This is a genomic window from Pseudomonas inefficax, from assembly GCF_900277125.1.
GTDB lineage: Bacteria > Pseudomonadota > Gammaproteobacteria > Pseudomonadales > Pseudomonadaceae > Aquipseudomonas > Aquipseudomonas inefficax.
This window is the reverse complement of the sequence record NZ_OPYN01000164.1, coordinates 172067-227828: the sequence shown is the minus strand read 5'-3', so window position 1 is coordinate 227828 and position 55762 is coordinate 172067. Positions and strand designations below refer to the sequence as shown.

Genomic DNA, 55762 nt, shown 5'->3' with positions numbered 1-55762 from the left:
CCGCCGCCCCTTGCGGGTGGCAATGGCCAGCTTGGCGTCGAAGAACATGTGGCCCGGGCCCAGCGGCGCCATCAGGCCTTTTTCCACCCAAGTGACTGCGTAGTGGTCTGGCAGGAAGCCGATGTAGCTACCGGTAAGGATCAGGAAGGCGATGCCCTCGCGGTCAGTGGCGGAGGCAGCGAAGTTAAGCCGCTGGTGCAGGCTGATCGCCTTGGCGGTCATGCGGTAGGTCGGCACGACGGCATCGGCCTGCGCCAGCTGCGCGTCGGTGACCGTGGCAGCGCTGGCGAACAGCGGGTGCTCATGGCTGCAGTACAGCTTGGAGCGTTCTTCGTACAGCAAGCTGTAGTCCAGCCCGGAAAGCGGCGCGATCAAGGGTACGGCGCCCACATGCAGGCGGCCGTCCAGCAGGCCGCGCTCGATGTCGCCCGGGGTGCTCATGCTCAGGTTGATGCGCACGCCGCTGCCCTCGGCGCGCACTGCCTTGAGGGCGTGGGTGATGCGCATTCTGGGCTGGGTCACCAAGTTGTTGACGATCGCCACATTGAGGTCGCCGCGCAGATGCTGGTGCATCTGGTTCACCTCGCTGCGAAAGCCCTCGATGGCGGCCAGCACGGTTTCGCCGGCACGCAGCACCTCGCGGCCTTCGTCGGTGAGGGCGAAGCCGGCGCGCCCGCGCTGGCACAGGCGCATGCCCAGGCGCTTTTCCAGGTCGCCCATGTGCAGGCTGATGGCCGAGCGGGTAATCCCCAGCACGCTCTCGGCGGCAGAAAAGCTGCCGCATTCGACGACGGTCTTGAAGACCCGCAATAGCCGCAGATCGAAATCACTGACTTGATGCACGGGCGTTTTCTTGGTCATGGGTGAGTTTTCCGATAACCGAACGTAAGTAAATGTGGATTTAACTTGTGTGATGCGAGGCACAGTCTAGGATGCAAGCATGCATACAAAATAGCATGCAGCTGTGTTGCCGTACCTTCCTGCCAACAACAACGACTATCAGTGAGGTCCACCATGCATCTTCCAGTTCCGTCTTCGCTCAAGGCACTCGTCATCGCCGCCGGGCTGTGTGGGGCCTTGCTCGCCCAGCCCGCCGCCCAGGCTGCAGAAACCTCGATATGGCAGGACGTGCAAAAGGCCGGTGTTTTGCGCTGCGGGGCGGCGGTGGCCGCGCCCTATGTGATGCGCGATGCCAAGACCGGCGACTACAGTGGTTACTTTGTCGACTTGTGCCGCGACTTCGGTGAGAAGGTGCTGAAGGTCAAGGTGGCCTTCGTCGACACCAACTGGGACAACCTGGTGGCCGGCCTGCAGAGCAGCAAGTGGGACCTGGCCATGGCCCTGAACCAGACGCCGGAGCGCGCGCTGGCCGTCGGTTTCAGCGTGCCGGCGACCGATTACCAGGTGTCGCTGCTGGTGAACAAGGACAACCCCAAGCTGGCTGAGGTGAAGGACGACGTTGCCGCCCTCGACAAGCCGGAGGTGACCTTTGCCGTGATGTCCGGTACCGCACAGGACAAGGCCATTTCCTCGGTGATTCGCAGCGGCAAGATCATGCGCCTGCCGGGCATGGATGAAGCGCGCCTGGCGGTGATGTCCAAGCGCGCCGATGTGCTGGTCGATGCCAGCGACACCAACCACCTGTTCGCCTTGGCCAACCCTGGCTGGACCCGCGAGATACTGCCCAAGCCCGCGCTGGCCAAGCAGGGCGTGTCGTTCGGCGTGCGCCGTGACATCTCCCCGGCGGACCTGCAGGTGTTGAACATCTATCTGTCGCAACGCCGCGAAACCGGCGATATCCAGCGGCTGGTCGACAAGGCTTCGCTCGAAGCCAACGCAGAGGTAAGCAGCAATGAGTGATTTCGCACGCCCCCTGGCCGGGCAGGTCGTGCTGGTGACCGGTGCTTCCGGTGGCATTGGCGCCGCGATTGTCGAGCGGTTGGTTGCCGAAGGTGCCAAGGCCCTGATCCATTACAGCCGCGATGCCCAGGGGGCCTGGCAACTGCTGGAGCGCATTGGTGGCAACGGCTGGACCGTACAGGGCGACCTCAGTGAAGAAAGCGGGCCGGAAAAGCTCTGGCGAGCCGCACTGGAACTGGCGGGCGGGCGTATTCACGGGTTGGTCAACAACGCCGGTATTCGCAGCGAAATCCCGCTTGAAGCGCCTTCGGCGCAGTGGCGTGCAGCCTGGCGCCATGAGTTCCAGGTGAACTTCTTCGCTGCCGCCGATCTGTGTCGCGAGGCTGTAGCGCATTTCCGCGCCCATGGCGGCGGGCGCATCATCAACATGGCCAGCCGCGCCGCCCAGCGTGGCTACGCCGCCGATGCCTTGCCATACGGCAGCAGCAAGGCGGCGTTGGTCAACCTGACCAAATCGCTGGCGCGCAGTGTGGCCGGGGAGGGCGTGGTGGCGGTGGCCATTGCCCCGGGTTGGGTGCGTACCGACATGGCCGAGCAGTACATCGCCCAGCATGGCGAAGCCGCCGCGGTGGCAGATATCCCGGTCGGGCGTATGGCCAGCCCGGTCGAGGTCGCCGAACTGGTGGCGTTTACCTTGCGGCCGTCGCAGGCCTCGCTGAATGGGGCGACGCTGGATGTGAATGGCGGCAGTTACATTCGCTGATTCAGGGGCGCGTTGCGCCCCATCGCGACGCAAGGCCGCTCCTACAGCGGATCGCGATCCCTTGTAGGAACGACCTTGCATTTCAGGGGGGCTAGTGATCAGTACTCCCAGAAGATCCGCTGCAGCTCCTTGCTGTCCTGGGTCCTGGTCATCGCCACCATCGCCAGGATCCGCGCCTTCTGCGGGTTCAGGTCATGGGCCACGACCCAGTCGTTCTTGTCATCCGGCTGTTCGGCGTTGCGCAACACGAAACCACCCTGGTTCACATGCGACGAGCGAATGATCTGCACACCGTTCTTGCGCAGTTCCTGCAGCGCCGGCACCACCCGCGACGACACCGAACCGTTGCCGGTCCCGGCGTGGATCAGTGCCTTGGCGCCGTTCTGCGCCAGCGCCTTGTAGGCGGTGTCGGTGACGTTGCCATAGCCATAGGCAATGTCCACCTGCGGCAGGCTGCTGATCTGCTTGATGTCGAACTCGGAGTTGACCGTGTGGCGCTTGGCCGGCAGGCGGAACCAGTAGGACTTGCCTTCCACCACCATGCCCATCGGGCCCCAGGCGCTCTTGAAGGCTTCGGTCTTGATGTTGACCGACTTGCTCACATCGCGGCCGGACTGGATCTCGTCATTCATGGTCACCAGCACGCCCTTGCCGCGCGACTGCTTGTCGCTGGCCACGGCCACGGCGTTGTACAGGTTGAGCATGCCGTCGGCGGACATGGCGGTGCCCGGGCGCATCGAACCGACCACCACGATCGGCTTGTCGGTCTTTTCCACCAGGTTGAGGAAGTAGGCGGTTTCTTCCAGGGTGTCGGTGCCGTGGGTGATGACGATGCCGTCCACATCCTTGCTTTCGGCCAGTTCGGCAACGCGTTTGCCCAGCTTGAGCAGGTCGTCGTTGGAGATGCTTTCAGAGGCGATCTGCATGACCTGCTCGCCGCGCACGTTGGCCAGGTCGGCCAGTTCCGGCACGCCGGCGATCAGCTTGTCGACGCCCAACTTGGCGGCCTGGTAGGTGGCGCTGTTGGCGGCGCTGGCGCCAGCACCGGCAATGGTGCCGCCGGTGGCCAGAATGACCACGTTGGCCAGCTTCTGCTGGGTTTCGGCTTCTTTGGCCGAAACGGTGGTTGGCAGAGCCAGCAGCAGGGCAAGGGCGGTGGGGGCGAAGGTTTTCAGTGCGGCATTCATCGTTATTGTTCTCTCTCTTCCTAATGAGATGGTTGTTTTGTCGCACAGGGTGCAAGGCAGGTTTCGTACCAAGCCCGTGCGCGCTGACTGTAGGAGCGGCCTTGTGTCGCGATGGGCCGCAAAGCGGCCCCAGATTTTCAGCTTCGCAGCATGAATTGCCGGGGCCGCTTTGCGGCCCATCGCGACACAAGGCCGCTCCTACACGGCGGGTGTTCCATTCGAGATTCCGAACAAATCCAGGAAAAGACGTTCGGTTTTTCGGAAAAAATCCGGATAAACTGCCCCAAGCTCGACTTGACCTCCGACAGCCAAACGGATTTGACAAACCCCGGTCCTGTTTCCATAGTTAGGCAACGCAAACGTTTGCGATCCGACAAAAAACACAAGATTCGGAGTCATCGTCCATGAAACTGCCGTTCCCCGGTCGTCTGCTGGCCCTTGCGGTCATTTCCTCGCTTTCCCTGGCCCTGCCGTTTTCTGCCGCCCACGCCGAAGACAAGCCCAAGGTCGCCCTGGTCATGAAGTCGCTGGCCAACGAGTTCTTCCGCACCATGGAAGACGGCGCCAAGGACTACCAGAAAACCCACGCCGATGAATTCGAGCTGATCGCCAACGGCATCAAGAACGAGACCGACACCGGCGAGCAGATCCGCATCGTCGAGCAAATGGTCAACGCAGGCGCCAAGGCCCTGGTCATTGCCCCGGCCGACTCCAAGGCGCTGGTATCGGCAGTGAAGAAGGCCATGGACCAGGGCGTGGTGGTGATCAACATCGACAACCGCCTGGACCCGGCGCTGCTCAAGAGCAAAGGCATCAGCGTACCCTTCGTGGGCCCCGACAACCGCAAGGGCGCGCGCCTGGTCGGCGACTTCCTGGCCAACGAGAAGCTCAAGGCCGGCGACCAGGTCGGCATCATCGAAGGGGTGCCGACTACCACCAACGCCCAGCAGCGTACCGCCGGTTTCAAGGACGCCATGGAGGCCGCGCAGGTCAAGATCGTCTCGGTGCAGAGCGGCAATTGGGAAATCGACAAAGGCAACGCCGTCGCCGCCTCCATGCTCAACGAATACCCCGACCTGAAAGCCCTGCTGGCCGGTAACGACAGCATGGCCCTGGGCGCCGTGTCGGCCGTGCGTGCCGCCGGCAAGACCGGGCAGGTGCAAGTGGTGGGCTACGACAACATCAACGCCATCAAACCGATGCTCGCCGATGGCCGTGTGCTCGCCACCCTCGACCAGGCGGCCAGCCAGCAAGCGGTGTACGGCATCCAGGCGGCGCTGAAAATGGTCAAGGGCGAGAAGCCCGACGTGGATGCCGACAATGTCATCCAGACCCCGGTCCAACTCATCACCAAGCCCTGATCGCTGGCAGGAGATACGGCCATGCCTGCATCTGCCAATGAAGTGGTGCTCGCCGCCAGCGGCCTGGGCAAGACCTATGCCCAGCCCGTGCTCGGCGAGGTCAGCCTGAACCTGCGAGCCGGCGAAGTGCTGGCGCTGACGGGTGAGAACGGCGCGGGCAAGAGCACCCTGTCCAAGCTCATCAGTGGCCTCGAAACCCCCACCACCGGGCACATGCGCTACCGCGGCCAGGCCTACGCACCCGGCAGCCGCAGCGAGGCCGAGCGCCTTGGCGTGCGCATGGTCATGCAGGAGCTGAACCTGTTGCCCACGCTGACCGTGGCGGAAAACCTGTTCCTCGACAACCTGCCCGGCCGCTTTGGCTGGATCAGCCAGAAGCGCCTGCGCCAGCTGGCCGCCGCCGCCATGGCCCAGGTCGGCCTCGACGCCATCGACCCGGACACCCCGGTCGGCGAGCTGGGCATCGGCCACCAGCAGATGGTCGAGATCGCCCGCAACCTGATCGGCGACTGCCATGTGCTGATCTTCGACGAGCCCACCGCCATGCTCACCGCGCGCGAGGTAGAGCTGCTGTTCACCCAGATCGAACGCCTGCGCCAACGTGGCGTGGCCATCGTCTACATCTCCCATCGCCTGGAAGAACTGCAGCGCGTGGCCCAGCGCATCGTCGTGCTGCGCGACGGCAAGCTGGTGTGCGACGAACCGATCCAGCGCTACAGCAGTGCCGAACTGGTCAACCTGATGGTCGGCCGCGAGCTGGGCGAGCATATCGACCTGGGCCGCCGGCAGATCGGCGCGCCGCTGCTCAAGGTCGACAAGCTCAGCCGTGCCGACAAGGTGCGGGAAGTGTCGTTCGAAGTCAGGGCAGGGGAGATCTTCGGCATCTCCGGCCTGATCGGTGCCGGCCGTACCGAACTGTTGCGCCTGATCTACGGCGCCGACCGTGCCGACAGCGGCAGCATCGCCCTCGGCCAGCCACCGCAGGCGGTCACCATCGACTCGCCCAAGGCTGCCGTGCAGGCCGGTATTGCGCTGATCACCGAAGACCGCAAAGGCGAGGGCCTGCTGCTGACACAGTCGATCAGCGCCAATATTGCCCTGGGCAACCTCGGCGCGGTATCCCGGGCCGGGGTGCTCGATGGCGAGGCCGAAGTGGCATTGGCCGAGCGCCAGATCCAGGCCATGCGCATTCGCAGTGCCGGCCCGCAGCAAGTGGTAGGCGAGCTGTCTGGCGGCAACCAGCAGAAGGTGGTGATCGGCCGCTGGCTCGAGCGCGACTGCCAGGTGCTGCTGTTCGACGAGCCCACCCGTGGTATCGACGTCGGCGCCAAGTTCGACATTTACGGCCTGCTGGCCGAACTGGCGCGCCAGGGCAAGGCCCTGGTGGTGGTGTCCAGCGACCTGCGCGAGCTGATGCTGATCTGCGACCGCATCGCCGTGCTGTCTGCCGGCCGCCTGATCGACACCTTCGAGCGTGACCATTGGAGCCAGGACCAGCTGCTGGCCGCAGCTTTTGCCGGTTATCAGAAACGTGACGCACTGCTGCATGACGCAGCTCCCAGGACGGATGCATGAAAACCACCCCGCTCGACAGCCAAGGCGCCGTACCGGTGCGCCGCAGTGGCACCTATCTTGGCCTGGGTACCTATCTGGGCCTGGCCGGCGCCTTGCTGGCGATGATCGTGCTGTTCTCGTTCCTCAGCAGCCACTTCTGGTCGTACAACACCTTCAGTACCCTGGCCAACCAGATCCCCGACCTGATGGTGCTGGCGGTGGGCATGACCTTCGTGCTGATCATCGGCGGCATCGACCTGTCGGTGGGCTCGGTGCTGGCGCTGGCGGCCTCGACGGTCAGCGTGGCGATCCTCGGCTGGGGTTGGGGTGCGCTGCCTTCGGCCCTGCTGGGCATGGCCGTAGCCGCGCTGGCCGGCAGCATTACCGGCGGCGTCACCGTGGCCTGGCGCATTCCGTCGTTCATCGTCTCGCTCGGCGTGCTGGAAATGGCCCGCGGCCTGGCCTACCAGTTCACCGACTCGCGCACTGCCTATATCGGCGACGCCTATGCCTGGTTCTCCAACCCCATCGCATTCGGCATCTCGCCGGCGTTCATCATCGCCTTGCTGGTGATCGTGCTGGCCCAGTTGGTGCTGACCCGCACGGTGTTCGGCCGCTACCTGATCGGCATCGGCACCAATGAAGAGGCCGTGCGCCTGGCCGGCATCGACCCGCGCCCGTACAAGGTGCTGGTATTCGCCCTGATGGGCCTGCTTGCCGGCCTGGCCGCGCTGTTCCAGATCTCGCGCCTGGAAGCGGCAGACCCCAATGCCGGCTCCGGCCTGGAGCTGCAGGTGATCGCCGCCGTGGTGATTGGCGGCACCAGCCTGATGGGCGGGCGCGGCTCGGTCATCAGCACCTTCTTTGGCGTGCTGATCATTTCGGTGCTGGCCGCAGGGCTGGCGCAGATCGGTGCCAGCGAACCGACCAAGCGCATCATCACCGGGGCGGTGATCGTCATCGCCGTGGTGCTCGACACTTACCGTAGCCGGCGTGCAGGCCGGCGGAACTGAGAACATGGCAACCATCAAAGACGTCGCGGCACTGGCGGGCATTTCCTACACCACCGTGTCCCATGTGCTGAACAAGACCCGGCCGGTCAGCGAGCAGGTGCGGCTGAAAGTCGAAGCCGCCATCGCCGAGCTCGACTACGTACCCAGCGCCGTGGCCCGCTCGCTGAAGGCGCGCAGCACGGCCACCATCGGCTTGCTGGTGCCCAACAGCGTCAACCCGTACTTCGCCGAACTGGCGCGGGGCATTGAAGACGCCTGCGAGCGCAACGGCTACTGCGTGATCCTGTGCAACTCCGACGACAACCCGCAAAAGCAGCGCAGCTACCTGCGCGTACTGCTGGAAAAGCGCATCGACGGCCTGGTGGTGGCTTCGGTAGGCCAGGACAGCGACCTGCTGCAAAGTCTGGCTGGCGTGCGCACGCCAATGGTGATCGTTGACCGCGAACTGGATGGCGTGGATGCCGACCTGGTGCGTATCGACCACGAGCAGGGCGCCTTCCTGGCCACCCGGCATCTGCTGGAGCTTGGCCACCGTGACATCGCCTACATCGGTGGCCCCGCCGAAACCGGGGTCACCCAGCTGCGCCTGAGCGGCTTCCGCCGCGCCATGGCCGAGGCCGGTGTGGCGGTGCTGGGCGACCGCGTGCTGCACTGCGACTTCACCAGCCCGGGTGGCCATGCGGTGGCAAGCCGGTTGCTGGAGGGCAGGCGGCCCACGGCGATTTTCGCCGGCAACGACATGATCGGCTTCGGCGTGCTGCGTGCCGCGGCCGAACGCAATATCAACGTGCCCGGCGAGCTGTCGGTGATCGGCTTCGACGACATCGAACTCAGCCGCTATGTGTACCCGCCGTTGACCACGGTGGGGCAGTCGATCCGCGAGCTGGGCGAGAGCGCCGCGTCACTGTTGTTGGCGCGTATCGGCACACCTCGGCAGGGCGCGGCAGAGCAACGCATCGTCGCCCCGCGCATCGTGCTGCGCGAGTCCACCGGGCCGCGCCCGGACCTGTTCAACGATTACCGCTAACGCTAAGGAAATGTCATGAATGCCAAGGTCGTGGTAGTCGGTAGCCTCAACATGGACCTGGTGGCCCGCGCCCAGCGCCTGCCCCGGGCCGGCGAAACACTCCCCGGCGAAAGCTTTTTCACCGTGCCGGGCGGCAAGGGGGCCAACCAGGCGGTGGCCGTGGCGCGCCTGGGCGGCAGCGTGGCGATGATCGGCAATGTCGGCGACGATGATTATGGGCGGCAACTGCACCGCGCCTTGTATGTGGAAGGCATCGACTGCCAGGGCGTCATCACTTGTCAGGGCGTGTCCAGCGGCGTGGCGCTGATCACCGTGGATGCCGCCAGCCAGAACTGCATTGTCATCATCCCCGGTGGCAACGGCCTGCTGACCCCGCAGTCGGTGCAGCGGTTCGATGCGCTGCTGCAGGCGGCCGAGGTGATCATCTGCCAGCTGGAGGTACCCACCGACACCGTGGCCTGGACCCTGGCCAGGGGGCGTGAGCTGGGCAAGCAGGTGATCCTGAACCCGGCGCCGGCGACCGGCCCCTTGCCGGCGGACTGGTTCGCTCACATCGACTACCTGACGCCCAACGAAAGCGAGGCCGAAGCCCTGACCGGCGTGGCGGTGGCTGACCTGGACAGTGCCCGGCGTGCCGGCGAGCGCTTGCTGCAACTGGGCGCGGGCAAAGTGATCATCACCCTGGGCGCGCAAGGGGCCTTGCTGGTCACCCCCGAGGGCCACCAGCACTTCCCCGCGCCGCTGGTCCAGCCGCTGGACACCACGGCAGCCGGCGACACCTTCATCGGCGGCTTTGCCGCTGGCCTGGTGCGCGGCCTGGAGGAGGGCGAAGCCATCACCTTCGGCCAGCGCGCCGCGGCCCTGTCGGTTACCCGCGCCGGCGCCCAGCCGTCGATTCCCTACCTGGCGGAGCTTGCGCCATGAAGAAAACCCCACTGCTGAACGTCGCCCTGTCGCGGACCATTGCCGGCATGGGGCATGGCGACATCCTGGTAATCGGCGATGCCGGGCTGCCGGTGCCGCCGGGGGTAGAACTGATCGACCTGGCCGTCACGCCTGGCCTGCCGGATTTCGCCAGCGTCTTGCGGGTTGTGCTGAGCGAGTTGCAGGTAGAGCGCCACGTGCTGGCCGAAGAGATGCAGAAAGTGGTGCCGCCGGCGCTGGTCGAGATCGAGCGGCTGAAGGGCAAGCTGGGCAAGCGCGAATGGCTTAGCCATGAAGATTTCAAGGCGTTGTCACGCAATGCCCGTGCGGTAGTGCGCACCGGCGAGTGCCAGCCCTACAGCAACATTGCGCTGATCTCCGGCGTGACCTTCTAACTCGTCATCTTGCCCAACGCAGATCCCCTGTGGGAGCGGGCATGCCCGCGAACACCGGCAACGCCGGTGCCATCCACCGCAGGCCCCTGTGGGAGCGGGCATGCCCGCGAACACCGGCAACGCCGGTGCCATCCACCGCAGGCCCCCTGTGGGAGCGGGTTCACCCGCGAACACCGGCGAAGCCGGTGCCATTCACCGCGTAGCTTTCTTCGCGGGTAAACCCGCTCCCACAGGGATTTGCGGTGTTTCACACATACCAACCCAGGCAACAGGAGTGCCACCCATGCTCAAACCCCTGCTACAAGGAATCGCCCTCATGGCCGCAGCCACTACCCTCCAGGCCGCCCCCATCGACCTGATCATCGACACCGACCCCGGCGCCGACGACGTGGTCGCGCTGTTCCTGGCCATGGCCTCGCCCGACGAACTCAACATCCGCGCCATCACCACCGTGGCCGGCAACGTGCGCCTGGAAAAAACCTCGCGCAACGCCCGCCTGGCCCGCGAATGGGCTGGTCGCGAAGACATCCCCGTGTACGCTGGCGCCGCTCGCCCGCTGGTGCGCAAGCCGATCTACGCCGCCGACGTGCACGGCGAAGAAGGCCTCACCGGCATCCAGGTCCACGAACCGAAAGCGCCGCTGGCCCAGGGCAATGCCGTGCAATACCTGGTCGATACCCTTGGCGCCGCCAAACCCCACAGCATCACCATCGCCATGCTCGGCCCACAAACCAACCTGGCCCTGGCGCTGATCCAGCGCCCGGACATCGCCAAAGGCATCAAGCAGGTGGTGGTCATGGGCGGCGCCCATTTCAATGGCGGCAACATCACCCCGGCGGCGGAATTCAACCTCTATGCCGACCCGCATGCCGCCGAAGTGGTGCTGGCCAGCGGCGTGCAACTGACCTACCTGCCGCTGGACGTCACCCACAAGATGCTGACCAGCGACGCCCGGCTCAAGCAACTGGCAGCGGTCAACAACCAGGCCAGCAAATTGGTAGTGGATATCCTCAACGTCTATATCACCCACGACATGGACCTGTACGGCATGCCCGGCGGCCCGGTGCACGACGCCAGCGTCATCGCCTACCTGCTCAAGCCCGAGCTGTTCAGTGGCCGGCGCATCCACATGAGCATCGACAGCCGCGAAGGCCCCGGCTTCGGCCAGACCATTGCCGACTGGTACGGCGTGCTCAAGCAGCCTGCCAACGTTATGTGGGTGGAGGAGGGCGATGCCCAGGGCCTGTTCGACCTGCTCAGCGCCCGTTTGGCGCGATTGGAATAGCCGTGTCCGGCGCGAAGCGCTCGAACACCTGGTCGATGAAGCTGCGTGCCGCCTCGGCGCCGCGATCGCGCACCAGCAGGTCGATGGCAATCAACAGCAACTCTTCTGGTGTGCCAGGGCTGTACGCGCTCTGGCCCTCGGCCCATTTGACCTTGATATCGGCATCGATGCTGTGGCTGCTCATGAAAGGCTCTCGCTTGGGGCCCGGGACGAAGGGGCGAACACCTGACCCTGGTGTTCGATGGAGGCGGGGTGCGCTCCACTTCTTGCACTGAATCATGACTTTGCGTCAGTGACCTTGTGGCTTAAGCATATGGCAAACGCAGCGGGTTGTGCAAAATCCGGTCACGATTGCGTTTTCGCCTCTGCCGGCGAGTTCAGGCAGACTTGACCGGTTTTGCAACAAATGATGAGTGGAACTGTCGGATCAGACAGTTCCCGTACCGATTTAGGAGGCTTCATGTTCCGTACCCGTGCTTACCTGGCAACCCTGGCGGTGGCTGCTGTCCTGGCTGGTTGCAGCACTGGTGGCAGTTCTGCGGGTGGCGCTGCGCCAGCCACGCCGGCAGGCAACGATGGCCGCTGCGAAGCCAGCGGCGCCGATTTCGCCATTGGCAAGCCGGCCAGCGCCGAACTGCTGGAGCAGGCGCGCAAGGCCAGTGGCTCGCAGATGGCCCGCATTCTCAAGCCGCACGATGTGGTTACCCTGGAGTACCGCTCCGAGCGCTTGAACCTGAATGTGGACGAGCAGGGCAAGGTAGTTCGCGTCAACTGCGGTTGATACGCGGTCCTTGTGGGAGCGGCCTTGTGTCGCGAAAGGGCCGCAAAGCGGCCCCGGCAATACAGGCTGCGAAGCTGAAACCCTGGGGCCGCTTCGCGCCCCTTTCGCGACACAAGGCCGCTCCCACAAAAAAAGCCGCGCCGCCTGGGCCAGCTCCGTCGGCCCATGTAAACACCCATAAAAAAACCCGCCACAAGGGCGGGTTTTTTTACAGCTATCCGAATTACTCCGGACGAACCTGTGCAGCCTGCATGCCCTTCTGGCCGCGCTCGGCGACGAAGGAAACAGTCTGGCCTTCTTTCAGGCTCTTGAAGCCGTCGGATTCGATGGCCTTGAAGTGAACGAACAGGTCGTCGCCGCCGCCTGCTGGGGTGATGAAGCCGTAGCCTTTCTCATCATTGAACCATTTGACGGTGCCTTGTTGGCGATTGGACATGGGTGAATCTCCAGAACATTTAGTTTTTTCAGTGGTGCAATGCGGCCGAGGCTACGGAGCACGGAACACATCATAGTCTAATTCTGCGCATCTAGCGCCTTTTACCTTCGCAGGATATTGATCCATCTCAAAGAATGGCTAGCCCGCGTCGGCTTCAACGTTTCAGCTTTTCGGTGCGCAGGCTTGCTTCACCACGGTTTGCGCCTTCTGCATCAGCTTGGCGTCAACGCCATCGTTGCTGTCCAGGTCGGCGATCTCCGCATCGGTGAAATTCTTTTTGATGGCTTGGGCACCGCAATCGCAGTGCTTTTTCGCGGTCGCGGCGTCAACGCCTTGGCCGCTGGCCACCTGGGTGCACTGGGTCATGTAGGCGGCCTCCTTCCCGGCTGGGAAGTTGCCAGCGTTCGCAGCTACAGGCAGCAGCAGGGCGCCAGCGGCCGCCAGGGCCAGAAGAGACGGAACTCGCATAACCAGTTACTCCTTGGGTCAGGTCTCATCAAGAGTAGGTTGCTTCCCAAGGTCTGATAGGAATTTTTCCGCGTTAGTTCACCCAAAGGCTGTAATTTCCAAATATTTCTGCGGGCGCGCACCCTGCGTGCTAGCATGCTCGGCTTGCGGTCGCGCCGTTGCGCGCTGCAGCTATCTTTTTTCTCCCCAGTCACTCTGGTTCGTCCCTCGCAAGCCGAAAGGCTTCTGCCACTGTGAGGCAGGCTTCCTTTGCGGGAAGGCAGGTCGGATCTTGTACTGGCTCATCCCAACCCACGTGACCTTTGGTAGGGGTCACCACTAGGAGAGGAGGCGCCATGCCCGTTATTACTCTTCCCGATGGCAGTCAACGTTCGTTCGATCATGCCGTATCCGTAGCCGAAGTCGCCGCTTCCATTGGCGCCGGCCTGGCCAAGGCCACCGTGGCCGGCAAGGTCGACGGCAAACTGGTCGATGCCTGCGACCTGATCAGCAACGACGCCACCCTGCAGATCATCACCCCTAAAGATGAAGAGGGACTGGAGATCATCCGTCACTCGTGCGCCCACCTGGTCGGCCACGCGGTGAAACAGCTGTACCCGACCGCCAAGATGGTGATCGGCCCGGTCATCGACGAAGGCTTCTATTACGACATCGCCTACGAGCGCCCCTTCACCCCTGAAGACATGGCCGCCATCGAAAAGCGCATGATGGAGCTGATCGACAAGGACTACGACGTCATCAAGAAGGTGACCCCGCGCGCCGAAGTCATCGACGTGTTCAAGGCCCGTGGCGAAGACTACAAGCTGCGCCTGGTCGAAGACATGCCGGACGAGCAGGCCATGGGCCTGTACTACCACGAAGAATACGTCGACATGTGCCGTGGCCCGCACGTGCCGAACACCCGCTTCCTCAAGGCATTCAAGCTGACCAAGCTGTCCGGCGCCTACTGGCGCGGTGATGCCAAGAACGAACAGCTGCAACGCGTGTACGGCACCGCCTGGGCCGACAAGAAGCAGCTGGCTGCGTACATCCAGCGCATCGAAGAAGCCGAAAAACGCGACCACCGCAAGATCGGCAAGCAGCTCGACCTGTTCCACCTGCAGGAAGAAGCCCCGGGCATGGTGTTCTGGCACGCCAACGGCTGGACCGTGTACCAGGTACTCGAGCAGTACATGCGCCAGGTCCAGCGCGTCAACGGCTACCAGGAAATCAAGACCCCGCAGGTTGTCGACCGTATTCTCTGGGAGCGTTCCGGCCACTGGTCCAACTACGCCGAGAACATGTTCACCACTTCGTCGGAAAGCCGTGACTACGCGGTAAAACCGATGAACTGCCCGTGCCACGTGCAGGTGTTCAACCAGGGCCTGAAAAGCTACCGCGACCTGCCGCTGCGCCTGGCCGAGTTCGGTGCCTGCCACCGTAACGAGCCGTCCGGCGCCCTGCACGGCATCATGCGCGTGCGTGGCTTCGTACAGGACGACGCGCACATCTTCTGCACCGAAGAACAGGTGAAGAAAGAAGCCGCCGACTTCATCAAGCTGACCCTGGACGTGTACAAGGACTTCGGCTTCACCGACATCGCCATGAAGTTGTCGACCCGCCCGGCCAAGCGCGTGGGTTCCGAAGAACTGTGGGACCGTGCCGAAGGCGCGCTGGCCGACGCCTTGAACGAATCGGGCCTGGAGTGGGAATACCAGCCGGGCGAGGGCGCATTCTACGGCCCGAAGATCGAGTTCACCCTGCGCGACTGCCTCGGCCGTAACTGGCAGTGCGGTACCCTGCAGTACGACCCGAACCTGCCAGAACGCCTGGATGCCAGCTATATCGCCGAAGATAACAGCCGTGTTCGCCCGGTCATGCTGCACCGCGCCATCCTCGGCTCGTTCGAGCGCTTCATCGGCATGCTGATCGAGCACTACGCCGGTGTGTTCCCGGCCTGGCTGGCACCTACCCAGGCGGTGATCATGAACATCACCGACAAGCAGGCCGATTTCGCCCTCGAGGTGGAAAATACCCTGAACGGTAGCGGTTTCCGTGCCAAGTCGGACTTGAGAAATGAGAAGATCGGCTTTAAAATCCGCGAGCATACTTTGCTCAAGGTCCCGTACCTTTTGGTTATAGGGGATCGCGAAGTCGAAACACGAACCGTTGCTGTGCGTACTCGCGAAGGCGCAGACCTGGGCTCCATGCCCGTCGCCCAGTTCGCTGAGCTCCTGACACAAGCGGTTTCCCGGCGTGGACGCCAAGAATCGGAGTAATGACTATTAAGCGTGAAATGAGAAACGATAAGCGTGCTGTACCGAAGGCCCCGATCAACGAGAATATCTCGGCCCGCGAGGTTCGGTTAATTGGCGCTGATGGCGAGCAGGTTGGCATCGTCTCGATTGATGAAGCGCTTCGTATCGCTGAAGAAGCGAAGCTGGATCTGGTGGAGATCTCTGCAGACGCGGTACCGCCTGTCTGCAAGGTGATGGACTACGGCAAGCACCTCTTCGAGAAGAAGAAGCAGGCCAACGAAGCCAAGAAGAACCAGAAGCAGATCCAGATCAAAGAAATCAAGTTTCGTCCAGGGACGGAAGAAGGGGATTACCAGGTAAAACTACGCAACCTGGTACGTTTCCTTACCGATGGGGACAAGGCCAAGATCTCTCTGAGATTCCGCGGCCGTGAGATGGCCCACCAGGAGCTGGGCATGGAGCTGTTGAAGCGGGTCGAAGCCGACCTCGCCGAATACGGCTCCGTTGAGCAGCATCCGAAGATGGAAGGACGCCAGCTTATGATGGTCATCGCCCCCAAAAAGAAGAAGTAATCTCCCGGGCACGGCAGGCCTGATGATTATTGTGTAATTTTTATCGAATGCGGAGTTCCAACATGCCAAAAATGAAAACCAAGAGCGGTGCTGCGAAGCGCTTCCTGAAGACCGCTTCCGGCTTCAAGCACAAGCACGCTTTCAAGAGCCACATCCTGACCAAAATGTCGACCAAGCGTAAGCGTCAACTGCGCGGTGCCAGCCTGCTGCACCCGTCTGACGTGGCAAAAGTCGAGCGCATGCTGCGCGTACGTTAATTCTGGTTTAGATAGAGGAAGTTACTCATGGCTCGTGTTAAGCGTGGCGTCATCGCTCGTAAGCGTCACAAGAAAATTCTGAAACTGGCTAAAGGCTACTACGGTGCACGCTCGCGCGTATTCCGCGTTGCCAAGCAGGCTGTCATCAAGGCTGGTCAATATGCCTACCGTGACCGTCGTCAGAAGAAGCGTCAGTTCCGCGCACTGTGGATCGCTCGTATCAACGCCGGTGCCCGCACCAACGGTCTGTCCTACAGCCGTCTGATTGCTGGCCTGAAAAAGGCTTCGATCGAAATCGACCGTAAGGTTCTGGCCGATCTGGCAGTGAACGAAAAAGCGGCGTTTGCTGCGATTGTCGAGAAAGCTAAAGCCGTTCTGGCTTAAGTACCCGCGACAATCACCCGGCGGCGCTAGCGCCGTCGGGCATTGAACGTCATCGATAGGGGAAGAGCCTTCAAAGCTCTTCCCCTATTTTCGTATCTGGAGTCTGTACATGGAAAACCTGGATGCGTTGGTCTCCCAAGCCCTAGAGGCCGTGGAGCGCGCTGAAGACATCAATACCCTGGAACAGATCCGGGTTAACTATCTCGGCAAGAAAGGCGAGCTGACCCAGGTGATGAAGACCCTGGGCAACCTGCCAGCCGAAGAGCGGCCGAAAGTCGGCGCGCTGATCAACGACGCCAAAGAGCGCGTCACCGTTGTGCTCAATGCCCGCAAGGCCGCCTTCGAAGAAGCAGAGCTCAGCGCTCGCCTGGCTGCCGAATGCATTGACGTCACCCTGCCAGGCCGCGGCCAGGCCACCGGTGGCCTGCACCCGATCACCCGTACACTCGAGCGCATCGAGCAGTTCTTCACCCACATCGGCTACGGCATTGCCGAAGGCCCAGAGGTGGAAGACGACTACCACAACTTCGAAGCGCTCAACATCCCCGGCCACCACCCGGCCCGGGCGATGCACGACACCTTCTACTTCAATGCCAACATGCTGCTGCGCACCCACACCTCGCCGGTGCAGGTGCGGACCATGGAGTCCAGCCAGCCGCCAATCCGCATTGTCTGCCCGGGCCGCGTGTACCGCTGCGACTCGGATATCACTCACTCGCCGATGTTCCACCAGGTCGAAGGCCTGCTGATCGACCGCGATATCAACTTCGCCGACCTCAAGGGCACCATCGAAGAATTCCTGCGCGTGTTCTTCGAAAAAGAACTGGCGGTACGTTTCCGCCCATCGTTCTTCCCCTTCACCGAGCCGTCCGCCGAAGTCGACATCCAGTGCGTGATGTGTTCCGGCAAAGGCTGCCGCGTGTGCAAGCAGACCGGCTGGCTGGAAGTGATGGGCTGCGGCATGGTGCACCCGAACGTGCTGCGCATGTCCGGCATCGACCCTGAAGAGTTCCAGGGCTTCGCCTTCGGCATGGGCGCCGAGCGCCTGGCCATGCTGCGCTACGGCGTCAACGATTTGCGTCTGTTCTTCGATAACGACCTGCGGTTCCTTGCCCAATTCCGCTAGGCCCAATCGACGCACATTCTAGGAGAACAGCATGAAATTCAGTGAACAGTGGCTGCGCGGTTGGGTAAACCCGCAAGTCTCCCGTGACGAACTGGTCGCCCGCCTGTCCATGGCCGGCCTCGAAGTCGACAGCGTTACCCCCGCTGCCGGCCAGTTCAGCGGCATCGTCGTGGGCGAAATCCTCGCCACCGAACAACACCCGGACGCCGACAAGCTGCGCGTGTGCCAGGTAAGCAACGGCCAGGAAACCTTCCAGGTCGTGTGCGGCGCCCCTAACGCCCGCCCAGGCATCAAGATTCCGTTCGCCATGATCGGCGCCGAACTGCCAGGCGACTTCAAGATCAAGAAGGCCAAGCTGCGCGGCGTCGAGTCCTTCGGCATGCTGTGCTCGGCTGCCGAGCTGCAAATCAGCGAAGAGAACGACGGCCTGCTGGAACTGGCTGCCGACGCCCCGGTTGGCGAAGACATTCGCCAGTACCTGAGCCTGGACGACGCCAGCATCGAAATCGGCCTCACCCCCAACCGCGGCGACTGCCTGTCCATCGCAGGCCTGGCCCGCGACGTCAGCGCCCTGTACGACACCCCGGTCACCCGCCCGATAGTGCCAGCCGTACCGGCTGCCCACGACGAAGTGCGCCCGGTCGAAGTCAGCGCCCCGGCTGCCTGCCCACGCTACCTGGGCCGCGTCATCCGCAACGTCGACCTGAGCAAGCCGACCCCACTGTGGATGGTCGAGCGCCTGCGCCGCAGCGACGTGCGCAGCATCGACGCCGCCGTCGACATCACCAACTACGTGATGCTCGAACTCGGCCAGCCGATGCACGCCTTCGACCTGGCAGAAATCAACGGCGGCATCCGCGTACGCATGGCTGAAGAGGGCGAGAAGCTCGTTCTGCTCGACGGCCAGGAAGTGGCCCTGCGCGCCGACACCCTGGTCATCGCCGACCACACCCGCGCCCTGGCCATCGCCGGCGTCATGGGTGGCGAGCACAGCGGTGTGAACACCGAAAAAACCCGCGACCTGTTCCTGGAAAGCGCCTTCTTCGAGCCGATTTCCGTTGCCGGTAAAGCCCGTTCCTACGGCCTGCACACCGACGCCTCGCACCGCTACGAGCGCGGCGTGGACTCGCAGCTGGCCCGCGAAGCCATGGAGCGCGCCACCCAGTTGCTGCTGGACATCGTCGGCGGCGAAGCCGGCCCGGTGGTCGAAGCCGTCAGTGAACAGCACCTGCCGCAAGTGGCCCCGGTCACCCTGCGCGCCGAACGCATCACCCAGATGCTCGGCATGGAAATGGACCCAGCCCAGGTCGAGCAGCTGCTCAACGCCTTGGAGCTGACCACCACCAGGGGTGGCGGCTCCGAAGGTGTGGCGCAGTGGACGGTCAACGTGCCGAGCCACCGCTTCGACATCAGCCTGGAAGTGGACTTGATCGAAGAGCTGGCCCGCCTGTACGGCTACAACAACCTGCCGGTTCGCTACCCGCAAGCCCGCCTGGCGCCGAAAGGCAAGCCAGAAACCCGCGGTGACCTGCCGACCCTGCGCCGCCTGCTGGTTGCCCGCGGCTACCAGGAAGCCATCACCTACAGCTTCATCGACCCGAAACTGTTCGAACTGTTCAGCCCGGGCGTAGAGCCGCTGCTGCTGGCCAACCCGATCTCCAGCGACATGGCCGCCATGCGCGCGTCCCTGTGGCCAGGCCTGGTCAAGGCACTGCAGCACAACCTGAACCGCCAGCAAGACCGCGTACGCCTGTTCGAAAGCGGCCTGCGCTTCGTCGGCCAGCTCGGCGACCTGCAGCAGCAGCCAATGATCGCCGGCGTCGTCACCGGCAGCCGCCTGCCAGAAGGTTGGGCCAACGGCCGCGACGGCATCGACTTCTTCGACGTCAAAGCCGACGTGGAAGCCCTGCTGGGCTACTCCGGCGCCCTGAGCGACTTCACCTTCAGCGCCGGCAAGCACCCAGCCCTGCACCCAGGCCAGACCGCCGCCATCGAGCGTGACGGCAAGCTGGTCGGCTACCTCGGCGCCATCCACCCAGAGCTGGCCAAGGCCCTGGATCTGGACCGCCCGGTGTTCCTGTTCGAGCTGGTGCTGGGTGATGTGGTCGAAGGCCGCCTGCCGAAATTCAGCGAGCTGTCCAAGTTCCCGGAAACCCGTCGTGACCTGGCTTTGATCGCAGGACGTGATGTAGCTTCTAGCGCGGTGCTTGAAGTAATTCGTGACAATGCAGGTGAATGGCTTACAGACCTCAGGCTGTTTGACGTCTACCAAGGTAAAGGCATTGATCCAGATAGAAAAAGCCTTGCCGTTGGCTTGACCTGGCAGCATCCATCGCGCACTCTTAACGACGATGAGGTGAACACTACCCTGCAAAACATCCTCACCTCGCTCGAACAAAGGTTGAACACCACGTTAAGGAAATAACGGCATGGGTGCTCTGACGAAAGCTGAGATGGCCGAAAGGCTGTACGAGGAGCTGGGGCTTAACAAGCGTGAGGCCAAGGAGCTGGTCGAGCTGTTTTTTGAAGAAATTCGGCACGCACTTGAAGAGAACGAGCAGGTCAAGCTGTCCGGTTTCGGCAACTTCGACCTTCGCGACAAACGCCAGCGGCCGGGCCGCAACCCCAAGACAGGGGAAGAAATCCCGATCACCGCACGGCGCGTCGTCACCTTTCGTCCAGGGCAGAAGTTGAAGGCCCGGGTTGAGGCCTATGCTGGAACCAAGCCATAACGACGAACTGCCCCCCATACCGGGCAAAAGGTACTTCACCATTGGTGAGGTGAGTGAGCTTTGTGCGGTAAAACCGCACGTGCTGCGGTATTGGGAGCAGGAGTTCGATCAGCTCAATCCCGTGAAGCGGCGGGGGAACCGGCGGTATTATCAGCGGCAGGATGTGCTGATGATTCGCCAGATTCGTGCGCTGCTTTATGACCAGGGGTTCACTATTGGCGGGGCTCGGTTGAGGCTCTCCAGTGATGAGGCCAAGGATGAGTCGAGCCAGTACAAGCAGCTGATTCGGCAGATGATTGTCGAGTTGGAGGATGTGTTGGTGGTGTTGAAGAAGTGAACTGGTTTGCTGGTGAATGGAAAATTTTTTGAGAAAAAGCTTTCATTTATCAGGAGGTTAGGGTAAATTCTTCAACGTTCTCGGTAGGATTGAGAACATGCTTCAAAGCCCAGTCGGGGCGTAGCGCAGCCCGGTAGCGCACTTGCATGGGGTGCAAGGGGTCGAGTGTTCGAATCACTCCGTCCCGACCAAAAATCCCTAAAAAATCCAGTCACTTAGCGGTGACTGGATTTTTTTATGATCATCAGATATTTCAACGCTCAGAAAAATACCCCTACTTATACCCCTACCGTAGAAAGCGCCTGAATTGCTCTGCGGCGGTCTCTATCAGCCAGCCGAGCCGGCGTGTGGTCTGTGCCGTGGAAGTGGTCTTGATGCGCGTTTTCAACCGAGGGTGCCCGGATAGGGTTCGAATCTCTACGCTTCCGCCACTATTTTTCATTAAAGCCCTGATTTTTCGGGGCTTTTTTGTGTCTAAGTACTTTTGGTCCCCCATATGGTCCCCCATTTTTCGTTCGGATGCCTCTGGTCTTCTGTAGATTGTGGTGGACGTGCAGCGCTCATTGGCTGCTCTCCAAGCGGGTGTACCTATCATTAACGAAAGCAACGTAGTGGCGTCCATGCTGCTGGCTTTGCACCAGATCAGGTCTTCACCTATGGCAGCTAACAGTCGAAGTGGATGCTTCCACCACAGAGCTGAGCTTACTGCCTTGCTCATACTCGAAAGCGCGTTAGAAAATCCTGCACGTGAAGGAATGCAAGGTACATTTTCACATGTCCATGCATTCAGGTGCCTAAGTCCTGTGGATGGATGAGTTTTCCATAGGGTCGGACCTCACGCGATAGTAACTACTTGGGAGGCTTTGAATTGCAGCAAGCAGGTTCGCCCGTTTCGGTCATGCTTTTAGCTCACGACGATGTTTTGCCGCCATATGCCGATGGCGTTGTATTGACAGAGGTCACCGCTAAACCCCTCACATTGGACGACTGGTTCAAGTATCAAAAAGATGAGCCTCTATCGGTAGAAATCACTGGGCGTGTCGACGTGGGAAGCAACACTTCTAAGCCTGGTGTAACTCCGGTGGGCACTTGGATCAGCAGAAGCCTGCAGATTGACCCATCGATCAAGAACGAGAGCATTTGTTTAGTTGATGGTGGCTGGCTGCCATTGATCTATTGCTTGGCTGGCACCAATATTTTCGTAGACAAGAATGTTGTGGCCGAAATTAAGGCGCGGTTCGAAGGGGGTAAGATCAAGCCAGGTGCGGCTTCTGGTAAGGACTTTCTCGATTTGCTGGTTGAGCAACCTTGTAGCAGCTCGCTCAACCCCCTGCCTTACGGGCTTGAGGGCAATATACAGGGCCTCCCGGATGTCGATCTCGTGCATGAGCAGCTTCGGGTTGCTCTAGCTGACCTTGCGGATTCCATCCCTCACGTCAAGGTATGGCCGAAGTCTTACGAGCGAGAGGAAACTCAAGCCACTCTCAATAGCTACCACCCCTACTTTTCTAAGGGTATGGAATTCTTACAAAAGGTCGGACCATCCCTGATGGCGACCACTGGACGATCGAAGCGCCGTGCTGCATGGCAAAAGCTAATCCAGGCTGCGAGGGACACAGGCATTTCACCTCAGCACATTAGCGTTACAATGGCGCTTAGCGCCCTGACAGCTTCGCAGAACTTCAACCCATTTCACATTGAATGTTCATTTTCTCACAAGTGAAGTTGTTGAGGTTTATCCGGGTGGGCAAGGAGGGGTGGGGAGATGGTTAATGCTGCAGACCAGCACCTTTGCGGACGGCGCATCGCACTTGAATGCTGCTAAGCTGACGGTGGAGTTTGTGAGGGAGAGCGATGCGTGGAGAATTTCTCACTTTCAAACTGAGAACTTATTTGGTCGTCCCACGCAGTCGTGGAACTCTGATGTTGCATTGCCGGTGCCGAAGGGCTAGTGGGTTATATAGTTAAATCAAAGGGTGCAGATAGAAGCGTTAATTGGTCATGGCCAACATTTTTATAGTCGGGTAGTTTTCTCGGAAGTATGCGGTCTGAGGTTTTGCAATGAGGATACTATGCTGCCCTGTGCTCCAATATAGTGGGCTCATTTACTGCATGCTTTTCCGGGTGTGCCGAAAGGAGGTCTTTATTTTTAGGTCATTCACATCGTGCGGGTATGAATGACCTTTTTTATACCGGCCCAGCCCCGCCTCACTAAAACTCCCTCGCTTCATCTCTTATATAGAATTCTTGCGGAAGGTTCAGCTCAATGAGCATCACCGTGGCATTAGCTGGCCGCAGCCCACAGCGCCGCAACGGTCGGCAGCGCTGTCGCTGAAGGGCTCGGTAGAGCAGTTTTCATTTACCAACGGCGTTGCTGTCGATGTCCCGGCTGATAGCGTCGCTGGAAAGGGTTGCAGCAGGTTCAGAAGCAGATTTCGCGATGCTCGATCAGCCATTCACGCAAAGTGGTCGGTTTGCGTCCTATGGTCCGCTCGACGAAATCATTCAGCGCCCAGACGACTTCGTTGTCCCTTTCGTACGAGAAAAAGTCCCAGATCACGTTTAGCGTCGGCTCGCCCATGAAGGCGTAGGTGTTGAAAAAACCTTCTCGCGAACTGTCATAGGCCACGGACTCGCCGATGACTTCACCCAGCAGGTCGGCGACTTCATGAAAGCGCTTGAGGTCATGGCCATTGTTCATGGTATGGAATTGGCCAATGTGGCGGTGATTGTCGGACAAGAAAAGCCGACCAATGACCTCCACAATGTCCCGTGGGTCGATCCAGGGAATGAGCCGTTCAGGCCAGACCAGTGTACGTTCGCGCTTCACGCTTGTGCCGAGGCCGAGCCGCATGAAGTTGTCCATGAAAGTGGCGCCACTGTTTACATAGGTCACCGGCAGGCCGCTGTGGTCAAGGATGCGCTTGGCTATGGCGATATCGCAGTCACCATAATGATGCTGTCTGAACAGTGGTGGAATCCGGCGGGTATTGGCTTCGGGCTGTTGCCCCATGAAGCGGATCATATGAACCAATGTGCCGGAGGCTTTGCACGCTTGCACCAGGTTGTCCATCGCAAGTGTTTCGTCCAGTCGGGAGGGGGTAATGACGAAGATGCCCTCCATGCCGTCGACCGCCCGGGTCAGGCTGGCAAGGTCCGTGTAGTCCGCGACAACCACCTCCGCGAGGGGAAACTGTGCTTGCAAGGATTCGACCTTATCCTGGTGACGGCTGGCCAGTCGTAAATGGACCGAAGGGGCTTCGCGGCCCAGGAACGTGGCGAGGGGGCCGCCGATATGGTCGCTGGCGCCGAAGATGAGGATGCTTCTAGGAATTGGCTTGTTGTTCGCTTGCTGGAACGCAGTCATGGATAGCGCCTCTCTTATTTTCTGTGGTGTCCGACTTTTTGATGATCGTTTTAATGTGACGCTTGGTAGAAGCGGCCGAACGTCTCGTACCGTCTGCAGTTATCTGACAGCCGCAAATCGTTACGTTTGCGGCCTCATTGCTGAGTGACGAAGCAATGCGATCAGCACAGCGGTATGGTGGGCAGGCATTTCCGGTGTGCCATGTCCACTTTTCCTTGCTCAGCGTATGCCTTCACCTGCGATGGCGTCCGGCGAAAACTCTGTATCCCTGTAACGCGGCATGATGTCGTAGTGGAATTGTTTGCGGTTGACCACGCCGTTCATGTAGAAAGTGCCCGACACGAGATCATTGAAGCCAAAGGGCAGGCTCACGACCCCGGGGAGGTCGGGGATGAGCATCGGAATGGCCCAAAGGGTTTTCCACAATTGCCCGTTCGCATCCCAGCGGTCGGCCAGCACACAGTTCCAGCTGTCTTCATCGCAGTAATAACGCGACTTCACCGCGGCGTGGCGCTGGCCCTGGCGTAGGTTCGCCTCCACTACCCAGACGCGGTGCAGCTCCCAACGCACGTATTCGGGTTTGAGGTGGTGCTCACCCAGCATCTCGTCGCTCTTGCCGGCCTTCCAATACTTGTTGCCGTTGTACGGAATGTACTTTTCCTGCTTGCCTACGAGGGTCCAGTCGAAGCGATCCAGGCGGCCCCACCAGACATCCGACTCGTCGAAGGTCATCAAGCCGCCGCTGAAAGGGGAGGGCGTGTCGCAGCAGGCATTGGGCAGCTTGCGCACGCGACGCTGACCGGCGAGGTACACCCAGGACTGATCCTTTGCTCCATCCAGGTTTCCGATACCGACGATCACCTCGCCGGCGCGCAGCGGTGGGCCGGCAGTACTCACCCGGGACTTGTAGTAGTCCTGCGTCTTGGAGAACGCTTCCAGGGAGCTGTCCTTGAAGTAGTACGGGTAATTGAAAATGGCAACGGCGTCGCTGATCAAGACGTTCTTGCCCGTGGCTGTGATCTGATACTGGTCCGTGTCAACCTTGTACGATTCACCCCGCCAACGAAGTACATGGTTCCACAGAACTTCGATCCCGGATTTCGGGACCGGGAACGGAACGCCCCCATAGACGTTTTCGGCCTTATCGCCTTGCAGGCTGCCGCGTGTGGCGTTCTTGAAGGTATTGTCGTATACCCACTGCGGCGCGGCCGCTGTGCGATGGGTGGGATACACCTCCAGCCGGTAGGTGTCCGGGTACTTCTTCAGCATCGCTTGTACGCCGTCGGTCAACTTCGCGGCGTATTGATCCATGTTCTGGGCGGTAATCGACAACAGTGGCTTTTCGGCTGCGAAGGGATCGCCGCGCTGCCGGCCAGGCTGGTCGCCCGGGAACGGAGTGGTGTAGCCACCGGTCCAGGCGGGAATCGTACCTTCTCGGTTGCCGGCTCTTTCAGCGCCGAGCGGGGTTAGCGTTGTCTTGAGTTGCTCAGCCTCTTCGGCGGAGACACCCGCCAGGGCAGGAGCTGAAATGAGCGCGCCGAATGCGGCGTTCAGCAGCAGATTGCATCGAGTTTTCATCCATCCCCCTCAGAACGTGCGGTTCACGGACAGCGATAGGAAGTCGCGGTCCTTGAGTGTTTGCTTGAACGACCCGTGACCATCTTCCGAAGCCAGCCCTTTGGGGCCGATGAAGTGGGTGTAGTTGGCGCTGAAGCGCCATACCTGCAGATAGGAACCCGCAATCCCGATGCTCACGTCACCCACATGGTTGCCGAGGAATGCGGTGCCCAGCGCCGAGGAGTTGCCCAGGCCATAGCCGATGCCTAGGGGGATCGACAGATCGGTGCCGGGGAACACCTGCCGGTAGCGCGGCTCATACACCATACGGATGTTCCAGGCGTCGCGGTCGGCGTTCGGATTGAGGGCGTCGGGGTTGCGAGTGATGCTGGTGGTTCGGTTCCAGGCAACTTCGCCGCTAAAGTCCGTTTCGTTTGCGAGGAAGTTCGGCGCCAGTGTCGCCATCCATGAAACCTGGGCGTGTGCAGTGTTGCCCACGGCATACAGGGGGTTGCTGTCGTTGTTACCCGTGCCGAGCAGATCCACCTGGGCATCGCTGGCCAATGGCTGGTTGCGGCGTACCGACACTTCGCCGGCAATATTGAACTCGCCAAAAGTGTGACTGGCGCTTGCACCGTAGGCCTGGATGTTCTCCGGATACACCCAGGCATACTCGGCGGGCAAATCTACACCGGGCGGCGTGCCGGGGAGCGCGCCGCGCAAATACAGCTGCGGCCCCTTGTCGTGGAACTGGATCGCATACAGACCGTAGTCCGTTTCACCGATGCGAAAACGCACCTGTAAGCCGCCTTGGCCGGAATCCTTGGCCTTTATATCCCGCCCTCGAGTCGCGTTGAATGGCCCGCCGAAGCGCATGATCTCGCCGCCGTCGCCCAGGATGTCCAGTGTGGAGAAATAGCTGCCCGAGGCTGGCAGGCGTTGCTTTTCCCAGCGCAACTGGTAGTAGGCGCCAATGGACAATCGCGGATTGATCTGCAGTTGTCCGGAGATCTGCTGGGTCGGTCGGACCAGCTCCTTGTACTGGGTGTTGGGAACAGACTGGGACTTGATGACGTCCATGGGGGCCTGACCGCCGGCGATGCCGTTGCTGCCGAAGAACAGGCTCTCGCCGTACAGCAACGCGTGACGTCCCAGGCGGAATGTCGCCCGGGAGTCGCCCATGAGGTCGAACCTGCCGAACACGAAGGCGTCCAGCAACTCCCCCTTGCGGCCATGGAGATCCCGTGTGGCGGAGGGAAATTCGTCGTAAGCGCGAGAGAGCTGGTTGACGGTGTCGGGGGAGTTGTTGTCGTTGCTTTTGTTGTAGACGTCGTCGTACCAAGCTGCGCCGCTGGCTCGCGCACCGAAGTTGCCATATTGGATATCCAGCTCCGACAGCAGGTCGGTACGATTGGAAATGAGACCTTTGCTGAAATTGCGGTCCCCGTCGTCGTAATTGGTATCCGAGATCAGCTTGGACAACGGTGATTTAAGCCGCCAGGCGGTGCTGTACTTCAGGGTGTTGTCCCAACGTAGCTTGATGTCGGAGTTCCCGGTATCTATCTGGAAGGCATATGCACCCGGACCGCCCAGGTCGCATGCAATGGCCGCCGCGAGTGCGCCCATGTGCAAGGTAAAGGAAGATCTGATGCACTTCAGTGCCCTGAAGTCATGCTTCATAAAAGTCCCCTTTCAGGTTGTTGTTGTTTTTGTAATGACGTTTACTTCGGCATCGCTGCCAGTAGCGCGGCAGCATGTTCCTCCAGCCATTGTCGGACCGTAAGCGGCTTGCGCCCCAAGGTACGTTCCAAGAAATTGTTAGGTGCCCACACCACCTCGTTGGCGCGTTCGTATTCGAAGAAGTCCCACAGCAATTGCCGCAGCTCGCCCATCGGCGCATAGGCGTCGAAGAACGCCTCCTTGCTGCCGTTGTAGGTGATCGTCTCTGCGAATACCTCGCTCATCAGTTGGGCAACATCGCTGAAACGCAGGAGATCCTGGCCGTTGTTCAGTGTGTGGAATTGGCCAATGTGGCGATGGTTATCGCAAAGGAGCAGGCGGGCTGCGGCTTCACCGACCTCACGCGGGTCGATGAAAGTGATCAGGCGGTTGTGCCAAATCAGCTTGCGTTGCTGCACCAGCGCCGCCTTCATCCAGAAGAAGTTGTCCATGAAGGTGGCACCGAGGTTTAGGTAGGTCACCGGCAAGTCGCTTGCGTCGAGGATGCGCTTGGCGATCGGATGCTGGACCGGCAGTCCAAGGAACGCCTGGCGGACAGCTTCTGGAATCCGTCGCGGGCTCGCCTCGGGCTGCAGGCCCAGAGTGCGCAGGATGTGAATGGCCGTTCCCGCTTCCTTGATGGCTGCGACCAGGTTGGTCATTGCTGGCTGCTCGTCGGTACCCCCCGGGGTATTGATGAAAATCCCCTCCATGCCTTGCACGGCGGGCTTGAGCGAGGCTGGATCGAACCAGTTCGCGCTGATGACTTCTGCGTCGGGGAAATGACGGCGCAGTGTTTCGCGGCCTTCCGGCCGGGTGCTGACCAAGCGCAACCTGATCTGCGGCGCGTGTTGTTGGAGATAGCGGGCCAGTGGGGTTCCGAGGTGGTTGGCTGCACCGAAGACCAGCACGCTACGGGGAATCGGCTTGAGATTCTCTGGGGCTTGCATTTGATTGCTCCTGCACTGGGAGAGGTGGCGGCGAGCCGCGTCACGAACCTACAGTTCGTCGTAACGCTTTCCTTTGCAGCGCTCGAACACCGACCAGAGCGTCTCGGGCTCTCTGCCCGTGATAAACTTGACGTGATGCGAAAGAATCGCGTGAAAGCCCTGCGCCAACGCAATATCCCCAGCCAGCATCTCGTCGCTGGCCCACATCGCGCCTGCCGGATTCTTGTCCATCTCGGGTGAGTAGGTGCGAGGGAAGCCGAGGGCGTCGAGCAGCGCAAGGCGCTCTTGCGGGGTCACGGGAACGTACTTGATGGGCGCGTTGTGGAACTCGGAGCCGATCCTTGCAAGATCGTGGAGGCTGATCAGCTCCGGGCCGGTGAGTTCATAGACTGCGCCGGCGTGGTACTCCGGGTTCAGCAGGCACTTCACCGCGCAGTGCGCCACATCACGTTTGGACACCGGCGCGATGATGCCGTCGCCCGCCGCCATCTGGAACTCTCCGACTGGCACGGCCGCGGCAATCACTACGTTGGTGAAGATTTCGGCGTAGAGAGAATCACGCAGCACGACATGCTCGATGCCGGACTCGCGCAGCAGTCGCTCAGTCTGGGAGTGATCCTGAGACGCCAATGAGGGGTTTCTGGGGTGAGTGCCCTGGAACGAGGTGTAAACAATGTACTTGATGCCCGCCCGCTTCGCTGCCGCGATGGCGTTACGATGCTCTTCGAGCCGCCGGCCGACGTTCAGGCTACTGATGAGCAGCAGGGTTTCGCCGCCCGCGTAGGCAGTGTCCAGCGATGCGGGATCCGTGAAATCGCCGTAGCGTACGCTGATGTTATCGCTAACACGGTGGGCCAGCTTGGAAGGCGTTCGCGTAACCAACGTCAAGGCGCGGCCAGCATCGTCTTCCAGCAGCAGATCGGTTACATACCGTCCGAGGTTGCCGGACGCGCCACTGATGACAATTCGACTCATCTGTCTTCTCCTAGGTTGCTGGGGTTGTCTCCGGCAAGGCCGGAGGTGTTGTGTGATGTATGTCGTGCACGATCCACCTGGGCCGCGAGCTGTCGCATGCTGGCATGCTCCGTTCACTGCTGCGTGCCATTGACTCGTTTCACGCCTCGTGTCTTGCCCCCTCCTTTAAGGTTCGAGCGTATGCAGCATTCGACGCAGAATCTTGCCCGTGCTGGTTTTGGGCAGGTCTTCGACGATCTGGTAGACGCGGGGCACTTTGTAAGCGGCCAGACGTGCCCGGCAATGCGCCTCCAGCGCTGCCAGGTCGACCTGAGCCCCGTGTCGAGGGACGATGTAGGCTTTGGCCAGCTCGCCCTTCACGTCGTCGACGACGCTGCCCACTGCGACGAGCGCGACGTCGGGGTGCTCCGCGATCACTCGCTCAAGCTCGGCCGGATAGATGTTGAAACCGCCGGTGATGATCATGTCCTTGAGCCGGTCCACCACGTAGAGGTAGCCGTCCTGGTCCTGGCGCACGAGGTCACCGGTGTGCAGCCAGCCGTCAGGGTCGATCGCGTCGGCGGTGGCGTCGGGCCGGCAGAGGTAGCCTGCCATCACCACCGGGCCGCGGATCTGCAACTCACCGACGCTCCCCGCAGGCAGCACTTGGCGCGCCCCATCGGTGGCTATCACCCGTGCCTCCAGGTGGGGCAAGGCAATGCCGATGGAGCCGTGGCGGGTCGGACCATAGGCACTGTGCGTGGTGCCCAGCCCGCCTAGTTCGGTCATGCCCCACAACTCGATCAGCGGGCAACCGAATACGGCCTCGACATCGCGCATCTTGGCCTCGGGCATTGTCTGGCCGCCGACAGTGCATCGGCTTAGCGACGACAGGTCGTATGCGCTGAGCCTTGGGAAGTTGAGCAGGTACATGTACATCGTCGGCACACCCTCGAACAGGGTCGCTCGGTGGGTCTGGATGCTATCGAGCACACGCTCGGCGTCAAACACCGGGTGCAGCACCAGCGTCATGCCGTAGGCGATGGCGGCGTTCATCACAATGTTGCCGTAGACATGGGAGCAGGGCAGGGCACTGACTACCGTGTCAGCGGCGCTGCGTACGTGCATCGTGGCCGTCATCGCGGTGTTCATCAGGATGCTGCGGTGGGTCAGTAGCGCACCTTTCGGATGCCCTGTGGTACCGGAGGTGTAGGCCACCGTGCAAGGCTGGTCCAGCGTGATGTACGCCACCGGGCACGTGCTGGCTGCGGTCTCCAGCAGGTCGTTGAAATCCACGGCGCCCGGTGGTGTTTCACCTCCGTAGGAAACGCACAAGTGCAGCTTGGTATTGACGCGAATCCGTGCCAGGCCGGCGATGCGCTCGTGCGAGCCCAATACTGCGACGGCGCCGCAATCGTTCATCGCGTAGGCTGCCTCGTCAGGCGTGAGCATCAGGTTCAGCGGATTGACGATGCCGCCGAGCTTCAGCACCGCGTAATAACCGATGATCCATTCTGGGCAGTTGGGCGAGTACAGTGACACGGTGTCGCCGGCCCTCAGACCGCGAGCCAGCAGCGCGGCAGCCAACATGGAAGACGCATCGTCGAGTTCGCGGAACGACCAGTTGCGTTCGTCGAACACCAGTGCGGTCTTGTCGCCGAAACGCTGGGCGGCCTCGCCGATCAGTGCGCCAACCGACGTCGACATCGCGGTGGCGCTCATGGCAGGACCTTGCGCATGATGGTTTGCACATTGCAGTATTCGGCCAGCCCGTGCAGCGAGTTCTCGATCCCCAGGCCTGAATGTTTGTGGCCGCCAAAGGCGATGTCAGGCGCGAACACATGTGCCTGGTTGATCCAGACCGTGCCGGCCTCGATGCGCCGTGCCACCTGTTCGGCCTTGACGATATCCTTGCCCCATACCGTTGCGGCCAGCCCGTACGGAGTATCGTTCGCTCGTGCGATGACCTCGTCGATGTCTCGGTATTTGAGCAGCGGCAGCACTGGGCCGAAGGCTTCTTCGGCAACAACGCGCGAATCCTCAGGAGGGTTGTCCACCAGCGTGATCGGGATGAAGTAGCCGGGCTGTTGTATCGGTTTGCCGCCGAGCAGGAATGTCAAGCCAGCTGCCTGGCTGGCCTCGAGCAGTTGCGAGACCTTTTCGAATTGCATCCTGTTCTGCAGCGGGCCCAGCTGCGTGTCAGCCTCAATGCCATTGCCCACCTTCACGTTCTTGGCGTAGGCCGTCAGTTCACGGGCCACGTCCTGGTAGACGTCCTCGTGTACGTACAGTCGCTTGCAGGCGACGCAGAACTGCGCGCTGTTGGCGAACGCGGCCCAGAACAGATCTTTGGCGATAGCCTTGGCATCCACATCGGGTAGCACGATGGCCGGATCATTGCCGCCCAGTTCGAGGGTCAGGCGCTTCAGGTTGACGGCGGCGCTCTGCATCACGTGGCGACCGGTCGCAGTGGATCCGGTGAACGAGATCTTGCCGATTGCTGGGTGTTCGGTGATCCACTGACCGAGCTCGTTGCCACCGGACAGTACGTTCAACACCCCGGGTGGCAATACCTGCTGCGCAAGCTCGCCGAACCACAGCGTGCAGAGCGGTGTGTGAGGTGAAGGCTTGAGGACCATCGTGTTGCCGGTGACCAATGCCGGGGCGATTTTCCACACGGCCAGCAACAGCGGGAAGTTCCAGGGCGTGATGGCGCCTATCACGCCGATCGGAACATGGCGGGTCACGACCTCGACGTCGCCCTGGCTGGACACCTGCTCTTCAAGCGATTGCTTGGCGATTTCACGCAACCAATGTATCGAGCCGCCGATTTCCCACTGCGCCCCGGCTCGGCTCTTGCCCTGCTCGGTGATCAGCAAATCGATGAAGGCTTCCTGGTTTTGCTCGATCAGATCGCCCAGCCGGGACACCCTGAACTGGCGCTCGGCAATCGCGCTGTTCGCCCACCCGGGGAGCGCTGCACGGGCTGCAGCAACGGCCTGCTCCAAGTGCTCGCGAGAGGCCAGTGGGACATTGCAGATGGGTTGTTCGGTGGCGGGGTTCAGTGCAGGCGCTGTTTCTGCGCAAAAAACGCGTTTGCCGTCGATCGTCAGTGAATATGGGGTATTTTTCATATTATCTCCCGTCCCACCAGTTATTGATCCATGGGCTGATTGGATGATAAGCGCAGCCGTTCGCTGTGACCGGCGGCGGCGTCCGCCATTGCGACGGATTCGTCCGTCGCCTGGCTGGAGAAACCGGCTTGTGCCGTGGCCTAGTGCACCCGCGACTGTGGCGTCGTGGTGCCAGGCGGTACTGACCGGGCTGTTCTTTCAGCTCGCACGGCGGCAAGACGGCTCGGCGTCTAACGAGTCCGGGGCATGGAAATAGCGGGAAGGGGCGACTCCGTGGTGGCGTTTGAACGCTCCGCGAAAGGCTGCATCCGAGGCGTAGCCAAGTTCAAAGGCCAGTTGCTTGAGGTTGGAACGCGACTCGCCGATGCGTTCGGCGGCGAGGTGCATTCGCCACTGCGTGAGATAGTCGATCGGTGTGGCTTCGACCAATTCGGCGAAGCGCGCCGCGAACGAGGTACGAGACATCCCGGCCTCGCCCGCCAGTGAACCGACCGTCCACTCGGCACCCGGCTCCCGGTGAATGGCCACCAGGGCCTTCGCGATGCGCGGATCGGCCAGGCCTCGTAACCAGCCGCGGCCGCCCTTCGATTCACTCAACAGGTGCGAGCGGACCATGCTGACGAATATCAGTTCTGCAAGCAGGCGCGCCGTGGCGGTGTAGCCTCCCTGGCCGGTGTTTTCCGACAGCAGGAATTCAATGGCGGGCCGCATCCAGGGGAGCCGGTTTGAATCGCCGCGCAGCACGATGCAGGGTGGCAGCGACATGATCAGCGGGTTGAGTTGCCCGTTGGCGAGCCCGAATGAAAGCCCCAACAGACGGGTTTCCACGCCACCGCCGCCCCACCTGAAATACACAGGACCCTCCGGTTCGCGGTCTGCCGAGAAGGCTGGGAGGCCCTGCGCAATCCAGGCTGAAACCATGTCTTGTGGGCGGGCGTCCGGTTCGCACAGCAACTGGTAGGCCCCTCGGACCAATGCCATGTCCCCGACCCCCAGCCGTATTCGTGCGTGGCCCGGCAATCGCAGCCAGCAGGGCTCCCCTTCGATGACGCCAATTGCGGTGGGGATACCCTCGATCTTGAAATTCAAGCCCCACGGATGGGATAGCCGCAGCGTACCGACGGCGGTGTAGCGCATCTTGATTGATTTGAGAATCTCGCTCAGTGCGTCCATAGACCAGTACCAATGAACATTCGAACATCGGGGGATGAGCGAGCACGACCAAGTTCTGCGCCATGTTCGCGTTCGCCGTTGGCTCGCTGCAGTTCGTGGCTGCAGGTGCGCCAACAGCGAACCTGATTACTGCAGCAGGCATACCCTTTTGGTGATCCGTCAAAGCTGAGTTCGTGTGCTTTGCAGCAGCGCGCCGACGAGCAAGGTAATCGCGAGCGGCGTCAACAGGGCAATGGCCACTAGGGTCAGCCGTAAAGCGACAGGGACACCTGGCATTTTCCATCCGACGTAGACGCCTGCGGGCGGGAAGATCAGTGTCGAAAGAACATACCCCCGATAATTCAAACCGTACTTTGAAACCATCGCGTCGATCTTATCCTTGACTGCCATATGACACTCCCAAAGCGGCCAGGCGCGAACCGAACCGTGGCCGGGATCACGAGGGGGACTGTCGCCGACGAAGGTGCTCGTGGCAGCTTGTTGGCGACATCCCGTACGGCTCGCTCAAAGCGGTTCGTCGGGCACCAGATCGAGTAGCACGAACGCCATGCGACAGACCTTGTCCGAGCGGTTGGACCAGCTGTGGTTGGTGGCGCGTTGGATGAGGATATCGCCGGGCTGCATCAGCACTTCCCCCTCGTCCATCATCGCGTAGATTTCGCCTTCGAGCACAATGGCGTAGTCCAGCGATTCGGTCTTGTGGAACCAGAAGTGGCGTGGATTGCTGTTGTCGCGCACGCCATTCTCGTCGAGAAATTTCTGCAGTGCGTTCAGGTCGTAATGCGAGTCTGGTGGGAAATCAGCTACCCGCAGCAGCGAGCCGCCGGCTGAATGGAAGCCGAAGCTGTGGCCTGGCGGTGCCGGTTCGTCGCCGGGGGCGCGTGCCCCGCCGGTGGCCCAAAGTACCTGCGCCAGCGGTTTGCCGGGCTGGTTCTGCACATTCGGCGTGTCGCCATCGGACTGGATGTAGGATTGGCCCTGTGCGTTGACGCCGGTGACGATGCGCCGAACGGGACGGTACTCAATCTGGGCTGTTGCAGCCGGTTTGGCTTGGGTTTCTGTTGTCATGTGGGTATCCCAGGGTGATGTTGTGGGGAAAGGGAGGCAAATGGGCATCGGTGGTCGCCGATGCCCGCGGGTGGTCAGCGCACGCCTGTGCCGGCCATGCTTTCCGGGGCGAAGTACGAATCCCTGACACGTGGCGAGGCGATCCTGTAGTGCTGCTTGGACTCGGCCGCCACTTCTGCGGCCAGGTAAGTGCCGGCCTGCAGGTCGTAGATGGTGAAGCCGTTAGGCACCACGCCGGGCAGGTCAGGAAGGACGGTTGGCGTGGGGTAGAGCACACGCCACAGTTGACCCTTGGCGTCCGAGCGGTCGGCCATCACTGGAATCCAGGTGTCTTCGTCGAAGTAGTAAGTGGACTTGGCGACCACATGGCGCTTGCCGGGTTTGAGCGTGGCTTCCACCACCCAGACGCGATGGAGCTCCCAACGCATGTAGTCGGGGTTGATATGCTTGGGACCGAGCAGTTGGCTGTCCTGGGTCGCGGTCAACGTGCGGTTGGAGTTGTACGGGATGTACAGTTCCTTCTTGCCGACGAGCTTCCAGTCGAAGCGATCGAGCTGCCCGGCACGGACTTCGAACTCGTCGAAGCTGGCCACACCGGCCAGGGCTGGTGTCGGTGTATCGCAGCAGGCATAGGGCAGCTTTCGCACGCGGCGCTGGCCGACCAGATACACCCAGTTGTTGCTGTTGGCCTCGTCCACGGTTTGCTTGCCGATGATCGCTTCGCCCGCGCGGATTGCCGGGCCTTTGGTGTCAACCCGTGTGTTCCAGTAGCTGGTCGTCCCGGCACTGGGTGTAGTGTTTTCCTTGAAGTAGTAGGGCGCAGTGTTGTACTGGACGATATCGCTGAGCAGCACTGGCTTGCCGTCCGCCGTCACCTGATAGTTGCGAGCCTCCTTGACCCAGGATTCTCCGCGCCAGCGCACCAGTGAGTTCAGCACGACTTGTTCGCCGGTCTGCGGGATGGGGAAGGGAAAACCGCCATATGCACCCTGTGCATACACTCCTGAAGCTCCGGTGGCCAGCGTGGCGACGGTCGCGTTCTTGAACGTGTTGTCATAAACGTACTGAGGGAATGCGGCGGTGCGGTGGGTCTTGTAGACATCGATGCGGTAGGTCGGGTACTTATCCAGCAGGGCCTTGACGCCGTCGCTGAGCTTGTCTGAGTGCTCGCCGACGTTCTTCGCGGTGATACTGAACAGCGGTTTTTCATCGGCGAAGGGGTCGGGGCGACGGCCTTCGTAGACGACCTTGGGGTCGACCATGCCGCCTGTCCAGGCGGGGATAGTGCCGTTCTGGTTGCCGGCCTTCTGGGCGCCAACCGGGGTCAGATCGCTTTGCAGTCGGGCCGCTTCCTGTGGGTTGACCTCGGCATAGGTCGCCGCAGTAACGGAGGTCAGCGCCAGGGCAAGCGCTAGCTTCGTGAGTGTCATCTCGTGTACTCCTTGAGTATCAGGCGGTCGAATCAGAACGTGCGGCGTACAGACATCGCGACGAAGTCGCGGTCTTTGAGGTATTGGCCGTAGCCGAAGGTCGGGCTTTCCCCGGCCAGGAAGGGTCTTTCCGGGCCGAAGAAGTGGTTGTAGGCAAGGCTGAAGTTCCAGGTGCCGAGGTAGTTGCCATTGACTCCGACGGAGAAATCACCGCCACCCTCGGCGGGTAGCGACGGCCCCAAGGCCATTGAACGAGAACCCTTGGGACTGTAGCCGACACCGATTGGCACGCTGAGGTCCAGGCCCGAAAGCACTTGACGGTAGGTCGGCTCCAAAACGAAGCGCACAGCGCTGGCATCACGCGTGGCGTTCGGGTCGATCGCCTCGCGGTTCTTGTCTACCGATAACACGCGGTTCCACATGTATTCGCCGGTGAACGTGGCTTCCCTTGCCAGTGCAGTGGATGGCAGCGTCCAGATCGTGCTGATGTTGAAGTGCGCGGTCTTGCCCGTGGCATAGGCGGGGTGGTGGTGGTTGTCGTTCACCAGCGACGTGCCGGTGAGCAGGCCAAGATCAACGCCGCCGGACGTTGCCAGATCCTGGTTGTGGCGGATCGAGGCTTCGGTCGATACCTGCATCGGGCCGAACGTATGCGAGGCGCTGGCACCGAAAGCGGTGATGCCTTCGTTGTAAACCATACGGTAGCTGACCGGTGCGATGACGGGTGCGCCGCTCGAGTCCGTCAGCACGCTGCCGTCGGGCAGGTGGCGCAGTCCCAGGTTGCTGATCAGCTGATGGGTCTTGGAGTGGAAGCGCACGAGGTACAGACCGAAGTCGGTGTCCGCGTACGTGAAGCGCAGTTGCAGGCCACCTTGTCCGCTGTTCTTCGCGTCCTGGTTACTGATGCGGTGGGATGTCAACGGGCCGAACAGCATCTCCTCGCCGCCCTCCGGCTGGAAATCCAGGCCAGAGAAGTAGCTGCCGGCCGCAGGCAGGCGGCTGGCATCCCAGCGCAGCTGGTAGAAAGCGCCGAGCGACACGTTATCGGTCAACTGCCACTGCGCGGAGATTTGTGGAACCGGCAGGATGGCTTCCTTGAACTGCGTGCCCGGCACCGAGGTCAGCTTGATCACGTCCACCGGGGCCATCGCCCCGGCGATACCGTTGGCGCCGAAGTACAGGGTTTCGCCCCATTGCAGTGAGTGCTGACCCAGGCGCAGGTTAAGGCGGGTCGAGCCGATGTCGAAGCCACCGAACACAAAGGCGTCCAGCAGCTCGGCTTTACGCCCATGCAGGTCCCTGGTGTCGTGGGAGAATTCGTCGTAGGCACCCTGGGCCCGGTTCGAGGTGGCTGGGGAATCGTTATCGTTGGACTTGTTGTAGACATCGTCGTACCAGCCAGCGCCACTGATGCGGAAGCCATAGGACTGCTTGTAGACCAGGTCCAGCTCACTCAACAGGTCGAGACGGTTGGAAATCAGGCCTTTGTCGAAGTTGCGATCGCCATCATCGAAGTTGCTGGCGAACGGATCGCCGGAGGTCAGCCCTGCGCTGCGATCCTTCACCCGCCATGCGGCGCTGTATTTGACGGTGTTGTCCCACCGTACGTAGAGGTCCGGGTCCGCTGTATCCAGTTCGAAGGCGTATGCGGAGTGGGATCCAGCGCATGCTGCGGCCAATGCCAGCACACGCATTTTGTCATCTAACCTGAGGTCTCTTTTTGTCATTGTTTTTCTCCGGTGTGTTGTCGATGGGGCCGACTCCTTGAGGGCCTTGGGGCGGCGAAATGCGGGAGTGCTTACATGGGCTCCCCAAGGAATCGATAGGTGTCCAGCAGCAACGCGGCAGACTTCTCTGCATTGCCAAGGGGATCGTCCCGCTCCCATTGGGAGAGTTGTCGCGAGGCTTCCCACACGCGCTTGACGCGTGGGATACGGCGGCGGCTGTATGCCTCCAGTGCGTCCATGGCTGTGCCGGGGGCGCTCAGGCATTCGGCAAGCACCACGGCATCCTCGATGGCCAGGCCACCGCCAGAGGTAAGCTGGGGGGTCGGCGCGTGCGCGGCGTCGCCCAACAGGACCACTCGGCCTCGATGCCACCACGGACCTGGCATGAGACGCACGTCGAAGGGGCGGAACAGGACTCGCTCGGGGCCAGTTACCTGATCAAGGGCAGCGCGCACGAGCGGTGCGGAGTATTCAGCCAGACGCTCCCTGAGCAACGTATCCAGTTGGTCATCCGGCATGTGCAGGTGCTGCTGGCTGCCTTCGAGGAAGAACAGATAGCAGGTGTCCTGGGCTGTCGGAATGGCACCCACGGCAACGCCCTTGTTGTTACGGAACAGGAAGAATCCATCGTGATCGGGCTGCCGCGGCGCCGAGAAACGCCATCCGCTCTGGCCCACGAATTCAGGTTCGAAGTCAGGGCCGAACACTTTGCGCCGGGTCTTGGAGTAAGTGCCATCCGCGGCCACGACGATGTCGTACTCGCCGCGAGAACCGTTGGAAAAGGTGACTTCGACGTGGTTTGCGCGCTCTTCCAGCTCCGTTACGGTGACGCCGAATTCGATTGTCGCGCCAGCCGCTATGGCGGCGCTTTCCAGTGTGTGTGCGAGGTCTGGGCGGCGGATCCCGATCCCGGGGGGGGTGGGGTTTACTGCCGTCTGGTTCCCTGCGGCATCGAATTGGCGGAACCGCTCGAACAGCAAGCCGCTTTCCAGGCAATGGCCATCCAGCTCGACCGCTCTGAGCGCGCGCAGCGTGTTGTGTAGCAGACAGATGCCCGTGCCGGCAGCAGAACTTTTCGGTGCGATGTCCACGCAATGCACGCTGAGACCGATTCGAGCCAGGGTATAGGCGGCTGTGGCGCCGCCGATCCCACAACCCACAATCAGAACTCGCTTCACATCCGACATGATTTTGTCTCCTTGTTTTTATTGTGTTTTGAAGCCGACCGGCTCAGTTGACGATCTGTGCCCGGCCTGTCAGGGCGCGGCTCTTAGAAGGCGACGTCTTGCGAGCCTTTCAATTTCAACCGTTCGCGCACATCGTCAGGTGTCGCGATTTCCATGCCCATTTCAGTCAGGATCCGGCGTACCTTGCGGACCTGTTCTGCGTTGGAGTTCGCCAATTCGCCGCGGCCGATGTAGAGGCTGTCTTCCAGGCCGACGCGTACGTTGCCCCCGACGATTGCCGACATGGTTGCCAGTGGCATCTGACTCTTGCCAGCAGCGAGAACGGACCAGTGGTAGTCACTACCGAACAGGCGATCGGCAGTGCGCTTCTGGTGCATGAGGTCTTCGGCATGGGCGCCCTGGCCACCGCGCAGGCCGAAGACGCTTTGCACGAACAGGGGCGGTTTCACCAGGCCGCGCTCAAGGAAGTAAGCCAGTGTGTAAAGGTGGCCGACGTCATAGCACTCGAATTCGAAGCGGGTGCCGCCCTGGTTGCCGATGTTTTCCAGAATCCACTCGATGTCCTCGTAGGTGTTGCGGAAGATCAAGCCCTTGGTGGATTCCAGGAAGGGTTTTTCCCAGTCGTGCTTCCACTCACGATCCCTCTGCGCCATTTCCGACAACACCAAGTTGAGCGAGCCCATGTTGAGCGAGCACATCTCCGGTTTTAGCGCGTGACCGGCCTCGGCACGCTCGGCGATCGGCATGCTGGGGCCGCCGCCGCCGGTGGAGATATTGATGACGGCGTCAGTGGCCTGCTTAATCCGGCCCACGAACTGGCGAAAGACGTCGGGGTTACCAGTGGGTTTACCGGTGACCGGATCGCGAGCGTGCAGGTGGACGATCGCTGCACCGGCCTCCACGGCCTCGATCGACTGCGCTGCAATTTCTTCCGGTGTGACCGGCAGAAACGGTGACATTGATGGCGTGTGTGCACCGCCTGTGACAGCGCAGGTGATGATGACCTTGCTCATTGGCTTTCCTCGCATCGCAAACATGAGGTGAAAAACTGTGTTGTGATCAGCCTGGAAGGCTTGGCCCTTCCAGACCTGTGGGCACATAGGCGCAAGCGATGCGCCGCTGGCCGGTAAGGCTGGTCTATCTCGTTAGCTTCGCATCATTAGTGATACTGTACGTATCGTTTTGTGTTTATAGGCGTCGTTTGTATTTCTGTCAACAGCAGTGGGGTTAACAAGCTCAAATAGCCTTTATTCTTGGAGTTGTTAGCCATTTGATCGTCTTTTAGACAACGATACGGATCGATATTTGACCGTTGACAAGCCGAGGACGTGAGCCTATAAACAAAAAACGATACGACTCGTATCAAATAATGGCTAAGCGAACGATGCCGCAGTGCGCGGAAGGAAGTGTGTGCTGGGCTGCGCCTATTGGGGGTGGTCGATGGGGTGCAGGCTTCAAGACGCAGTGATGGGGCGGTGGTGTGTCATCAACGCCCCGATTTTGACCTTAACCTGAAGGGGAAATACGCAAATGAAATTCGGCCGCATTTCGAGAGAGAGTCCGGATGGACCGATTGCCCGGTTGGTCGTAGTAGAGCCAGAGAAGGGCCGAGTAATCGATTTGGCCCGAGCCGCAGCACTGCACGCGAAGGCCACTTTTCATGCTGGCGATGCAGCTGCCGTTCGGCTCGCGCAAGCGCAGTTTCCAGGCAGCATGGCGCAGGCGCTAGCGAATGGCAGCAACCTAGTCGACGCGGCGCGCACTGTGATCGAAGGACGTTTCGGCGATGAAGCGTCGCTGCCGATTGGCGACGTTACCTGGTTGCCGGCCTCTGATCCACCCGTGCTGCGTGACGGCCTCACTTTCATCGGCCATATCAAGGGCTGGCACGAGCGTATGGGGCGTGATGTACCGGAAAGCATGCTCCTGATTCCCGGCTTCACCAAGAACTCGGCCAGCACCGTGATCGGTCACGACGCGGTAGTGCCATGGCCAGGCTACATCACCGAAAAGATGGATTACGAGCTGGAGCTGGGCTACGTGATCGGCCGCCGCGGTTCCAGCGTGCGTCCGGAAGAGGCGCTCGACTACGTATTCGGCATCACGCTCTACAACGATTTCAGCGGTCGCGGGCTGCAGCACAACGAACTGCCGATTGGCATGGGCAGCACCAAGAGCAAGGATTTCGCCCACGCCATCGGCCCGTGGATCACCACGCTGGACGAGTTCGAGGACCTGGACGCGATTTCGATGGAAGTGCGCGTCAACGGCGAAACCTGGGGCAAGGGCAACAGTGGCGGGAAGCTGTGGACCGTGGCTGAACTGGTCGCCTATGTCTCGCTCGGCGAAATCATCGAGCCGGGCGATGTGATCGGTTCGGGCACCATGGGTGGCGGTTCGGCGCTGGAGCTGGGCCGTCAGCTCGAGCCGGGCGATGTGGTTGAGCTTGAAGCCGACAACATCGGCGTGCTGCGTACCACCATGGGCCAGAAGGAGGAGGGCTTGTGGTGGCCAACGCCGCGACAGCCCTTCATGTAATGCCGGTGCGCGATAACCCGACCCGCGCGTTGGTCGCGGGCGCAGTGGCCGGGGGGCGTTGCAATGTCCCGCTGGACGCCAATCCGGCCCTGGTGAGTCTGGGTGCCGTACTGGCGGAGGGTAGGCCAGGAGCGCTGCAGCTGCGCTTCGAGGCTCCGCCATCCAGCACCCAGGGTAACGGTGTCGTTTCTGGCGGCACTCTGGCGAGCATGCTCGACATCGCGATGGCCATGGCTGTGCTGTCGGTCCTGCCGCCGGGGCGTACCTGCGCGACGACGAGCCTGTCGGTCAACATGATCGCTGCTGGCCAGGCCGGGGCTTTCCTGGCCCGGGCCAGTGTTGATCGCAGTGGTCGCAGCGTGGCCTTCGCTCGTGCAGATTTGTACGACGCCGACGGGCAGCGGCTACTGGCCACGGCATCGTCCTCCCTCGCGCTGTTCGACGAGCGGCCGGCTTAACCTGCCGGGGCCAAGGGGCTGGGAAATCTGGTCCCTTCTTGCCGGCGATCCGGCTCTCGCCATGGGCACGTAGTCGTTCGAAAGTCCGAATTTCAGGAGCAGAAACACTCATGAAACTTGCAAGTCTTAAAAGCGGTGGCCGTGATGGCACACTGGTTGTCGTTGACCGCAGGCTCGAGCGCGCCGTGCGTGTGCCGCATATCGCCACCACCCTGCAGCAAGCGCTTGAGCGCTGGAGCGAGGTCGCCGCGCCGCTGGCGTTGGTGACACAGGAATTGGAAGCCGGGGTGCGCGCCGATGCCTTCGCTTTCGATACTTTGCAGGCCGCCAGCCCGCTTCCGCGTGCCTACCAGTTTCTCGATGGTTCGGTGTATCTGCACCACATGGAAAAAGCGCGCAAGGCGCGTGGCGCGGCGATGCCGCCGAACTACAAGACCGACCCGCTGATGTACCAGGGCTTGTCGGATGCTTTCTGCGGTCCGCACGATCCGTTGCTGTTGCCCGACGAGAGCCTTGAACTCGACTACGAGGCCGAGATCGCTATCGTTACCGACGAAGTGCCGATGGGCACGACGGTGGAGCAGGCATCGAGTTACATCCGGCTCGTCATGCTGCTCAACGACTACACACTGCGTGCGTTGACCCGTACCGAACTGCCCAAGGGCTTCGGCTTCCTGCAGGCCAAGCCGACCAGCGCGTTCTCGCCGGTTGCGGTGACGCCTGATGAGTTGGGTGCGGCCTTTGACGGCGAGCGCTTCACGCTGCGTGTGCGCTCCAGTGTGAACGGGCAGAGGATGGGCGAGCCCGACGCTGGGCGCGACATGTTCTTCACCTATCCGCAACTGATTGCTCATGCGGCGCGCACGCGCACGCTGTCGGCCGGCACGATCATCGGCGCCGGGTCGATTTCCAACCAGGACGAGAGCGTCGGCTTCGGCTGCATCGCCGAGGCACGCATCCACGAGCAAGGCGTGCACGGCGCACCGCGTACCCCCTGGCTGCGCTTCGGCGACCGTGTGTGTATAGAGGCATTCGATGTGACTGGCGCCTCGGTCTTTGGTGCCATCAATCAGGTCATTGAAAAAGGGGTGAGGTCGAAATGATCGTCGAGCACCGCATCTACACCACCCACCCAGGGCAGGTGCATGAGTACCTGGCCTTGTACGAGGCAGAAGGCCTGGCGATCCAGAAGCGCATTCTGGGGCGCATGGTGGGGTACTACCGCAGCGAAATAGGTGGGCTCAATCAGGTCATTCATCTGTGGGCCTACGCCGACCTCGCTGAACGTGATCAGCGCCGTGCGGCGTTGCTGGCCGATGAAGGCTTCAGGCACTACGTACGCAAAATCACGCCCCTGCTCGCGGGCCAGGAGTCTCGCATCCTGGTGCCTGCGCCGTTTTTCACGCCGACCTGGCAGGACTGAGTTATCCAGGCCCAAACCATAAGGAGACCACACCATGCTGTGCAAGAAACTTCACCATGCCGCTTTTCGTTGCCGCGATGCGCGCGAAACGGTCGAGTTCTACACGAATATGCTGGGCCTGCGCTTTACCCATGCGATGGGGGAGGACCATGTGCCGTCCACTGGCAAGTACAGCCCACACGTGCACATTTTCTTCGAGATGGAAGACGGTAGCCACATCGCGTTCTTCGAATGCCCGCTGGATGAGGGCGAGGTGTCCGGGCGCGACCCGAAAACCCCTGGCTGGATTCAGCATTTCGCCTTCGAAGTGGCCGACATGGAGATTTTACTGCAGGCCAAGGCCGACCTCGAGGCCAAGGGCTTGAAGGTGATCGGGCCGACCAACCATGACGACTTCATCGAGTCGATCTACTTTTTCGACCCTTCCGGGCACCGGCTGGAGCTCACGGTTCGTACCTGTCACGACCCCAAACGCTTGCAGAGTTTCGTCGACGAAGCGCCCGAAGTACTCGCATTGTGGGACCAGACCCATGACTGGTCGCAGCGCGAGAAAGTGTTCGGTACCCAGTCAGGCTACACGCGGTCGGAGTGAGGTCCGGGCCGGGGCATCCATGGCATTGGTAACTAGACAAGGAGACGGATATGGCATTTAGCCAGGAAATTCCGGCTGAGCCGCTGGATGTGATCGTGGCCGGTTACGGGCCCGCTGGAGCGACGATCGCTGGCTTGTTGGGCCGGCGCGGTTGGCGCGTGGCGGTGCTCGATCAGGCGGCCGCTATCTACGACAAGCCCAGAGCCATTACTGCCGATCACGAGGCACTGCGTGTGTTGCAGGAAATTGGCATAGCAGACGAAGTGGCGGCGATGTCCACGCCGCACCCCGGTACCGACTACACAGGTCTCGAAGGGCAGGTCATCAAGCGCTTTTACCCTGGGTCCGACGAGCCGCTGGGGTGGATGCAGAACTGGATGTTCGAGCAGCCGAAGCTGGAGGGCTCGATGCGCCGGGCGGTGCAGCGGATGCCGTCGGTTTTGACCCTGTTGCAGCACCAGTTGCTTGAGGTGAGCCAGGATGCCGATAGCGTCGAGGCCCGTGTATGCCGTCTCACCGACGGCACCACGCATACGCTGCGTGCGCGCTGGCTGGTCGCAGCCGATGGTGCTAGCAGCACCGTGCGCAAGCAGTTCTCGCCAGCGATCGAAGACTTGGCTTTCGATGAGTGGTGGCTGGTTGTCGATGCCTGGGTGCGTGGGCCGGTGGAGCTGCCCTCACGTTGTGTGCAGTACTGCCGTCCGTCACGGCCTGGCACCTACATCGTCGGACCGGACGCGCTGCGGCGCTGGGAAATCAAGATGCTACCAGGTGAGACGCCGCAGCAGTTCCAGGATCACGCCGAGGTCTGGCGCGTGCTCGGAGAGTTTGTCGACCCCAGCGGGCTGGAGCACTGCCGTACCGCCATCTACCGTTTTCACGCGCTGGTGGTTGAGCAATGGCGTCACGGGCGCGTGTTTCTGCTTGGCGATGCCGCGCATCAGATGCCGCCCTTCCTCGGCCAGGGGCTCTGTGCGGCAGTGCGTGATGCCTTCAACCTGGCGTGGAAGCTCGACGCGGTAATGTGCGGTCGGGCCACGCAGCAGTTGCTCGACAGCTACACCGAGGAGCGCAAGCGCCATGTGCGTACCGTGGTCGGCCACGCCAAGGCATTTGGCCTGATCATTGGCGAACTCGACGAGCAAGCTGCTCGCGAGCGCGATAAGCGTTTGGAGGCCGAGCTCGTCTCGGGTGCTGCGCAGACGATCCGTGCGCAGTTCACTCCAGGCCTGGTAACGGGCCTCATCGATCGTGATGTCGAGGGTGTCCCGAGCGTTGGTGCGGGCGAGTTGTTCGTGCAGCCTTGGGTGCGTGAAGGTGATGCGCAGTGGCAGCGGCTCGACGATGTGCTGGGAGCGAACTTTGCCATCGTCGCGACCTCGAGCGAGGTGCTGAGTGCGTTCGACGAACAAACGCGTGAGTCTTGGAAGGCGCTGGAGGGACGATTGATCCAGATCCAGCCTCAAGCGCTGGCGGCGAACGGTGGCGCGTGCGACGCATGGGTGCTGCAGGAACGCGAAGCCCTGTTCAACGGTTGGCTGGAGCGCCTGGGCGCTGTGGCGGCCGTGGTTCGACCGGACCGCTATGTGTATGGCGTGGCATGTTCGGCAGAAGAGCTGCGCCGACTGGTGCATGAGCTCGCGCAAAAGATGTTCCAGGCTGATGCCGCGTGCGTCAGTGCGTCTTGCGATGAAGACTGTATTGCGGTGAGTCCGTGAGCGGCTCCCCGTATCTGGCCTACGCATCCTGGCATTGGGACGCGAATGTACCGATATGAATCCTATTGCTGTATCTAATGAATGAAGGAGAGACGTGTGTCCATCATCGGAATTGAATCGCTTGTATACGGTGTGGAAGAGAAAGACTTCGCAGACTCGGTCCGCTTCTTCGAGGACTTCGGGCTGCCGCTGCGCAAGGTGTCGGAAGGCTTGGCCACATTCCGATTGGCGGAGGGTAGTCATGTTGAAGTTCGCAAGCTCGATGATCCGTGGTTCTTGCCGTCCGCGCAGCGGGGGACCGGTGTACGCGAATGCATCTGGGGCGTGGAATCGCAGGAGAGCCTCGAGGAGCTTCTGATAGACCTGCGCCGCGACCATGACGTGCGTCTGGACGAGGACGGTACTGCCCGTTTCACCACGGCATTCGGCCAGGCAGTCGGCTTGAAGGTGTGGCGCAAGCTGCCTGTACACTCGGCACCGACGCCGTTCAATTCGCCTGGCAACTTCAATCGTGTCAATCAGGTGCGCAAGTGGATCAGGCGGGCCATTCCCACCACCATCCAGCACGTCGTATGGGCGTTCCCGGACGTGAACCAGGTGTTGGACTTTTATCGCGATCGACTGGGTTTCCGACTGGCGGAAATCCAGATCGGCGCTGGGGTGTATGTACGTGCCTCGGGAGCGCAGGATCATCACAACATCTTCATTGCCGATGCATCCAACCAGGCACTTGGGTTCGACGGCAGCATCAGCTTCCACCATGCCAACTTTGGCGTGGAGGATATCGATGAGCTCATGGTCGGCAAGAACTACATGGAGCGCCGTGGGTGGCCAAGGTCTTCGTGGGGCATGGGGCGCCATCGCATCAGCTCTGGGGCGTTCCTGTACTTGAAGTGCCCTGCTGGTGGAGAAGCGGAGTACGGTGCCGACATCGATGTGCTCGATGATCGCTGGGTGCCGCACGTCTGGGAAGCCCGGTTCGGGTCCAATATCTTCATTCACGACATGCCGGTCTTCCTGCAGGATGAAGTGCAGTGGGACGTGGGTTATTGCGAGCCCGATGCTCGCTACCCGGATCCGTCCGCGTCGGTGGGCGAGTGTGATGGCCTGCTGGTGAAGCCCGCCGTGACAATGGCCTGAGATCGCTGAGGTGAGCTCAGGCTCTGCATCAGCGCGCGACAGAACGCCGCCACGTGCGGCGTTCTGCTCGGCGTGAACCGTCAGCAAGCGCGTGCAGTTTGCTGCCAGGGGCGTTAGCGCAGGCCGAACAACCTGGTTCTGACCGACTGTAGATGTTCGCGCATGAACTGTTCAGCCTTGCCTGGATTATGGGTGCGGATGGCGTCCACCAGCAGGAGGTGCTCGTTGTCGGTGCCATGCCGGGAATCGGTCATTGGCGCGAATACCTCCTCCATGCGTGCATCGAGGTTGACCCTTACCTGTGCGCGCATGGTGTCGTACAGCATCAGCAGCAGGGCGTTGTGTGTCGCCTCTGCAATAGTCCGGTGCAGGCGCTCGTCCAAGCGCTTCCAGGGCATGAACGGCCCCGGCGCCTGCATTTCGGTCAGGCACTGCTGCAACGCGGCGATGTCCGCTGGTGTCGCGTGCACCGCAGCTTGCGCAGCCAGTTGTGGCTCCAGCACCAGCCGTGCGTCCATCAAATTGTCGACGCTGATCGAGGAGGACCAATTGCCGTCATCGACCTTCAGTTGGCGTGCGCCGATGAAGGTGCCTTTGCCCACATGACGCCAGATCAGCCCTTCGTCCTCCAGGCGCTTGAGCACGGTGCGTAAACGCCCTCGGGACATGTCCAGCGCCTCGCACAGTTTTGGTTCCGGCGGCAGGCGCAGGTCGCCACCCTTGGCCGCACGGCCTTCGATGTATTCGCGTAGCCGCGCTACATCGTCTTCGATCAGTTTCATAGATTCCGCCATGTTCGTTGGCCTCCCTGGTACGGGGAGGTTGAGCGAGTTGCCATCAGCCAGTCGGCGTTTTGTCGGATTGGGTGCAGATTGGAGCGTGTTAAAGTGCTTTATTTTAGGTTCAATTTATGGATTGATGCGTTTATTGGTTTCTGATTATGCCACACAGAAAATAGCATTGTACCCATGATCAATTGCCCCGAGGACGGGGTCTGGAGTTTTCTTATGTCGAACATGCGCACTACCCAATCCGAAACCATCCCTGTAGAGGCCTCTGCGGCACTGTCTAGCGCAGTGTGGACGCTCGATCCCGCCCATACCCATATCGGTTTTACGGTGCGCCACCTGGGTCTGACCCGCACGCCGGGCATCTTCAAACGCTTCAGTGGCCAATTCGCTTTCGACGACTTGAACATCGAAGCTTCGAGCGGGACGTTTGAAGTCGATGCGGCGTCGATCGACACCGCGCTAGACCTGCGTGACGAACACCTGCGCGGCAGCGAGTGGTTCGATGTGCAGGCGTATCCGAAGATCGTCTTTGTCTCCCGCGCCGTGCGGCATATCGAGGGCAGGCAGTATGTCATCGACGGGGACCTGACCTTGCGTGGAATCACACTGCCCATTGCTTTCAACATGACGCTGATTGATCGGGCAGTTAATCCTTGGACTCAAGCCCCTGTGGTCGGGTTCGAGGCCGTGGCGGGCATCAGTCGCAGCGCATACGGCATGAGCGCGTTTCCGGGGGCATTGTCGGACGAGGTGCGGTTGGCGGTTTCGATCGAATTGGTTCGCGCCGAACAAAATTGATTGTCTTATGATGCATTTCAATTTTGTTATTGACATGTCAATTGATGGTTAATAGGCTGGTCGGTAGCTAGGCATGGCGCTCTCGCTACTTGCGATGCCTGCCCTCGCTCACCTGTCCTGAGAACGGTTCAATTACCTAAGGTCTACGATCCATGAGCATTCCTGCCCCCGCCCCTGTGTTCGTTTCCAGTGAAGCCGCCCGTGAGGTCTTCGACTGGAAGGACGCCATCGGTGCTTTGCAACTGGCGTATTCGCAGTCACAACCGCCGCAGTCCACGCCGCCGCGCAGCGTCGCCGCGCTGCACAAGACTTGGCTGCGTACGCTGCCAGCGGTGCCAGTCACGGGTCGCTATTACGGTGCCAAACTCATGGGGGCGGCGATGGGCGTGGACAAGCCGGCGGTGGAGTACGTGATCGTGCTGTTCGATCGCCAGACCAGCCGGATCGCCGGTTTCGTCGACGGCGCCCTGGTCACCGGTTTCCGTACCGCCGCCACCTCTGCTGCTGCGCTCGATCGTCTTGCGCCGCCCGGCCCCGCGCGCCTTGGCGTGCTGGGTAGCGGCCTGGAAGCCTCGATGCATGTGCGCGCCATTGCCAGTGTGCGCGAACTGAGCGAAGTCGTGGTCTTCAGCCCCACGCCGGAAAAACGCGCGGCGTTCGCCGAAGCCGTGACGCGTGATCTGGGCGTGCCGGCGCGCGGCGTCGGGTCGGGTCGGGAGGCGGTCGAGGGCGCCGACCTGGTGCTGTGCGCGGCACGTTCGCGCGATGAACAGCCCACGCTCTATGCCGACTGGCTCAAGCCTGGAGCCACGATCGTGTCCATCGGTTCCACTGTCCCTTCGCAGCGCGAGATCGACGTTTCCGTGGTCGAGCGTAGCGACATCATCGTCTGCGACATGCTGGAAGAAGTGCTGGAAGAGACCGGTGACATGCTCGAGGCGAACAAGGCCGGGCTGCACTTCCACGACAAGTCCTACAGCCTGGTCGACTTGATGAGCGGTGCCCTCGATGAGCGCTTGCTACAGGCCCAGACGCGCATGTTCAAGTCGGTCGGTGGCGGCCTGCAGGATATCGTCGTCGCTGAATTGATCCTCAGTCGGGCGATCGCGGCCGGCTCGGCCACGCCGTTGCCAATCCAGTTCGAAACCAAGTACCTCTGAATAGACCAAGGAAAACAACAATGGCCAGCTATAGCAGAAAAGAAGCTCGCGAATGGGCACGGCAGAACCTCGTCGGCGTTGCCAACGTCACCATTCCCACGATGACCTCGGACTTCACCCGCTTGAACGAGAAGGCCATCCGTCATGACGTCAATCTGACCATCGAGCACGGCTTCGTCGGCTCGCTCGCCGTCTCGGAGGTGCCGCTGAGCTTCGAGGAGCATGACCAGTTCCAGCAGATCATGGTCGACGAAGCCAAGGGCCGCCTGATCGTGGTCCACCATGCGGTATTCAACACGCTCGAAGACAACATTGCCGCGGTCAAGCGCGCCGAGGCCAACGGCGCCGAACTGGTATTGCTGGGCTACCCTCCGCACTTCTATCCAAAGTCGTATGAAGAGGTCTACCAGTACAGCAAAGCCATGTGCGATGCCACCAACCTGGCGGTCATGCTGTTCCCTGTACCGATCTGGGGCTTTGGCCGGCTGCACCCGGCCGACATTCCGGTACCGGTACTGCGCCGCCTGGTCGACGACTGCCCGAACGTGGCTGCGATAAAGACCGAAGGTGGCATGCCTTACATCATGTCAGCCATTGAGGTGCACCGGCACTTCCACAAAGAGGTGGTGATCTCGTCGCCGCTGGAGTACGAGTACATCCCGCTGGCCCAGGTCATGGATATCCCGTTCTGCGGCACAAACTACAGCGCCTTCTTCGGTCCGGCGATCCCGCAGGCCCACAAGCTGATCCGCGAGGGTCGGTACGACGAAGCCACCGAGCTCTATTACAAGCTCGAACCGATGCGCAAGGCGGTAGCTGCCATCGGCTTCGGTGGCCATGCGCTGTCGAACCGGCTGATGTGGAAGTACCAGAGCTGGTTGCAGGGATACAACGGTGGCCCAATCCGCCACCCGACGGCGCGTGTGCATGGCCGCGACATGGCGGTGCTGCGCAGTGCCACCCAAGCCGCCGGCATGAATCCGACCAGTTCGCCGGATGAAGACTTCTTCATCGGCCGCAACCCGGCTTGAGGGGACGGACATGAGTGAATTGAAGCAACTTGAGCTGAAGGATCCCGACCTGCTGCGCCAGGCCATGCTGATCGGCGGTCAATGGGTGCAGGCCGATAGCGGGCAGACCATCGAGGTGCGCAACCCCGCCACCGGCGAATTGGTGGCGCGGGTGCCCAATGGGGGGGCGGCGGAAACCCGTCGAGCCATCGAAGCGGCCGAGTGCGCGATGAAAGGGTGGCGCATGACGTTGCCTAAACAGCGCGCCATCGTGCTGCGCAAACTCTACGAACTGATGCACGAACACATCGATGATCTTGCGATGATCATGACCGCCGAGCAAGGTAAGCCGCTGGTCGAATCGCGCGGTGAGATCCTGTACGCAGCGGGCTTCATCGAATGGTTCGCGGAAGAAGCGCGGCGCACTTACGGCGACATCATCCCGCAGAATGTCGATGGCCGGCGGATTCTTGCACAGAAAACGCCAATCGGCGTGTTCGCTGCGATCACACCTTGGAACTTCCCTGCGGCGATGATCACCCGCAAGGCCGGCCCGGGCTGGGCGGTGGGCTGCGCCGGTGTGATCAAGCCGGCCAGCCAGACACCACTGTCGGCGTTGGCGCTGGCGGTGCTGGCTGAACGTGCCGGCCTGCCCGCAGGCGTATGCAATGTTGTCACGGGGTCGGCGCGTGCCATAGGTGGCGAGCTGACCGCCAACCCTATCGTGCGCAAGCTCTCGTTCACAGGTTCCACCGAGGTAGGCGCGCAACTGTTGGCGCAGTGCGCACCGACGATCAAGAAAACCAGCATGGAGCTTGGCGGCAATGCTCCGTTCATCGTGTTCGACGACGCCGATGTCGATGCCGCGGTGCAGGGTGCGCTTGCCGCGAAATATCGCAATACCGGGCAGGCTTGCGTAGCCGCGAACCGCATGTTGGTGCAGTCCGGCATCTACGATGCCTTTGCCAGAAAGTTGGCCGAAGCTACCGCCGCCCTGAAGGTCGGCAACGGCATGGACGAGGGTGTAGTGCAAGGACCGCTGATCAACGAAAGCGCGGTGCGCAAAGTCGAGGAGCACATCGAAGATGCGGTGGCCAAGGGCGCGCGGGTGATCGCTGGCGGCAAGCGTCATGGGCTGGGTGGCTCCTTCTTCGAGCCTACCGTTCTCGCTGACGTGCCGCTAGACGCACTGATCTTTAGCGACGAAACCTTTGGGCCGGTCGCGCCGCTGTTCCGTTTTGAAACCGAAGAGCAAGCCATTGCCTTGGCCAACGACACGCCGTTCGGCCTGGCGTCATACCTGTATGCGCGCGACGTGGGGCGCATCTTCCGGGTGGTCGAGCAATTGGAATTCGGCATGGTCGGCGTGAACGAAGGCCTGATTTCTACCGAAGTTGCACCGTTCGGTGGTGTCAAGGCGTCCGGGTTGGGGCGTGAAGGTTCCAAGTACGGCATCGATGACTACCTCGAAATCAAGTACGTGGCGCTCGGAGGGCTCTGAGGCAGCATTTGGGTAATGCCTGGCTGGAGGGTTGGGTGGATGCTCGACCCTTTGGCCGGTTGTTTAGCGTAAAAGACCTTTAATTAAAACGTTACGAGTCGTATTGTTTTGTTTTGTGCGCATCAGACCCGGTATGGGTCGTATAAAAACAAGAACGCATCAAAGGAGACAAGCATGTACAAAGCGCTAAGTCTTGAGGGCAAGGTCGCGATCATCACGGGGGGCGCCGGCGGTATCGGACAGGCCACCATCGAGCTGATGGTCGGACGTGGAGCGCGCGTAGCCATCGCCGATATCGCACTGGATCGCGCGCAGGCAGTCGCCGCGAAATATGGCGACTCGGCGCTTGCTATCGAGATGGACCTCACCGACGAGGACTCCATCAAGCGCATGGTGGTGCGTGTAGTGGAGCACTTCGGCCGCATCGACATCCTGCATAACAACGCCACTGCGGTCGGCCAGCACCTGGTCGCGGCCGACAACGCGATTGGCGAGATGTCCACCGACACCTGGGACACATTCTTCGATACCAATTGCCGCGGAACGATGATCGTCACCCGCGAGGCGTTGCCGCACCTGATCGCCAGCGGCGCTGGCGCCATTGTCAATACCGTGTCCGGCATGGCGTTGCAGGGCAACATCCGCTTCCACGCGTACAGCGCGACCAAGGCGGCCATGATCCAGATGACCCGCGCCGTCGCCACCGCCTACGGGCGTAAGGGCGTGCGTTGCAACGCCGTCGCGCCGGGGCTGGTGTTGACCGAAACAGTGGCCAAGGATTTCCCGCCGGCGATGCTCAAGCTGGTGTTGGACGAAACGCCTCGCGACCGTGTCGGCGCCCCGCATGACATCGCCGAGGTTGTGGCGTTTCTTGCGTCCGATGCCGCACGCAATATCACCGGACAAACCCTGGTGGCCGATGGCGGTGTGTCGATTCATATCCCGGGCTTTTCCGCCTACCGCGAATTCTTTGGAGAGTGAGCATGGGCCTGGATGAGTTGACGATCAGCCGGCGTCGGTTTTTGCGCGCGGGCAGTGGGGTCGCCGCGCTGGCCGTGCTTGCGAATTCCCCATGGTTGGCGATGGCGTCTGCGCGGCCGCTGCCGGCCAATGACATCCGTTTCATCGTGACCGACCGACGCCATGCGCTAAGTGTGGCATTCGCCAAGGCTTATGTCGCACGTGGTAGCGAGCCGCTGGAGGTGGTCGATGGGCTTACGCGTCTTTGGCAGCAGTCGCTGTTACCGATGTGGAGGCGCCGAGACGGTGCCGTCGCAGGCTTGACCACGCGAGCGGTGTGGCAGTGCCTTGCCGAGCAGGCGCGCAGCCATTCGCTTCGTACCCGGGCGCTGGCGCCAGTAGGCGTCAACGATGGGCATCCCGATAACCTCGTCTCCTGGATCATCGCGTGACGCCATGAAAACACCATTGAATGTATCGCCCCAGGACTTTGCCAGTGCATTGCAGGCGTTCGCCAACGTCGTCGGCAAGGAATGGGTATTCACCAGTGACGAAGACCTTTTCGCGTACAAGGATGCCTATTCACCGCTGCGCGACACGCCGGAAGATCGCAGTGCCTGTGCTGCCGTCTCGCCAGCGACTGTCGAAGAAGTGCAGGCGGTGGTGCGCATCGCCAACACGTACAAGATCCCGATCTACACCATCTCCACTGGCAAGAACCTTGGCTATGGTGGCTCGGCGCCAAACCATTCGGGGTCGGTGGTGCTCGACCTCAAGCGAATGAATCGAATCATCGAGGTCAACGAGAGTAATGCCTACGCCATCGTCGAGCCAGGCGTTACCTATTTTGATCTCTACAACTACATCAGTGAGCGCGGGTTGAAGCTGTGGGTGGACGCGGCCGACCCTGGGTGGGGTAGCGTGCTCGGCAATGCCATCGATCATGGCGTTGGGCATACCTCGTCGCGCTTTCGCAACCACTTCGACGCGCACTGTGGCATGGAGGTAGTGCTGGCCAGCGGTGAGGTGGTGCGTACGGGTATGGGGGCGTTGCCAGGCTCCAAGACCTGGGCGCAGTACAAGCACGGCATGGGGCCGATTGTCGACGGCATTTTCTCGCAGTCCAATTTCGGTATCGTGACCAAGATGGGGATCTGGCTGATGCCGGCGCCGGAAGCCTTTATGGAAGGCACGGTGTTTGCCCCGCATTACGAAGACCTGCATCCCCTGGTCGAACTGCTCAAGTACGCCGAGAACAGCGGCCTGGCACCCGGCACGCCGGAGTTGCTCAGCCCGCTGCTCGGTGTCAGCAACCAGACCAAGTTGCTGGTCGACGCTTTCTACAAGGGGCCGCCGCAATTGCCTAAGGCACAGGCGGAGCTGGTTGCAACATCCAAGGTTGGTTATTCGTCTGAGCTGGCCAGATACGGGGCAGACAATCGGATCCCGTACTGGGGGCTCTACTTGAAATTTTACGGGCCGCCCAAGGTGATCGCTGCGCAGTGGGAGGCGGTGCAGGAGCTGGCGGCCAAGTCGATCAAGGGGGCAACGTTCCAGACAGGGCCGATCCAGACAGATCCGCGCAAGGCGGCCGAGGCGTGGACGATTTACCCGCAGGACGTTGGTGTGCCGAACATGGACTTTTTTGGCATGGGTACCCGTGCTGGGGGAAACCCGGCGCCGATGCGCGGCCACATGTGGTTCTCGCCAGTGATCCCGCAAACTGCGCAGGGCATCTTCGATGCCAACCGTGTGTTCGATGAGGCAGCCAGGACCATTCCGGCATTGCAGAACGTGCCCATCTGGAATCTCAGGCCATTCGCTTTGCCAGCGCCATTCTACGAGCGCACTTTCCTGTTCATTGTCGGCTTCCCCATCACCGACGACACGGCCTTGAACAAGTCCGTCGTCAAGGCTTACCGGACGCTGCTGGACATTGGCGCGCAGCATGGTTGGGGCGAGTACCGTTGCCACACCGAGTTCCATGACCAAGCCATGGGCCTGTATTCGTACAACGACCATAGCCTGATGCGGCTACACGAGACGATCAAGGACGCCGTCGACCCCAACGGCATCCTGTCTGCGGGCCGCTACGGTATCTGGCCCCGGCACCTGCGCGGGAGGCCATCATGAAAAAAGCCATCGGTGTGCTCGGGCTGTCCTTTGCGCTCATGCCTGTCATGTGGGCGAACGCTGCAGACGGTCCGCTCAAGGAGGTTGCCGTATCGGCTGCGGCCGCTGGCGCGACACAGGCATCCCATCCGCTCGGGAAGGCGGTCTACAACCGCTGGTGCGGAATTTGTCACGGCCGTGGCGAGCGCATGCCTGGTACCGCGTCGCTGCAGGCCAAGTACCAGGGGGCGATCCCCGCGGCGTTGGAAGACCGCCGCGATATGCCCGCGCAATTCATCGAGTTCTACGTGCGCAACGGGGTGATGATCATGCCCGCGTTCCGCAAGACCGAGATCAGCGATGCCGATCTTCAAGCCCTTGTCGAATACCTTGGCCGGAGAGCCCCTTGATGGACACTACTCCCTACACACGTTCCACATCGACTGACGCCGCGCTTCAGAAGGAATCGCGCGGAGGCATCGTCGCACTGATCATTGGCCATTGCGCCGGCCTGATGGATATCACCGCCCTGCCGATCTGGGTGGGTATGGTGCTGGTTGGGAGCCTGGCCCTCGAGCCGCAGAAGGCTGGTTTCC

Annotated in this window: 55 protein-coding genes, 1 tRNA gene and 1 pseudogene (2 of these 57 cut by a window edge); 37 read left to right on the top strand and 20 right to left on the bottom strand. The window is 61.4% G+C overall.

The window, feature by feature from the left end; translation table 11 throughout:
* Positions 1 to 861, bottom strand: the 5' portion of a protein-coding gene (locus tag JV551A3_RS19460) for a LysR family transcriptional regulator (RefSeq protein WP_133971188.1). The gene continues 66 nt to the left of window position 1, outside the view; 861 of the gene's 927 nt are visible here — the first part of the coding sequence; its start codon is at positions 859 to 861; its stop codon lies beyond the left edge, outside the window.
* A gap of 153 nt (positions 862 to 1014) precedes the next feature.
* On the opposite strand from JV551A3_RS19460, the gene JV551A3_RS19455 reads away from it, so the two are divergent.
* Together JV551A3_RS19455 and JV551A3_RS19450 are read left to right on the top strand one after the other, a co-directional pair.
* On the top strand, positions 1015 to 1860 hold the full coding sequence (locus tag JV551A3_RS19455) for a transporter substrate-binding domain-containing protein (RefSeq protein WP_133971190.1): 846 nt from the start codon (positions 1015 to 1017) through the stop codon (positions 1858 to 1860).
* Entirely contained in the window at positions 1853 to 2623 is a 771-nt protein-coding gene (locus tag JV551A3_RS19450; RefSeq protein WP_133971192.1) for an SDR family NAD(P)-dependent oxidoreductase, read from the top strand. Before JV551A3_RS19455 ends, JV551A3_RS19450 begins: the two co-directional genes overlap by 8 nt.
* Positions 2624 to 2721: 98 nt before the next feature.
* Here the strand turns inward: JV551A3_RS19450 and JV551A3_RS19445 are convergent, their stop codons facing one another.
* The gene (locus JV551A3_RS19445) at positions 2722 to 3810 is read right to left on the bottom strand and encodes an asparaginase (RefSeq protein WP_133971194.1); all 1089 of its coding nucleotides are present in this window, start codon (positions 3808 to 3810) and stop codon (positions 2722 to 2724) included.
* A 404-nt stretch (positions 3811 to 4214) separates the two neighbouring features.
* On the opposite strand from JV551A3_RS19445, the gene JV551A3_RS19440 reads away from it, so the two are divergent.
* From JV551A3_RS19440 to JV551A3_RS19410, 7 genes are all read left to right on the top strand, one after another.
* The gene (locus JV551A3_RS19440) at positions 4215 to 5171 is read left to right on the top strand and encodes a sugar ABC transporter substrate-binding protein (RefSeq protein WP_133971196.1); all 957 of its coding nucleotides are present in this window, start codon (positions 4215 to 4217) and stop codon (positions 5169 to 5171) included.
* A gap of 21 nt (positions 5172 to 5192) precedes the next feature.
* Entirely contained in the window at positions 5193 to 6746 is a 1554-nt protein-coding gene (locus tag JV551A3_RS19435) for a sugar ABC transporter ATP-binding protein (RefSeq protein ID WP_133971198.1), read from the top strand.
* Positions 6743 to 7738 (top strand): ABC transporter permease, encoded by a 996-nt coding sequence (locus tag JV551A3_RS19430; RefSeq protein ID WP_133971200.1) that lies wholly within the window; start codon positions 6743 to 6745, stop codon positions 7736 to 7738. Before JV551A3_RS19435 ends, JV551A3_RS19430 begins: the two co-directional genes overlap by 4 nt.
* A gap of 4 nt (positions 7739 to 7742) precedes the next feature.
* The gene (locus JV551A3_RS19425; RefSeq protein WP_133971202.1) at positions 7743 to 8765 is read left to right on the top strand and encodes a LacI family DNA-binding transcriptional regulator; all 1023 of its coding nucleotides are present in this window, start codon (positions 7743 to 7745) and stop codon (positions 8763 to 8765) included.
* Between the two features lie 15 nt (positions 8766 to 8780).
* A complete protein-coding gene (gene rbsK / locus JV551A3_RS19420; RefSeq protein ID WP_133971204.1) occupies positions 8781 to 9689 on the top strand; it encodes a ribokinase in 909 nt (302 codons plus the stop codon).
* Positions 9686 to 10084, top strand: coding sequence for a D-ribose pyranase (gene rbsD / locus JV551A3_RS19415; RefSeq protein ID WP_133971206.1), 399 nt, complete (start codon positions 9686 to 9688; stop codon positions 10082 to 10084). The genes rbsK and rbsD overlap by 4 nt, the downstream gene beginning before the upstream one ends.
* A gap of 283 nt (positions 10085 to 10367) precedes the next feature.
* The gene (locus JV551A3_RS19410) at positions 10368 to 11369 is read left to right on the top strand and encodes a nucleoside hydrolase (RefSeq protein ID WP_133971208.1); all 1002 of its coding nucleotides are present in this window, start codon (positions 10368 to 10370) and stop codon (positions 11367 to 11369) included.
* Here the strand turns inward: JV551A3_RS19410 and JV551A3_RS19405 are convergent.
* Positions 11341 to 11553, bottom strand: coding sequence for a hypothetical protein (locus JV551A3_RS19405; protein WP_133971210.1), 213 nt, complete (start codon positions 11551 to 11553; stop codon positions 11341 to 11343). The two genes, JV551A3_RS19410 and JV551A3_RS19405, sit on opposite strands and share 29 nt — an antisense overlap.
* A gap of 276 nt (positions 11554 to 11829) precedes the next feature.
* Here JV551A3_RS19405 and JV551A3_RS19400 point away from each other — a divergent pair, with 276 nt between their 5' ends.
* Entirely contained in the window at positions 11830 to 12150 is a 321-nt protein-coding gene (locus JV551A3_RS19400) for an I78 family peptidase inhibitor (protein WP_133971212.1), read from the top strand.
* Between the two features lie 223 nt (positions 12151 to 12373).
* Here JV551A3_RS19400 and JV551A3_RS19395 read toward each other — a convergent pair whose 3' ends face one another.
* Both JV551A3_RS19395 and JV551A3_RS19390 read right to left on the bottom strand, forming a co-directional pair.
* A complete protein-coding gene (locus JV551A3_RS19395) occupies positions 12374 to 12586 on the bottom strand; it encodes a cold-shock protein (protein WP_003250656.1) in 213 nt (70 codons plus the stop codon).
* Positions 12587 to 12748: 162 nt separating this feature from the next.
* Positions 12749 to 13054, bottom strand: coding sequence for a hypothetical protein (locus JV551A3_RS19390; RefSeq protein ID WP_112252430.1), 306 nt, complete (start codon positions 13052 to 13054; stop codon positions 12749 to 12751).
* Positions 13055 to 13389: 335 nt separating this feature from the next.
* On the opposite strand from JV551A3_RS19390, the gene thrS reads away from it, so the two are divergent.
* The 11 genes and pseudogenes from thrS to JV551A3_RS19335 form a co-directional block, all read left to right on the top strand.
* Entirely contained in the window at positions 13390 to 15312 is a 1923-nt protein-coding gene (thrS, locus tag JV551A3_RS19385; RefSeq protein WP_085622146.1) for a threonine--tRNA ligase, read from the top strand.
* The gene (gene infC / locus JV551A3_RS19380; protein WP_177328455.1) at positions 15312 to 15863 is read left to right on the top strand and encodes a translation initiation factor IF-3; all 552 of its coding nucleotides are present in this window, start codon (positions 15312 to 15314) and stop codon (positions 15861 to 15863) included. Before thrS ends, infC begins: the two co-directional genes overlap by 1 nt.
* Before the next feature lie 62 nt (positions 15864 to 15925).
* The gene (rpmI, locus tag JV551A3_RS19375; RefSeq protein WP_003250667.1) at positions 15926 to 16120 is read left to right on the top strand and encodes a 50S ribosomal protein L35; all 195 of its coding nucleotides are present in this window, start codon (positions 15926 to 15928) and stop codon (positions 16118 to 16120) included.
* A 27-nt stretch (positions 16121 to 16147) separates the two neighbouring features.
* On the top strand, positions 16148 to 16504 hold the full coding sequence (rplT, locus tag JV551A3_RS19370; RefSeq protein ID WP_003250671.1) for a 50S ribosomal protein L20: 357 nt from the start codon (positions 16148 to 16150) through the stop codon (positions 16502 to 16504).
* Between the two features lie 109 nt (positions 16505 to 16613).
* Positions 16614 to 17630, top strand: a complete 1017-nt coding sequence (pheS, locus tag JV551A3_RS19365) for a phenylalanine--tRNA ligase subunit alpha (RefSeq protein WP_112252431.1) — start codon at positions 16614 to 16616, stop codon at positions 17628 to 17630.
* Between the two features lie 31 nt (positions 17631 to 17661).
* Positions 17662 to 20055, top strand: a complete 2394-nt coding sequence (gene pheT / locus JV551A3_RS19360) for a phenylalanine--tRNA ligase subunit beta (protein ID WP_133971214.1) — start codon at positions 17662 to 17664, stop codon at positions 20053 to 20055.
* Positions 20056 to 20059: 4 nt separating this feature from the next.
* Positions 20060 to 20362, top strand: a complete 303-nt coding sequence (gene ihfA, locus JV551A3_RS19355) for an integration host factor subunit alpha (protein WP_003250679.1) — start codon at positions 20060 to 20062, stop codon at positions 20360 to 20362.
* On the top strand, positions 20343 to 20699 hold the full coding sequence (locus tag JV551A3_RS19350; protein ID WP_003250681.1) for a MerR family transcriptional regulator: 357 nt from the start codon (positions 20343 to 20345) through the stop codon (positions 20697 to 20699). The genes ihfA and JV551A3_RS19350 overlap by 20 nt, the downstream gene beginning before the upstream one ends.
* Before the next feature lie 114 nt (positions 20700 to 20813).
* A tRNA-Pro gene (locus JV551A3_RS19345) sits at positions 20814 to 20890 on the top strand.
* Between the two features lie 677 nt (positions 20891 to 21567).
* Positions 21568 to 22422: a hypothetical protein gene (locus tag JV551A3_RS19340; RefSeq protein WP_133971216.1), complete on the top strand. Its 855-nt coding sequence runs from the start codon at positions 21568 to 21570 to the stop codon at positions 22420 to 22422.
* A pseudogene (locus JV551A3_RS19335) lies at positions 22376 to 22651 on the top strand (nuclear transport factor 2 family protein); the annotation flags it as partial. The gene JV551A3_RS19340 and the pseudogene JV551A3_RS19335, both read left to right, overlap by 47 nt.
* A gap of 470 nt (positions 22652 to 23121) precedes the next feature.
* Here JV551A3_RS19335 and JV551A3_RS19330 read toward each other — a convergent pair.
* The 14 genes from JV551A3_RS19330 to JV551A3_RS19265 all read right to left on the bottom strand — a co-directional run bounded on the left by JV551A3_RS19330 (position 23122) and on the right by JV551A3_RS19265 (position 39978).
* Positions 23122 to 24066 (bottom strand): NmrA family NAD(P)-binding protein, encoded by a 945-nt coding sequence (locus JV551A3_RS19330; protein WP_133971220.1) that lies wholly within the window; start codon positions 24064 to 24066, stop codon positions 23122 to 23124.
* 219 nt (positions 24067 to 24285) lie between these two features.
* Entirely contained in the window at positions 24286 to 25644 is a 1359-nt protein-coding gene (locus JV551A3_RS19325; protein WP_133971222.1) for a DUF1329 domain-containing protein, read from the bottom strand.
* Between the two features lie 9 nt (positions 25645 to 25653).
* Complete coding sequence (locus JV551A3_RS19320; RefSeq protein WP_235874609.1) at positions 25654 to 27303, bottom strand: DUF1302 domain-containing protein; 1650 nt, start codon at positions 27301 to 27303, stop codon at positions 25654 to 25656.
* Between the two features lie 41 nt (positions 27304 to 27344).
* Entirely contained in the window at positions 27345 to 28253 is a 909-nt protein-coding gene (locus tag JV551A3_RS19315; protein WP_167494837.1) for an NmrA family NAD(P)-binding protein, read from the bottom strand.
* Positions 28254 to 28340: 87 nt separating this feature from the next.
* Positions 28341 to 29267, bottom strand: coding sequence for an SDR family oxidoreductase (locus JV551A3_RS19310; RefSeq protein WP_133971226.1), 927 nt, complete (start codon positions 29265 to 29267; stop codon positions 28341 to 28343).
* Between the two features lie 165 nt (positions 29268 to 29432).
* On the bottom strand, positions 29433 to 30968 hold the full coding sequence (locus JV551A3_RS19305) for an AMP-binding protein (protein WP_205125963.1): 1536 nt from the start codon (positions 30966 to 30968) through the stop codon (positions 29433 to 29435).
* Entirely contained in the window at positions 30965 to 32380 is a 1416-nt protein-coding gene (locus JV551A3_RS19300) for an aldehyde dehydrogenase family protein (RefSeq protein WP_133971228.1), read from the bottom strand. Before JV551A3_RS19300 ends, JV551A3_RS19305 begins: the two co-directional genes overlap by 4 nt.
* Positions 32381 to 32578: 198 nt before the next feature.
* Entirely contained in the window at positions 32579 to 33553 is a 975-nt protein-coding gene (locus JV551A3_RS19295) for an AraC family transcriptional regulator (protein ID WP_133971230.1), read from the bottom strand.
* A 159-nt stretch (positions 33554 to 33712) separates the two neighbouring features.
* Positions 33713 to 33943 (bottom strand): hypothetical protein, encoded by a 231-nt coding sequence (locus JV551A3_RS19290; RefSeq protein WP_133971232.1) that lies wholly within the window; start codon positions 33941 to 33943, stop codon positions 33713 to 33715.
* A gap of 114 nt (positions 33944 to 34057) precedes the next feature.
* On the bottom strand, positions 34058 to 34621 hold the full coding sequence (locus tag JV551A3_RS19285) for a cupin domain-containing protein (RefSeq protein ID WP_133971234.1): 564 nt from the start codon (positions 34619 to 34621) through the stop codon (positions 34058 to 34060).
* A 74-nt stretch (positions 34622 to 34695) separates the two neighbouring features.
* Positions 34696 to 36051 carry a DUF1329 domain-containing protein gene (locus JV551A3_RS19280; protein WP_133971236.1) on the bottom strand — a complete coding sequence of 452 codons (1356 nt, stop codon included), beginning with the start codon at positions 36049 to 36051 and terminating at the stop codon, positions 34696 to 34698.
* 32 nt (positions 36052 to 36083) lie between these two features.
* Positions 36084 to 37745: a DUF1302 domain-containing protein gene (locus tag JV551A3_RS19275; protein WP_133971238.1), complete on the bottom strand. Its 1662-nt coding sequence runs from the start codon at positions 37743 to 37745 to the stop codon at positions 36084 to 36086.
* Between the two features lie 104 nt (positions 37746 to 37849).
* Positions 37850 to 38965 (bottom strand): FAD-dependent oxidoreductase, encoded by a 1116-nt coding sequence (locus JV551A3_RS19270; RefSeq protein WP_133971240.1) that lies wholly within the window; start codon positions 38963 to 38965, stop codon positions 37850 to 37852.
* Positions 38966 to 39048: 83 nt separating this feature from the next.
* Positions 39049 to 39978 carry a beta-keto acid cleavage family enzyme gene (locus JV551A3_RS19265; protein WP_133971242.1) on the bottom strand — a complete coding sequence of 310 codons (930 nt, stop codon included), beginning with the start codon at positions 39976 to 39978 and terminating at the stop codon, positions 39049 to 39051.
* A gap of 751 nt (positions 39979 to 40729) precedes the next feature.
* Here JV551A3_RS19265 and JV551A3_RS19260 point away from each other — a divergent pair.
* The 7 genes from JV551A3_RS19260 (at position 40730) to JV551A3_RS19230 (ending at position 46834) form a co-directional block, all read left to right on the top strand.
* Positions 40730 to 41503, top strand: a complete 774-nt coding sequence (locus JV551A3_RS19260) for a fumarylacetoacetate hydrolase family protein (RefSeq protein ID WP_205125962.1) — start codon at positions 40730 to 40732, stop codon at positions 41501 to 41503.
* Between the two features lie 92 nt (positions 41504 to 41595).
* Positions 41596 to 41961: a PaaI family thioesterase gene (locus tag JV551A3_RS19255; RefSeq protein WP_205125961.1), complete on the top strand. Its 366-nt coding sequence runs from the start codon at positions 41596 to 41598 to the stop codon at positions 41959 to 41961.
* 110 nt (positions 41962 to 42071) lie between these two features.
* Positions 42072 to 43064: a fumarylacetoacetate hydrolase family protein gene (locus JV551A3_RS19250; protein ID WP_133971246.1), complete on the top strand. Its 993-nt coding sequence runs from the start codon at positions 42072 to 42074 to the stop codon at positions 43062 to 43064.
* Positions 43061 to 43384: an NIPSNAP family protein gene (locus JV551A3_RS19245; RefSeq protein WP_133971248.1), complete on the top strand. Its 324-nt coding sequence runs from the start codon at positions 43061 to 43063 to the stop codon at positions 43382 to 43384. Before JV551A3_RS19250 ends, JV551A3_RS19245 begins: the two co-directional genes overlap by 4 nt.
* A gap of 34 nt (positions 43385 to 43418) precedes the next feature.
* Complete coding sequence (locus tag JV551A3_RS19240) at positions 43419 to 43976, top strand: VOC family protein (RefSeq protein WP_133971250.1); 558 nt, start codon at positions 43419 to 43421, stop codon at positions 43974 to 43976.
* A 50-nt stretch (positions 43977 to 44026) separates the two neighbouring features.
* The gene (locus JV551A3_RS19235) at positions 44027 to 45694 is read left to right on the top strand and encodes a bifunctional 3-(3-hydroxy-phenyl)propionate/3-hydroxycinnamic acid hydroxylase (RefSeq protein WP_133971252.1); all 1668 of its coding nucleotides are present in this window, start codon (positions 44027 to 44029) and stop codon (positions 45692 to 45694) included.
* A 96-nt stretch (positions 45695 to 45790) separates the two neighbouring features.
* Positions 45791 to 46834, top strand: a complete 1044-nt coding sequence (locus JV551A3_RS19230; protein WP_133971254.1) for a VOC family protein — start codon at positions 45791 to 45793, stop codon at positions 46832 to 46834.
* A 113-nt stretch (positions 46835 to 46947) separates the two neighbouring features.
* On the opposite strand, the gene JV551A3_RS19225 is transcribed toward JV551A3_RS19230, so the two are convergent.
* Positions 46948 to 47616, bottom strand: a complete 669-nt coding sequence (locus JV551A3_RS19225) for a FadR/GntR family transcriptional regulator (protein WP_133971256.1) — start codon at positions 47614 to 47616, stop codon at positions 46948 to 46950.
* 225 nt (positions 47617 to 47841) lie between these two features.
* On the opposite strand from JV551A3_RS19225, the gene JV551A3_RS19220 reads away from it, so the two are divergent.
* The 9 genes from JV551A3_RS19220 to JV551A3_RS19180 form a co-directional block, all read left to right on the top strand.
* A complete protein-coding gene (locus tag JV551A3_RS19220; protein WP_133971258.1) occupies positions 47842 to 48423 on the top strand; it encodes a YceI family protein in 582 nt (193 codons plus the stop codon).
* Between the two features lie 152 nt (positions 48424 to 48575).
* On the top strand, positions 48576 to 49583 hold the full coding sequence (locus tag JV551A3_RS19215) for an ornithine cyclodeaminase family protein (RefSeq protein WP_133971260.1): 1008 nt from the start codon (positions 48576 to 48578) through the stop codon (positions 49581 to 49583).
* A 20-nt stretch (positions 49584 to 49603) separates the two neighbouring features.
* Entirely contained in the window at positions 49604 to 50614 is a 1011-nt protein-coding gene (locus JV551A3_RS19210; protein WP_133971262.1) for a dihydrodipicolinate synthase family protein, read from the top strand.
* A gap of 10 nt (positions 50615 to 50624) precedes the next feature.
* On the top strand, positions 50625 to 52094 hold the full coding sequence (locus tag JV551A3_RS19205) for an NAD-dependent succinate-semialdehyde dehydrogenase (protein ID WP_133971264.1): 1470 nt from the start codon (positions 50625 to 50627) through the stop codon (positions 52092 to 52094).
* 174 nt (positions 52095 to 52268) lie between these two features.
* Positions 52269 to 53075, top strand: coding sequence for an SDR family NAD(P)-dependent oxidoreductase (locus tag JV551A3_RS19200; protein WP_133971266.1), 807 nt, complete (start codon positions 52269 to 52271; stop codon positions 53073 to 53075).
* A gap of 2 nt (positions 53076 to 53077) precedes the next feature.
* Positions 53078 to 53506, top strand: a complete 429-nt coding sequence (locus tag JV551A3_RS19195) for a twin-arginine translocation signal domain-containing protein (RefSeq protein WP_133971268.1) — start codon at positions 53078 to 53080, stop codon at positions 53504 to 53506.
* Between the two features lie 4 nt (positions 53507 to 53510).
* Positions 53511 to 55187 (top strand): FAD-binding oxidoreductase, encoded by a 1677-nt coding sequence (locus JV551A3_RS19190; protein WP_166674238.1) that lies wholly within the window; start codon positions 53511 to 53513, stop codon positions 55185 to 55187.
* A complete protein-coding gene (locus tag JV551A3_RS19185) occupies positions 55184 to 55576 on the top strand; it encodes a c-type cytochrome (RefSeq protein WP_205125959.1) in 393 nt (130 codons plus the stop codon). Before JV551A3_RS19190 ends, JV551A3_RS19185 begins: the two co-directional genes overlap by 4 nt.
* Positions 55576 to 55762: the beginning of an MFS transporter gene (locus JV551A3_RS19180; protein WP_133971272.1), read on the top strand. Its footprint extends 989 nt past the window's final position; only the first 187 of its 1176 coding nucleotides appear in the window; its start codon is at positions 55576 to 55578; its stop codon lies off the right edge, out of view. Before JV551A3_RS19185 ends, JV551A3_RS19180 begins: the two co-directional genes overlap by 1 nt.

What these genes read in the sequence shown, in the direction of transcription:
- JV551A3_RS19225 (WP_133971256.1), bottom strand. Translation starts at nt 47,616, where the DNA reads ATGAAACTGATCGAAGACGATGTAGCGCGGCTACGCGAATACATCGAA.
- JV551A3_RS19250 (WP_133971246.1), top strand. Translation starts at nt 42,072, where the DNA reads ATGAAACTTGCAAGTCTTAAAAGCGGTGGCCGTGATGGCACACTGGTT.
- rplT (WP_003250671.1), top strand. Translation starts at nt 16,148, where the DNA reads ATGGCTCGTGTTAAGCGTGGCGTCATCGCTCGTAAGCGTCACAAGAAA.
- JV551A3_RS19275 (WP_133971238.1), bottom strand. Translation starts at nt 37,745, where the DNA reads ATGCGTGTGCTGGCATTGGCCGCAGCATGCGCTGGATCCCACTCCGCA.
- JV551A3_RS19405 (WP_133971210.1), bottom strand. Translation starts at nt 11,553, where the DNA reads ATGAGCAGCCACAGCATCGATGCCGATATCAAGGTCAAATGGGCCGAG.
- JV551A3_RS19310 (WP_133971226.1), bottom strand. Translation starts at nt 29,267, where the DNA reads ATGAGTCGAATTGTCATCAGTGGCGCGTCCGGCAACCTCGGACGGTAT.
- rbsD (WP_133971206.1), top strand. Translation starts at nt 9,686, where the DNA reads ATGAAGAAAACCCCACTGCTGAACGTCGCCCTGTCGCGGACCATTGCC.
- JV551A3_RS19185 (WP_205125959.1), top strand. Translation starts at nt 55,184, where the DNA reads ATGAAAAAAGCCATCGGTGTGCTCGGGCTGTCCTTTGCGCTCATGCCT.
- JV551A3_RS19290 (WP_133971232.1), bottom strand. Translation starts at nt 33,943, where the DNA reads ATGGCAGTCAAGGATAAGATCGACGCGATGGTTTCAAAGTACGGTTTG.
- JV551A3_RS19425 (WP_133971202.1), top strand. Translation starts at nt 7,743, where the DNA reads ATGGCAACCATCAAAGACGTCGCGGCACTGGCGGGCATTTCCTACACC.
- rpmI (WP_003250667.1), top strand. Translation starts at nt 15,926, where the DNA reads ATGCCAAAAATGAAAACCAAGAGCGGTGCTGCGAAGCGCTTCCTGAAG.
- JV551A3_RS19350 (WP_003250681.1), top strand. Translation starts at nt 20,343, where the DNA reads ATGCTGGAACCAAGCCATAACGACGAACTGCCCCCCATACCGGGCAAA.
- JV551A3_RS19270 (WP_133971240.1), bottom strand. Translation starts at nt 38,965, where the DNA reads ATGTCGGATGTGAAGCGAGTTCTGATTGTGGGTTGTGGGATCGGCGGC.
- JV551A3_RS19435 (WP_133971198.1), top strand. Translation starts at nt 5,193, where the DNA reads ATGCCTGCATCTGCCAATGAAGTGGTGCTCGCCGCCAGCGGCCTGGGC.
- rbsK (WP_133971204.1), top strand. Translation starts at nt 8,781, where the DNA reads ATGAATGCCAAGGTCGTGGTAGTCGGTAGCCTCAACATGGACCTGGTG.
- JV551A3_RS19280 (WP_133971236.1), bottom strand. Translation starts at nt 36,051, where the DNA reads ATGACACTCACGAAGCTAGCGCTTGCCCTGGCGCTGACCTCCGTTACT.
- JV551A3_RS19390 (WP_112252430.1), bottom strand. Translation starts at nt 13,054, where the DNA reads ATGCGAGTTCCGTCTCTTCTGGCCCTGGCGGCCGCTGGCGCCCTGCTG.
- pheT (WP_133971214.1), top strand. Translation starts at nt 17,662, where the DNA reads ATGAAATTCAGTGAACAGTGGCTGCGCGGTTGGGTAAACCCGCAAGTC.
- JV551A3_RS19295 (WP_133971230.1), bottom strand. Translation starts at nt 33,553, where the DNA reads ATGGACGCACTGAGCGAGATTCTCAAATCAATCAAGATGCGCTACACC.
- infC (WP_177328455.1), top strand. Translation starts at nt 15,312, where the DNA reads ATGACTATTAAGCGTGAAATGAGAAACGATAAGCGTGCTGTACCGAAG.
- JV551A3_RS19395 (WP_003250656.1), bottom strand. Translation starts at nt 12,586, where the DNA reads ATGTCCAATCGCCAACAAGGCACCGTCAAATGGTTCAATGATGAGAAA.
- JV551A3_RS19445 (WP_133971194.1), bottom strand. Translation starts at nt 3,810, where the DNA reads ATGAATGCCGCACTGAAAACCTTCGCCCCCACCGCCCTTGCCCTGCTG.
- JV551A3_RS19215 (WP_133971260.1), top strand. Translation starts at nt 48,576, where the DNA reads ATGAGCATTCCTGCCCCCGCCCCTGTGTTCGTTTCCAGTGAAGCCGCC.
- JV551A3_RS19325 (WP_133971222.1), bottom strand. Translation starts at nt 25,644, where the DNA reads ATGAAAACTCGATGCAATCTGCTGCTGAACGCCGCATTCGGCGCGCTC.
- JV551A3_RS19300 (WP_133971228.1), bottom strand. Translation starts at nt 32,380, where the DNA reads ATGAAAAATACCCCATATTCACTGACGATCGACGGCAAACGCGTTTTT.
- JV551A3_RS19410 (WP_133971208.1), top strand. Translation starts at nt 10,368, where the DNA reads ATGCTCAAACCCCTGCTACAAGGAATCGCCCTCATGGCCGCAGCCACT.
- JV551A3_RS19205 (WP_133971264.1), top strand. Translation starts at nt 50,625, where the DNA reads ATGAGTGAATTGAAGCAACTTGAGCTGAAGGATCCCGACCTGCTGCGC.
- JV551A3_RS19240 (WP_133971250.1), top strand. Translation starts at nt 43,419, where the DNA reads ATGCTGTGCAAGAAACTTCACCATGCCGCTTTTCGTTGCCGCGATGCG.
- JV551A3_RS19430 (WP_133971200.1), top strand. Translation starts at nt 6,743, where the DNA reads ATGAAAACCACCCCGCTCGACAGCCAAGGCGCCGTACCGGTGCGCCGC.
- JV551A3_RS19190 (WP_166674238.1), top strand. Translation starts at nt 53,511, where the DNA reads ATGAAAACACCATTGAATGTATCGCCCCAGGACTTTGCCAGTGCATTG.
- ihfA (WP_003250679.1), top strand. Translation starts at nt 20,060, where the DNA reads ATGGGTGCTCTGACGAAAGCTGAGATGGCCGAAAGGCTGTACGAGGAG.
- pheS (WP_112252431.1), top strand. Translation starts at nt 16,614, where the DNA reads ATGGAAAACCTGGATGCGTTGGTCTCCCAAGCCCTAGAGGCCGTGGAG.
- JV551A3_RS19455 (WP_133971190.1), top strand. Translation starts at nt 1,015, where the DNA reads ATGCATCTTCCAGTTCCGTCTTCGCTCAAGGCACTCGTCATCGCCGCC.
- JV551A3_RS19440 (WP_133971196.1), top strand. Translation starts at nt 4,215, where the DNA reads ATGAAACTGCCGTTCCCCGGTCGTCTGCTGGCCCTTGCGGTCATTTCC.
- JV551A3_RS19235 (WP_133971252.1), top strand. Translation starts at nt 44,027, where the DNA reads ATGGCATTTAGCCAGGAAATTCCGGCTGAGCCGCTGGATGTGATCGTG.
- JV551A3_RS19450 (WP_133971192.1), top strand. Translation starts at nt 1,853, where the DNA reads ATGAGTGATTTCGCACGCCCCCTGGCCGGGCAGGTCGTGCTGGTGACC.
- JV551A3_RS19265 (WP_133971242.1), bottom strand. Translation starts at nt 39,978, where the DNA reads ATGAGCAAGGTCATCATCACCTGCGCTGTCACAGGCGGTGCACACACG.
- JV551A3_RS19305 (WP_205125963.1), bottom strand. Translation starts at nt 30,968, where the DNA reads ATGAGCGCCACCGCGATGTCGACGTCGGTTGGCGCACTGATCGGCGAG.
- JV551A3_RS19245 (WP_133971248.1), top strand. Translation starts at nt 43,061, where the DNA reads ATGATCGTCGAGCACCGCATCTACACCACCCACCCAGGGCAGGTGCAT.
- JV551A3_RS19320 (WP_235874609.1), bottom strand. Translation starts at nt 27,303, where the DNA reads ATGAAGCATGACTTCAGGGCACTGAAGTGCATCAGATCTTCCTTTACC.
- JV551A3_RS19210 (WP_133971262.1), top strand. Translation starts at nt 49,604, where the DNA reads ATGGCCAGCTATAGCAGAAAAGAAGCTCGCGAATGGGCACGGCAGAAC.
- JV551A3_RS19285 (WP_133971234.1), bottom strand. Translation starts at nt 34,621, where the DNA reads ATGACAACAGAAACCCAAGCCAAACCGGCTGCAACAGCCCAGATTGAG.
- JV551A3_RS19220 (WP_133971258.1), top strand. Translation starts at nt 47,842, where the DNA reads ATGTCGAACATGCGCACTACCCAATCCGAAACCATCCCTGTAGAGGCC.
- JV551A3_RS19195 (WP_133971268.1), top strand. Translation starts at nt 53,078, where the DNA reads ATGGGCCTGGATGAGTTGACGATCAGCCGGCGTCGGTTTTTGCGCGCG.
- JV551A3_RS19200 (WP_133971266.1), top strand. Translation starts at nt 52,269, where the DNA reads ATGTACAAAGCGCTAAGTCTTGAGGGCAAGGTCGCGATCATCACGGGG.
- thrS (WP_085622146.1), top strand. Translation starts at nt 13,390, where the DNA reads ATGCCCGTTATTACTCTTCCCGATGGCAGTCAACGTTCGTTCGATCAT.
- JV551A3_RS19330 (WP_133971220.1), bottom strand. Translation starts at nt 24,066, where the DNA reads ATGACTGCGTTCCAGCAAGCGAACAACAAGCCAATTCCTAGAAGCATC.
- JV551A3_RS19400 (WP_133971212.1), top strand. Translation starts at nt 11,830, where the DNA reads ATGTTCCGTACCCGTGCTTACCTGGCAACCCTGGCGGTGGCTGCTGTC.